At 64.3% G+C, this 43,090-nt stretch carries 37 protein-coding genes; 14 read left to right on the top strand and 23 right to left on the bottom strand.

The window, feature by feature from the left end:
* Positions 1-53 precede the first annotated feature (53 nt).
* From G3N93_RS05560 to G3N93_RS05550, 3 genes are all read right to left on the bottom strand, one after another.
* Positions 54-533 (bottom strand): RES family NAD+ phosphorylase, encoded by a 480-nt coding sequence (locus G3N93_RS05560; protein WP_174943403.1) that lies wholly within the window; start codon positions 531-533, stop codon positions 54-56.
* Positions 530-985, bottom strand: coding sequence for an antitoxin Xre/MbcA/ParS toxin-binding domain-containing protein (locus G3N93_RS05555; RefSeq protein ID WP_041492387.1), 456 nt, complete (start codon positions 983-985; stop codon positions 530-532). Before G3N93_RS05555 ends, G3N93_RS05560 begins: the two co-directional genes overlap by 4 nt.
* A gap of 409 nt (positions 986-1,394) precedes the next feature.
* A complete protein-coding gene (locus G3N93_RS05550; protein ID WP_206132463.1) occupies positions 1,395-2,303 on the bottom strand; it encodes an alpha/beta fold hydrolase in 909 nt (302 codons plus the stop codon).
* Between the two features lie 87 nt (positions 2,304-2,390).
* Between G3N93_RS05550 and G3N93_RS05545 the strand changes: the two genes are divergently transcribed.
* Entirely contained in the window at positions 2,391-2,777 is a 387-nt protein-coding gene (locus G3N93_RS05545) for a MerR family transcriptional regulator (protein ID WP_206132462.1), read from the top strand.
* A gap of 193 nt (positions 2,778-2,970) precedes the next feature.
* On the opposite strand, the gene G3N93_RS05540 is transcribed toward G3N93_RS05545, so the two are convergent.
* Positions 2,971-3,612: an HD domain-containing protein gene (locus tag G3N93_RS05540; protein ID WP_206132461.1), complete on the bottom strand. Its 642-nt coding sequence runs from the start codon at positions 3,610-3,612 to the stop codon at positions 2,971-2,973.
* A 216-nt stretch (positions 3,613-3,828) separates the two neighbouring features.
* Between G3N93_RS05540 and G3N93_RS05535 the strand changes: the two genes are divergently transcribed.
* The 3 genes from G3N93_RS05535 (at position 3,829) to G3N93_RS05525 (ending at position 6,484) form a co-directional block, all read left to right on the top strand.
* On the top strand, positions 3,829-4,794 hold the full coding sequence (locus G3N93_RS05535) for a GlxA family transcriptional regulator (protein WP_206132460.1): 966 nt from the start codon (positions 3,829-3,831) through the stop codon (positions 4,792-4,794).
* 316 nt (positions 4,795-5,110) lie between these two features.
* On the top strand, positions 5,111-5,422 hold the full coding sequence (locus G3N93_RS05530; protein ID WP_222153302.1) for a DUF4148 domain-containing protein: 312 nt from the start codon (positions 5,111-5,113) through the stop codon (positions 5,420-5,422).
* A gap of 348 nt (positions 5,423-5,770) precedes the next feature.
* Positions 5,771-6,484: a dienelactone hydrolase family protein gene (locus tag G3N93_RS05525; protein ID WP_011349304.1), complete on the top strand. Its 714-nt coding sequence runs from the start codon at positions 5,771-5,773 to the stop codon at positions 6,482-6,484.
* A gap of 140 nt (positions 6,485-6,624) precedes the next feature.
* On the opposite strand, the gene G3N93_RS05520 is transcribed toward G3N93_RS05525, so the two are convergent.
* The 4 genes from G3N93_RS05520 to G3N93_RS05505 form a co-directional block, all read right to left on the bottom strand.
* Positions 6,625-8,157 (bottom strand): efflux transporter outer membrane subunit, encoded by a 1,533-nt coding sequence (locus G3N93_RS05520; protein WP_206132459.1) that lies wholly within the window; start codon positions 8,155-8,157, stop codon positions 6,625-6,627.
* Between the two features lie 2 nt (positions 8,158-8,159).
* Positions 8,160-11,351 (bottom strand): efflux RND transporter permease subunit, encoded by a 3,192-nt coding sequence (locus G3N93_RS05515; RefSeq protein WP_174943386.1) that lies wholly within the window; start codon positions 11,349-11,351, stop codon positions 8,160-8,162.
* Between the two features lie 15 nt (positions 11,352-11,366).
* On the bottom strand, positions 11,367-12,623 hold the full coding sequence (locus G3N93_RS05510) for an efflux RND transporter periplasmic adaptor subunit (protein WP_206132458.1): 1,257 nt from the start codon (positions 12,621-12,623) through the stop codon (positions 11,367-11,369).
* Positions 12,624-12,856: 233 nt separating this feature from the next.
* Complete coding sequence (locus G3N93_RS05505; protein WP_206132457.1) at positions 12,857-13,741, bottom strand: LysR family transcriptional regulator; 885 nt, start codon at positions 13,739-13,741, stop codon at positions 12,857-12,859.
* A gap of 594 nt (positions 13,742-14,335) precedes the next feature.
* On the opposite strand from G3N93_RS05505, the gene G3N93_RS05500 reads away from it, so the two are divergent.
* Positions 14,336-15,316 carry an AraC family transcriptional regulator gene (locus tag G3N93_RS05500; protein WP_206132456.1) on the top strand — a complete coding sequence of 327 codons (981 nt, stop codon included), beginning with the start codon at positions 14,336-14,338 and terminating at the stop codon, positions 15,314-15,316.
* Between the two features lie 9 nt (positions 15,317-15,325).
* Here the strand turns inward: G3N93_RS05500 and G3N93_RS05495 are convergent, their stop codons facing one another.
* Positions 15,326-16,273 carry a LysR family transcriptional regulator gene (locus tag G3N93_RS05495; protein WP_174944273.1) on the bottom strand — a complete coding sequence of 316 codons (948 nt, stop codon included), beginning with the start codon at positions 16,271-16,273 and terminating at the stop codon, positions 15,326-15,328.
* 158 nt (positions 16,274-16,431) lie between these two features.
* On the opposite strand from G3N93_RS05495, the gene G3N93_RS05490 reads away from it, so the two are divergent.
* The 3 genes from G3N93_RS05490 to G3N93_RS05480 all read left to right on the top strand — a co-directional run bounded on the left by G3N93_RS05490 (position 16,432) and on the right by G3N93_RS05480 (position 20,416).
* Positions 16,432-17,763 (top strand): MFS transporter, encoded by a 1,332-nt coding sequence (locus tag G3N93_RS05490; protein ID WP_374196415.1) that lies wholly within the window; start codon positions 16,432-16,434, stop codon positions 17,761-17,763.
* 149 nt (positions 17,764-17,912) lie between these two features.
* Positions 17,913-18,968, top strand: a complete 1,056-nt coding sequence (locus G3N93_RS05485; protein WP_206132455.1) for a porin — start codon at positions 17,913-17,915, stop codon at positions 18,966-18,968.
* Between the two features lie 29 nt (positions 18,969-18,997).
* Complete coding sequence (locus tag G3N93_RS05480; RefSeq protein WP_206132454.1) at positions 18,998-20,416, top strand: M20 family metallopeptidase; 1,419 nt, start codon at positions 18,998-19,000, stop codon at positions 20,414-20,416.
* A 12-nt stretch (positions 20,417-20,428) separates the two neighbouring features.
* Here G3N93_RS05480 and G3N93_RS05475 read toward each other — a convergent pair whose 3' ends face one another.
* From G3N93_RS05475 to G3N93_RS05465, 3 genes are all read right to left on the bottom strand, one after another.
* The gene (locus G3N93_RS05475; RefSeq protein ID WP_174987978.1) at positions 20,429-21,400 is read right to left on the bottom strand and encodes an aliphatic sulfonate ABC transporter substrate-binding protein; all 972 of its coding nucleotides are present in this window, start codon (positions 21,398-21,400) and stop codon (positions 20,429-20,431) included.
* A gap of 266 nt (positions 21,401-21,666) precedes the next feature.
* On the bottom strand, positions 21,667-22,608 hold the full coding sequence (locus G3N93_RS05470; RefSeq protein ID WP_174943362.1) for a LysR family transcriptional regulator: 942 nt from the start codon (positions 22,606-22,608) through the stop codon (positions 21,667-21,669).
* Between the two features lie 299 nt (positions 22,609-22,907).
* Positions 22,908-24,197: an adenylosuccinate synthase gene (locus G3N93_RS05465; RefSeq protein WP_367648320.1), complete on the bottom strand. Its 1,290-nt coding sequence runs from the start codon at positions 24,195-24,197 to the stop codon at positions 22,908-22,910.
* Between the two features lie 148 nt (positions 24,198-24,345).
* Here G3N93_RS05465 and gcvA point away from each other — a divergent pair, with 148 nt between their 5' ends.
* The gene (gcvA, locus tag G3N93_RS05460; protein ID WP_174944286.1) at positions 24,346-25,251 is read left to right on the top strand and encodes a transcriptional regulator GcvA; all 906 of its coding nucleotides are present in this window, start codon (positions 24,346-24,348) and stop codon (positions 25,249-25,251) included.
* A 178-nt stretch (positions 25,252-25,429) separates the two neighbouring features.
* Here gcvA and G3N93_RS05455 read toward each other — a convergent pair whose 3' ends face one another.
* Positions 25,430-25,738, bottom strand: coding sequence for a hypothetical protein (locus tag G3N93_RS05455; protein ID WP_011349219.1), 309 nt, complete (start codon positions 25,736-25,738; stop codon positions 25,430-25,432).
* A gap of 2,602 nt (positions 25,739-28,340) precedes the next feature.
* Between G3N93_RS05455 and G3N93_RS05450 the strand changes: the two genes are divergently transcribed.
* Positions 28,341-29,657 carry a replication initiation protein gene (locus G3N93_RS05450; protein WP_039369202.1) on the top strand — a complete coding sequence of 439 codons (1,317 nt, stop codon included), beginning with the start codon at positions 28,341-28,343 and terminating at the stop codon, positions 29,655-29,657.
* A gap of 98 nt (positions 29,658-29,755) precedes the next feature.
* Here the strand turns inward: G3N93_RS05450 and G3N93_RS05445 are convergent, their stop codons facing one another.
* From G3N93_RS05445 to G3N93_RS05430, 4 genes are all read right to left on the bottom strand, one after another.
* Positions 29,756-30,787: a ParB/RepB/Spo0J family partition protein gene (locus tag G3N93_RS05445; protein ID WP_206132453.1), complete on the bottom strand. Its 1,032-nt coding sequence runs from the start codon at positions 30,785-30,787 to the stop codon at positions 29,756-29,758.
* A complete protein-coding gene (locus G3N93_RS05440) occupies positions 30,780-31,475 on the bottom strand; it encodes a ParA family protein (RefSeq protein WP_011350423.1) in 696 nt (231 codons plus the stop codon). The genes G3N93_RS05445 and G3N93_RS05440 overlap by 8 nt, the downstream gene beginning before the upstream one ends.
* Before the next feature lie 1,820 nt (positions 31,476-33,295).
* Positions 33,296-34,312 (bottom strand): AraC family transcriptional regulator, encoded by a 1,017-nt coding sequence (locus tag G3N93_RS05435; RefSeq protein ID WP_206132452.1) that lies wholly within the window; start codon positions 34,310-34,312, stop codon positions 33,296-33,298.
* 124 nt (positions 34,313-34,436) lie between these two features.
* Positions 34,437-35,561 carry an MBL fold metallo-hydrolase gene (locus G3N93_RS05430; RefSeq protein WP_206132451.1) on the bottom strand — a complete coding sequence of 375 codons (1,125 nt, stop codon included), beginning with the start codon at positions 35,559-35,561 and terminating at the stop codon, positions 34,437-34,439.
* A gap of 83 nt (positions 35,562-35,644) precedes the next feature.
* Between G3N93_RS05430 and G3N93_RS05425 the strand changes: the two genes are divergently transcribed.
* The gene (locus G3N93_RS05425) at positions 35,645-36,298 is read left to right on the top strand and encodes a TetR/AcrR family transcriptional regulator (protein WP_174943348.1); all 654 of its coding nucleotides are present in this window, start codon (positions 35,645-35,647) and stop codon (positions 36,296-36,298) included.
* A gap of 194 nt (positions 36,299-36,492) precedes the next feature.
* Complete coding sequence (locus G3N93_RS05420) at positions 36,493-36,984, top strand: flavodoxin family protein (protein ID WP_174987963.1); 492 nt, start codon at positions 36,493-36,495, stop codon at positions 36,982-36,984.
* A gap of 113 nt (positions 36,985-37,097) precedes the next feature.
* Here G3N93_RS05420 and G3N93_RS05415 read toward each other — a convergent pair whose 3' ends face one another.
* Both G3N93_RS05415 and G3N93_RS05410 read right to left on the bottom strand, forming a co-directional pair.
* On the bottom strand, positions 37,098-37,682 hold the full coding sequence (locus G3N93_RS05415) for a DUF2889 domain-containing protein (protein WP_206132450.1): 585 nt from the start codon (positions 37,680-37,682) through the stop codon (positions 37,098-37,100).
* Between the two features lie 177 nt (positions 37,683-37,859).
* On the bottom strand, positions 37,860-38,135 hold the full coding sequence (locus tag G3N93_RS05410) for a hypothetical protein (protein ID WP_206132449.1): 276 nt from the start codon (positions 38,133-38,135) through the stop codon (positions 37,860-37,862).
* Between the two features lie 276 nt (positions 38,136-38,411).
* Here G3N93_RS05410 and G3N93_RS05405 point away from each other — a divergent pair, with 276 nt between their 5' ends.
* Together G3N93_RS05405 and G3N93_RS05400 are read left to right on the top strand one after the other, a co-directional pair.
* Entirely contained in the window at positions 38,412-39,074 is a 663-nt protein-coding gene (locus G3N93_RS05405; RefSeq protein WP_174943337.1) for a ProQ/FinO family protein, read from the top strand.
* 500 nt (positions 39,075-39,574) lie between these two features.
* Positions 39,575-40,636 (top strand): DMT family transporter, encoded by a 1,062-nt coding sequence (locus G3N93_RS05400; protein WP_174943334.1) that lies wholly within the window; start codon positions 39,575-39,577, stop codon positions 40,634-40,636.
* 120 nt (positions 40,637-40,756) lie between these two features.
* Here G3N93_RS05400 and G3N93_RS05395 read toward each other — a convergent pair whose 3' ends face one another.
* The 4 genes from G3N93_RS05395 to G3N93_RS05380 all read right to left on the bottom strand — a co-directional run.
* Positions 40,757-41,122 carry a bleomycin resistance protein gene (locus G3N93_RS05395; protein WP_206124421.1) on the bottom strand — a complete coding sequence of 122 codons (366 nt, stop codon included), beginning with the start codon at positions 41,120-41,122 and terminating at the stop codon, positions 40,757-40,759.
* A gap of 69 nt (positions 41,123-41,191) precedes the next feature.
* A complete protein-coding gene (locus G3N93_RS05390; RefSeq protein ID WP_206132448.1) occupies positions 41,192-41,782 on the bottom strand; it encodes a nitrogen fixation protein NifQ in 591 nt (196 codons plus the stop codon).
* An 84-nt stretch (positions 41,783-41,866) separates the two neighbouring features.
* Positions 41,867-42,292: a molybdopterin-binding protein gene (locus G3N93_RS05385; protein ID WP_174943326.1), complete on the bottom strand. Its 426-nt coding sequence runs from the start codon at positions 42,290-42,292 to the stop codon at positions 41,867-41,869.
* A 189-nt stretch (positions 42,293-42,481) separates the two neighbouring features.
* The coding region (locus tag G3N93_RS05380; protein ID WP_206132447.1) for a TolC family protein at positions 42,482-43,090 on the bottom strand (609 nt) is incomplete at its 5' end.

The following is a 43,090-nucleotide window of genomic DNA, read 5'->3' as shown; positions in this document are numbered from 1 at the left end:
CACACGAGCGCTGATCCCGCCTGCGCCCGGCGCGGGCCGCAGGTCGTGGCGCCCTATTCGCCCGGCTTCGACTGGATCAGCCGCAGAATGCGGGTGTCGTACGGCGATTGCATGACTTCCGCGATACGGGCTTCGGAAGCGGCCGGATGCAGTGGATTCAGCAGGAAGTTGTGCGCGTGCGGCACGACGACGCTCGGCACGCGCAGCAGCGCGCTCGGCTGCGTGTGCAGCCACTCGGTGCCGGCGCTGCGGGTCCAGTCGACGTCGGTTCGCCAGTCTTCCGGCGCGTCGCCCTCCGCGATTTCGGCGATATCGACCGAATCGGCCACCTCGATGCGAAGCAACTGGTATCCGCTCGGCAATTGCGCGACCGTGGCGATTTCGAAATGAACGAGCGTTTCGAGCAGCGCGAGGGCCGGATGCTCGGCGAGATACACGACGGGCTGCCCGGCAAAATGCCAGCGCCCGCCGGCGCGCAACCCGCCGACGCCTTTCAGGTCGGCGAAATTGCTGATCCGCCACAGCGTCGTCAAGCGAAGTACCCCTCGTCGATCTGCGTGAGGACTTCCTCGACGAGCCGCGCGCCATGCTCGGTGCTCGCCATGTCGAGCGACGTGCGGCCGCCGAAGCGCTGGAGCCCGTTGCGCAGCCACGCCATCGCCTTGTCCTGGTCGCCGAACGTGGCCGTCGCCTGCGCGACGATGCGCGCGAGACGGATCGCTTTGTCGGACTCCTCCTGCGACAGGCGTTCGTGCGCCTGGCGACGGTGACTCAGCGTGCGACGCGGAATGATGAAGGCCAGCTCGTCCGATTTCAGCCCGCGCTCGGACAGACGGTCGATCACCGAGACGTCGACGCGTGCGCTCGCCAGCTCGGCAAGATCGGCCCCCGATCGGACGCGGATCGCCAGCAGCTGCTCGAGAATCGTGAATTCGGCCTGACGCGGATGCGCGACGCCCGAAGGATGGAAAGCAATGGTGCTCATGACCTCTCCCGGCAATTTGCCCAATCATTATAGGCGTTTTGCCGGAAACATGCGGAAACGGGTTGGAAGGTGCCGGCGGCGCCCGGCGGGCTTTCGTGAACGCGGCGGCGGGCGGTCGTCGCCGGTCTGAAAGCAGGTGAGTACGGCCGCGAATCGAAGATTCGCCTCGGCGGAAGGTTGTATTTATTCAGTATATAAAGTCCATGCAAGCATCACATGGTTGTCACGTAACAACTTTTTTATCGATTAGCGTTCCGACGATAAGGTGGGCCTGAACAGTCTCCGTAGCCACACGCAGATTCGCGAGATGGCGAAATCGCTCGATCGAGGCTGACAGAACCGGGAAAGAAGTCCTCATCCGCGGTTCGTCCGACTTCGTTTCCCCCTTCCCCGCTGATGAACGACGGCTTCAGCGCCCGGACACCGACCTGACGAACGCCGCCAGGTCGTGGTTGAACCGGTCGGGCTCCTCGATAAACGGCGCGTGGCCCGAATCGGCATAAACCTTGGTGGTGATCCGTGAATTCAGCGTGATCGCACGTGCAAGCGTCTTGCGCGTATCGACCAGTGCGTCGTGACCGCCGTAGATAAAAAGCAGCGGTACGCGCGCTGTGCCGAGCCCCTCGGCAGCGGAAACCGTCATCGTCGGGATTGCCCGCTGCATATCCCACGATGCCATCGCGGCATTGGCAAGAAGCCGGCTGAAGGTCTCGGCACCCGGTCGATGGTTGAAGCACAATTCCAGGAATCTGCGCTCGCCGTCCAAATGCGTTTTCAGATCCGGCGAATTCATATCGCGATAAACCTCGGGATGATCGACGATTTGACCCGGTGCGAGTTCGACCACACCATCGACAAAGACGGCACCCGCGACGTCGCGGTCCCCGTAGGCTGCGAGGTAGTTGGATATCACCACGCCACCCAGCGACCAACCGACCACCACGGGTTTGCGCGCATGCGCGCCCTTGACGACGGCATCAAGGTCATCGGCCCAACGACGTCCATCGTGATACGGCGCAGCTCCGGACGGCTTGTCCGAGAGCCCATGGCCGCGCAGATCATAGGTAATGATGCGGTAGTGGCGCAATTCGGCGCTCTGCACTTGCGCGTCCCAGTCCAAACGGCTGCCGAGCAGACCGTGAATCAGGATCACCGGGCGGCCATCGGGGTTGCCGTCTTCCTGAACCGCAAGTCTTACGCCGTCTTTCGACGTAACCATGTAGCTTTTGGGCGCAGCTACGGCACTTGGCACCGACGCAATCAGTATTGCCGCCGTTACCACTGCGTTCAACAAATCGATCAGCGATCGGATCCGCATGAAAAAGTCCTCGGAAGTGAGCAGTTCTCCGAGTCTCAACCCTTACACTGATGTGAGAGTCAAGCGGCATGTGCCAGGCTGACTTTCATGGGCACGATACTTATGCAGAAATGGCTGACGATCGGGGCGCTCTCGCAACATACCGGCGCAAGCGTGCGGTCGATCCGGCACTACGACGAACATGGCTTGCTCGCGTCGGTACGTGCAAGTAACGGCTACCGCATGTTTCCCGACAAGGCAGTCACACAGGTCAGGCAGATTCAGCGCATGATTGCGACCGGTTTCACCATCGACGACATTCGCGGCTTCCCCGACTGCATGCTTCTGATCGAAGGCGCGCGCTCGTGCGATCAGGTCACCGAGGTCCAGCAGCAACGCCTCGCAGCCATCGAGCGTCAGTTGGCGGATCTCGAGCGACGTCGCGCCCGGCTTATCCAGACCTTGTCGGAAGGCAGGATTCCGCCAGTCGACTGATGCCGGCCGATGCCCGGACAGGCGAACCGCCCCGCAACAGGAGCGATGCTGAATGGACACGCTCGCCGCAGGCGCGAGCCGGTTCTCGAGCGTCCTGCCTTCACAACATGATCGGACTCCTGATCAATATCGCAACCCCGGCTCTTGTTCCCCCCTACTCAGTGCCGGGGATCGTGTGCGATAACGAAGCCGATCAGCCGGCCCACGCAGACGACCGGATCACGCTGCAGAAATTGCCCGCGTGAAAATGCGGATCCTTGTCTACGAGCACGTCGGCCTTCACGTTGCCGAACGTCGTGTCGGGCTTGTGCTTGATTCCGTCGTAGAACGCCTGAATGATGTCTTCCTTGAAGCGCGGCGTACGCGGATGCGCACGAACGACGGCCTCGCGCTCGACATCGCTGTATTCCGGATACGTCAGGCCCAGCACGTCCATCTCGACGCCGGCGGTAACGAGCGCGATCACCGGATGCATGTGCTGCGGGATACCCGGCGTGGTATGCAGTGCGATCGAGGTCCACACGACGTCGATATCCTGCTGCGAGATGCCCTTGCCCTTCAGGAAATCGCGGGCGGCGTTGGCGCCGTCCACCTCGAAACGCTCGCACGCGCTGCTGTGTTTGTGCGTGAGCCCCATGTCGTGGAACATGCAGCCGCAGTAGAGCAGTTCGGGATCGTATTTCAGCCCGCGCCGCTGGCCCGCGAGCGCCGCAAAATAGAACACCCGGCTGGAATGATGGAACAGCAACGGAGACGCGGTATCGCGAACGAGCTCGGTGATCTCGCGCGTCAGTTGGCTATCGGGAATGGTGATGCCTGCAACGTTCTCAGTCATGATCGACCTCCATTGAAAACACCCTCAATTCTCCGGAGCTCGATAGCTGGCTTCAATAGACGTGTTACGTCAAATCCTGCCATTTTGCGCGACGGACGGACACGGTGCGCGTGCGGCAGAACAAACGCCGGAAGCACGTTCCGCCGCCCGCCCCATGCACCGCCTCTGCGCCTCTATACTGCTACCCGTCACGTTCGACACGCCACGCAATCGATCATGCCGAAGGTCGTAGGAATTTTCGCCGTTCCAGGCGTTCAACTGCTCGATGTGTCCGCACCGCTCGACGTCTTCGCGCAAGCGAACGCCGAATGCGGGAAGCCGTTTTATACGTTGCGGATCATTGCAAGCGAGTCCGGTCCGATCCGCAGTTCGTCCGGTGCGCAGTTGCTGCCCGACTGGATCGCTCCCGACATTCCTGAGCGCATCGACACGCTGCTGGTCGCCGGCGCGCCGAGCGCCGGCCGGATCGCACTGCGCACCGACGTCCTCGCATGGCTGCGAGCGGCAGCCGTGCAGAGCAAGCGCTACGGCTCGATCTGCACCGGCGCGTTCATCCTCGCGGCCACCGGCCTGCTGAAAGGGCGTCACCTGACCACGCACTGGGCTGCCGCCGACGCGCTTGCAGACGCCTATCCGTCGCTCGCCGTCGACGCGGACGCGCTGTACGTGCGCGACGGCAAGCTGCGCACCGGCGCCGGCGTCACGGCCGGGCTCGATCTCGCGCTCGCGCTGGTCGAGGAAGATCTCGGCCGCGAGATCGCGCGACGCGTCGCCGCGCAACTCGTCATGTTCTTCAAGCGCCCGGGTGGGCAACTCCAGTTCAGCCGCAAGGGCGAGGCGCGCCCCGCCGGGCGTTCGGTACTGCAGGAGGTTCAGCGCTGGATCGCGGCAAATCCGGAACTCGAGCATTCGGTGGCGGAAATGGCGAAGCATGCGGGCATGAGTCCGCGCCACTTCGCACGGCTGTTCCGTGCGGAAGTCGGCATGACGCCAGCCGCATGGGTCGAGGCGACCCGCATTTCGGCCGCCCGCCACTTGCTCGAGAACGGCCACGACACGCCGAAGCAGGTCGCCGCGAAATGCGGCTTCGCGAATGTCGATACGCTCAGGCGGTCATTCACCCGGCACGTCGGAATCACGCCTGCCGAATACCGGAAACGGCAGGCGATCCTCATCGAGTGACGCGGAAGTGCGCACGTACGGCACGAACGATATCGGCGACCCCGCTCAAATATTTCGGAATGCGACTTAATGGATCGTTGTGTGGGCCCGGCCGAGCGACGACATCGCCCCACGCGATGCGCCATCCGCAGTCCCGGCCAAGCGCCGGACAGCCCCGCAATCATCAGACGAAATACCCGCCTGTTCAGATCGTTTACCCAGTTGCAATAATTATTCGCTGGAACGCGTATTTCCGACCGGTAACGCGATCGTTACGATGCAATCAACCGCTGAACGCAACGAGCGAAGCGCGAAATCAATGAAACCGGAGGTCATCATGAAGTCGTTCATCTACGCAGTCGTCGCCGCAACCGCCCTGTCCGCCTCGTACGGCGCATTTGCACAATCGAACCCGTCGGGCCAGCTGACGCGTGCCCAGGTGCGCGCGGAACTCGTCCAGCTCGAACAGGCCGGCTACAAGCCCGAAGTCTCCGATCAGTATTACCCGCGCGCGCTGCAGACCGCCCAGGCCCGCGTGACGAACGCCGATGAAACCGGCTACGGCGCGCAAGCCTCCGCTGGCGTACGCGCCGGCCGCGCGATCGCAGTCAAGCAGGACGGCCGCGACTCCGTGTATTTCGGCCAGTAAGCCGGACACGCGCCCGCGTATTCCGATACGCGCGCAGCACACGAAACACCCCGCTCTGAACTGCACCCCAAAAGTTGGATTTTGATCCGACCTTTGGGGTGTTTGCTTTCCGGTCGTCCGCTCCCGGAACGGATTGCGCGCCCCCGATCGATGCGATCTTGCGGATCGCGTGCCGCGCGGCTCCGTTCACGACGGCGGCCGGTGTTTGCGCATAGAATGGCCGCGTGGTCGGTGCCGGCCGAAACGAACGCGAGCGGAACCACGACGCCCGGCTTGCCCGATCGTCGCCGTGCCCGCAGGCCAGCACCGATGCCGCACTCATCGCATTTTTCGAAAAGGAGCGGTTTCATGTCTCAAACATCCGGTTCCATGATCACGTTTCGACGCCCGGACGGCCAGGAACTGCAGGGCTATCTCGCCACGCCGGCAAAGACCGAAGGCGCGCCCGCGGTCGTTGTCATCCAGGAATGGTGGGGGCTGAACGACCAGATCCGCGGCGTCGCGGATCGCCTCGCGCGCTGCGGCTACTTCGCGCTCGTGCCCGACCTGTATCGCGGCAAATCGACGGTCGAGGAAGAGGAAGCGCACCACCTGATGACCGGGCTCGATTTCGGCGACGCGGCTTCGCAGGACATTCCGGGCGCCGTGACGCATCTGAAGACGCTTGCGTCGCGTGTCGCGGTGACCGGTTACTGCATGGGCGGCGCACTCACGCTGCTGTCGCTGCAGTTCGCCGATGCGGACGCAGGCGTTACGTGGTACGGCTTCCCGCCGCTCGACTACCTCGATCCGGCGAAGCTCAAGGTGCCGCTGATGGGCCACTGGGCCACGCAGGACGCGTTCTTCGCGATCGACCAGGTCGATGCGCTCGAAAAGAAGCTGACCGATGCGAAGGTCAATGTCGAATTCCATCGCTATCTCGCGCATCACGCGTTCGCGAACGAAACGGCCGTCGGCCCCGGCCGCATCGCCGGCACGCAGTTCGATCCGGTGTGGTCGCAAACGGCGTGGGATCGCACGCTGACGTTCTTCGGCCGCACGCTTTGGGAAAAGCAGGGGTAACGTAACGCCGCTTCCCATGTGAGCGGCTACGTCGGCTGCGTAAAAAGAAACGCCACGGATTTTCATCCGTGGCGTTTTCGTTTTCGCGTCGGGCAGCCTCCGCGAACAGGGGCATGGCTTGCCCCTGCCGTTGGTCTTGCTTACCCGTTCGTCGTCGCTACCGACGCGGGCGCCGGAGCGGCCGCCTTGTCGTAGTCGACCGGCGCATCCGGCGCGCGCGGCGTCTCGCCCGCGCGCTGGATCCACCCGCCGCCCAGTGCACGGTACAGGTCGACCAGGTTGGTCCAGCGTGCCAGACGTGCGCTGATCAGCGACTGCTGCGCGTTGTACAGGTCCGTCTGCGCGGTCAGCACCGACAGGTAGCTGTCGACGCCGTTCTTGTAACGCAGGTCCGACAGGTCGAAACGTCGCTGCTGCGCATGCTCGTTGCGCTCCAGCGCCGCGATCTGTTGGTCGTACGTACCGCGTGCGGCAAGACCATCCGACACTTCGCGGAACGCCGACTGGATCGCCTTCTCGTAGTGCGCGATCTCGATGCGCTTCTGCACGTGTGCAAGATCGAGATTCGCGATGTTCGCGCCGCCCTCGAAGATCGGCAGCGCGATGTTCGGCGCGAACGACCACGCCGCGGTGCCGGCCTTGAACAGGCCGCCGAGCGTCGGGCTTGCCGTGCCGAACGCGGCCGTCAGCGAGATCTTCGGGAAGAACGCCGCGCGCGCCGCGCCGATGTTCGCGTTCGCGGCCAGCAGCGACTGCTCGGCCTGCATCACGTCGGGACGACGCGTCAGCAGGTCGGACGGCAGGCCTGCCGGCACGTCCGTCAGCAGGTTCTGCGCGTCGAGCGGCATGCCCGCCGGCAGGTCGTCCGGCAGCGGCTCGCCGATCAGCAGCACCAGATAGTTCAGCGCCTGCGCACGGTCGCGCGCCTGCTGCTGCTGGCTCGCAAGCGCCGTCTCGACCACCGTCTGCGCCTGACGCAGGTCGAGCTCGGAGCCCGTGCCGTTGTCGAACTGCAGCTTCGTCAGGTTGTACGAGTCCTGCGCGGACTTCAGCGTGTCCTCCGTGACCTTCAGCAGGTCGTCGGTCGACAGCAGCGTCAGGTACTGGTCAGCCACCTGCGACACCAGCGAGATCTCCGACGCCTGCCGTGCATACGCGGTCGACAGGTACTGCGCGAGCGCCTGGTCCTTCAGGCTCTGCACGCGGCCGAACAGGTCGAGTTCCCACGACGCCGATACCCCGACGTTGTAGGTTGTCGAGATGTTGCGGCCCGTCCCCGACGTCAGCGCATTCGGCAATCGCTGACGGCTGCCGGTACCCATACCGTCGAGCGTCGGGAACAGGCCCGCGCGCGTGATCTGGTACTGCGCGCGCGCCGCCTCGATGTTCAGCACCGACACGCGCAGGTCGCGGTTGTTTTTCAGCGCGATCTCGATCAGCCGCTGCAGGCGCGGATCGACGAAGAACTCTCGCCAGCCGATCGCGGCGGCGGCCTGCCCATTCGCGCTGCGCGCACGCGCGGCGTCCGGCTGCGTCGCGTAGACGCCACCCGCCGGGTACGCCTGTGCGACGGGCGCATCGGGCCGCTTGTAATGCGGCGCCATCGTGCAGCCCGCAGCGAACAACGCGGCAGCCAGGGCGGCCGCGGTTGCAGTCAAAGCGTGTTTTTGCATCGTTACTGCCCCTTCGAATCGTGTGCGTCGTCGTGACCGCGCTGCAGGTCACCCTGCACGAGACGCCATGCGTCGTCGACGTTTTCCGTCTCGCCGCTGAAGATCGCGCGAACCCGCACGAAGAACATCGGGATCATGAAAATCGCGAGGAACGTCGCCGTGATCATCCCGCCGATCACACCCGTGCCGATTGCATGCTGGCTCGCCGAACCCGCGCCGTTGCTGATCGCAAGCGGCAGCACGCCGAGCATGAATGCGAGCGACGTCATCAGGATCGGACGCAGCCGCAGACGCGCCGCCTCGATCGCCGCGCGCACCGGCCCCATGTTCTCTTTCGTCTGCAGTTCGCGAGCGAACTCGACGATCAGGATCGCGTTCTTCGCGGACAGGCCCACGGTGGTCAGCAGGCCGACCTGGAAGAACACGTCGTTCTCGAGCCCACGCAGCATCGTCGCGAGCAGCGCGCCGACCACACCGAGCGGCACCACCATGATCACCGAGAACGGAATCGACCAGCTTTCATACAGTGCCGCGAGACACAGGAACACGACGAGGATCGAGATCGCGTACAGGATCGGCGCCTGCGAGCCGGACTGGATTTCCTGGAACGACAGGCCCGTCCACGAGTAGCCGATACCTTCCGGCAGCTTGCTCGCGAGCGCTTCCATTGCAGCCATCGCCTGGCCGGTCGACTTGCCCTCCGCGGCCTGCCCCTGGATCTCGATCGACGACACGCCGTTGTAGCGCTCGAGCTTCGGCGAACCGTAGCTCCAGTGGCCGGTCGAGAACGCACTGAACGGCACCATGCCGCCCGCGCTGTTGCGCACGTACCAGATGTTCATGTCTTCCGGCGTCATGCGGAACGGCGCGTCCGACTGCACGTACACCTTCTTGATCCGGCCATCCATATCCAGGAAGTTGTTCACGTACTGCGACGCCCACGCGATCGAGAACGTCTGGTCGATCGCAGCAGCCGTCACGCCGAGCGCGTTCGCCTTCTCGCGATCGATGTCGACCTTGTACTGCGGCGTATCGTTCAGGCCGTTCGGGCGCACGAGTGCCAGCGCGGGATCCTTCGCGGCCATCCCGAGCAACTGCCCGCGCGCGGCCATCAGCGCTTCGTGGCCGAGACCGGCGTTGTCCGTCAGCTCGAAGTCGAAGCCGGCAGCCGTCCCGAGTTCGGGAATCGACGGCGGGTTGAACGGGATCACCATCGCGTCCTTGTACTGCGAGTAGTGCGCGAAGGTCCGACCGATCAGCGCCTGCACCTTCTGGTCCGAACGCTGGCGATGCTCGTACGGTTTCAGCTTCACGAACACGAGACCGGCGTTCTGGCCGCGGCCCGCAAAGCTGAAGCCGTTGACCGTGAACACCGAGTCGACCACGTCCTTCTCGGTGGTGGTCAGGTACGTGTTGATGTTGTCGAGCGTCTTGCCGGTCGTTTCCTGCGTGGAGCCGGACGGCGTCTGCACGATCATGAACATGTAGCCCTGGTCTTCATCCGGCAGGAACGACTTCGGCAGGCGCACGAACATCACGCCGACCGCGATGAACACGGCCAGGTAGATCACGAGCCAGCGTCCCGAGCGACGGATCACGTGATTCACGCCACCCGTATAGCGATCGCGGCTGCGGTCGAAAGTCCGGTTGAACCAGCCGAAGAAGCCCTTCTTCTCCTCGTGATGCCCTTGCGGGATCGGCTTGAGGATCGTCGCGCACAGTGCCGGCGTCAAAATCAACGCGACGAGCACCGACAGCACCATCGCCGACACGATCGTCAGCGAGAACTGACGATAGATCGCGCCGACCGAGCCACCCGAGAACGCCACCGGCACGAACACCGCCGACAGCACGAGCGCCACGCCGACGAGTGCGCCGGTGATCTGGCCCATCGCCTTGCGGGTCGCCTCCTTCGGTGACAGGCCCTCCTCCGCCATCACACGCTCGACGTTTTCCACGACCACGATCGCATCGTCGACCAGCAGGCCGATGGCAAGCACGAGGCCGAACATCGACAGCGTGTTGATCGAGAAGCCGGCGAGGCCCATGATCGCGAACGTACCGAGCAGCACGACCGGCACCGCGATCGTCGGGATGATCGTTGCCCGCAGGTTCTGCAGGAACAGGTACATCACGAGGAACACGAGCACGATCCCTTCGAGCAGCGTCTTGACCACTTCCTCGATCGACAGGCGCACGAACGGCGTCGTGTCGTACGGATAGTGGACGACGAGACCGTGCGGGAAATACTTCGACAGTTCGTCGATCTTCGCCCGCAACGCGGTCGCGGTCGCCAGCGCGTTCGCGCCGGTTGCGAGCTGGATGCCGAGGCCGGCCGTCGGCTGCCCCATGTACTTCGTGTCGAACGTGTAGTTCTCGGAGCCGAGCGCCGCGCGGCCGACGTCCTTCAGGCGAACCTGCGAACCGTCCTGGTTGACCTTCAGCAGGATGTTGCCGAACTGCTCGGGCGTGCGCAGCAGCGTCGATTCGGTGATCGTCGCCTGCAGCATCGTGCCCGGCTTCGCCGGCGTGCCGCCGATCTGGCCGCCCGCGATCTGCACGTTCTGCTGCGTGATCGCGGCCGACACGTCGGTCGGCGTGAGGCTGTAGTTGGTCAGCTTGACCGGGTCGAGCCAGATGCGCATCGAAAACTGCGAACCGAGCAGCAGCGTCTGGCCGACGCCGTTCACGCGGCTGAGCGGATCGAGCACGTGCGACGCCACATAGTTCGTCAGGTCCTCCTTCGACATGCTGCCGTCCTCGGAGTTGAATGCGAACCACATCAGCCAGTTGCTGCTCGACTTCGTGACCTGCATGCCGAGCTGCTGCACGACCTGCGGCAGGTTCGGCGTCGCAAGCGACAGCTTGTTCTGCACCTGCACCTGAGCGACGTCCGGATTCGTGCCCGGCGAGAAGGTCAGCGTGATCGTGGCGTTACCCGAGTCATCGCTGGTCGACGACATGTACAGGAAGTTGTCGAGACCGCTCATCTGCTGCTCGATCACCTGCGTCACCGTGTCTTCCACCGTCTTCGCGGAAGCGCCCGGATAGTTCGCCTGGATCTGGATCGTCGGCGGTGCGATCGTCGGATACTGCGCGATCGGCATCTTGAAGATCGATGCGACGCCGGCCAGCATCAGCACGATCGCGATCACCCACGCAAAGATCGGGCGATCGATAAAGAACTTGGCCATGAAACGGACTCCTCGTTATTGCGCGGCCGACGCGGCGGTCGAACGCGCGACAGCATTGGCGGCGTTGCTCGCCGGCGCGACGCCGGACGCATTCGCGGCGCTTGCCGGTGTGCCGGACGCAGCGTCCGGCGCCGGTGCGAGCTGCGCGGCGACCGTTTCCACGGTCGCGCCCGGACGCACCTTGTCGACGCCCTGCACGATCACGTGATCGCCCGCTTCCAGACCGCCTTCGACGATCCAGTCCTGGCCGTACGTGCCGGCCGTCGTCAACGGACGTGTCTCGACCTTGTTGGCCGCATTCACGACCAGTGCGATCGCCTGGCCCTTCTGGTCATGCGTGACGCCGATCTGCGGCACCAGGAACGCGTTCTCGTTCACGCCCTCCTCGATCCGTGCACGCACGAACATGCCCGGCAGCAAAACGCGGCCCGGGTTCGGGAAGATCGCGCGAATCGTTACCGAGCCGGTGGTCTGGTCAACCGTCACGTCCGAGAACTGCAGCTTGCCCGGCTCCGAATAGGTCTTGCCGTCTTCCAGGATCAGCGACACCTTCGCCGCGCCCGGGCCGCTCGTTTTCAGCTTGCCGCTCTGCACGTCCTGGCGCAGCTTCAGCCCGTCGAGGCTCGACTGCGTAAGGTCCACGTACACCGGATCGAGCTGCTGCACCGTCGACATCAGCGTCGCCTGGCTCGCCTGCACATACGCGCCCGGCGTCACCTGCGAGATGCCGACGCGGCCCGAAACCGGCGAGACGACATCGGTATAGCCGAGGTTGATCTGCGCGGTGTCGACCGCCGCCTTGCCGGCCGCGACATCCGCCGCGGCCTGCCCTTGCGTGGCCACTGCGTTGTCGTAGTCCTGCTTGCTGACCGCGTTCGCGGCCACCAGCACCTTGTAACGTGCGACCAGCGCGTTCTGCGTGACGAGGTTCGCCTGTGCCCTTGCGAGCGTCGCCTTTGCGCTGTTCAGCGCGGCGACGTACGGCGCCGGGTCGATCTTGTAGAGGCGCTGACCGGCCTTGACGTCGGTGCCTTCGGTGAATTCGCGGCGCAGCACGATGCCATCGACCCGCGCACGCACCTGTGCGACGAGGAACGCGCTGGTGCGACCCGGCAGTTCCGTTACCGCCGGCACGGCCTGCGGCTGGACGGTGACGACGCCGACTTCCGGCGTTTGCGGCGGCGGTGCCGATTCTTTTTTTCCGCACGCGGCCAGGAAAACGGCAGCCGTTGCAGCAGTGATTAAGCGGTATGGAACCCGTTCGACGCGCATGGAGCGACCTCTCACAAATAGACGACCTTCAATGGGAATCACCAGATCTCCTCGTGACCTGCACGCGCGGCCGGAATGCTGTCGCTTCCTGTTTGCCGCGGCTGCGGTCGCGTATTTCGGGCGTGCGTTGCGCCCTGCGGAGCGTTCGTTCGTCGAACTGCTTCCGTGGAAAAAAAGAACCATGAGCCCGCGGCCCTGGCGGGCGGGCATCGTTGCGGCGACCAGCCGGGCCGCTAGCTCGCGGGCCGGAATGCGGCGCCGGCAAATTCGATGAATGCCCGTGCAGCGGCCGGCAGATGCGCGGTGCGCGCATGCGCGAGCTTCAACGTGACGGGCGCGAGCGGGCGAATCGGCGCAACGCGCACCAGCGTGCCGGCCACCAGATCGGCGTCGACGAGATACGCGGGCAGCACCGCAGCGCCCATGCCGGCCACGGCCAGCCGCCGCGCCATCTCGAGATGGCCGACGCCCGGACTGCCGCCGGGCGCCGTGTCGGGTCGAAACGCAGCCGCATCGTCATCGCCGGTCCCCGGCAGATCGAGCCGCACGGCCGTGATATCCGGCCAGTCGCCCGACGCAGCCGCGCCGCCATGCGCGTCGACATAAGACGGCGCCGCGACGCGCACGGATTCGTAGGCGGCCAGCGTGTGCAGCGCATGCGCACCCGTCACCGGCATGCCGTCGGTCAGGAACGCGACATCGATGTCTTCCGATGTCAGGTCGACATGGGCATCGGTCAGCGTCACGGTCGGCCGCACGTCCGGAAACCGGTTCACGAAGCGATCGAGCAATGCGCTCAACTGGCTGAGCCCGAACGCGACCGGCGCGGCAATGCGGAGTTCGCCTTCCGGCTTGCTGCCCATCGCAACGACACGACCATCGATCTCGTCGATCGCACCGAGAATCCGCTCGACGCGCGCGAGATACAGCTCACCGATTTCCGTCAGCGACTGGTGGCAGGTGCTGCGTTGCAGCAGGCGCGCGCCAAGGCGCGTCTCGAGCGCATCGACCAGCCGGCTCGCCATCGCCGTCGACACGCGCAGCCGCGTCGCCGCCCGGCGAAAGCCGCCTTCCCTTGCCACCGTCACGAATGCCCGAATCGATTGAAGTTGGTCCATTTGTCCGGAATCCCCTGCGCGGTCGACTGCCTTGACGCGCGCCCCGTCGCCGCATCGCGACCGGCATGTAGCAGCCCGGCCAATGCGGCGGCACCGACGCCGGCTACACCGGGTCGGTCGGCACGCTCGCGCCAGACGCGCGCCGGCATGCAACGGGCGCAAGCCGGCCTCGGCCGGCCCGATGCATGAACATTCGAATAGCAGTCCTGAGTCTTTTCCAGTGGTTCGCAGCGACAACGCCGGCGGCATTCGCCGGCCATGCGGCAGTCATGCCTGCATCGCCCGAGTGCACTGGATCACGTTTGTTTCAGCAGGTGCAATGGTATGAAAACCGCCGGAAATTGGCTTGCCCGATCCTGCGATTGTTTTGCCTTAATTTCCGAATTTGTGCGCTGCACACCGCGCAGCGACGCGCGATGCGGTCGCCGGCCATGCAGATCCGGATGATCGGGCTAATTTCCCACAGGTTTAGGCAATCGCGTGCACGCGACTCGCCGTACGATGTGACCGCCGTGCCGGCCCCCTGCCGGGACACCAACACGAAATCACCGCCGCGCACCTTGCACTGATCACTCCGCCATCCGCTCACGCACTATGGAAATCGACGCCCGAACGCCGCCGCTACAGCGCATCACGCCCGATCACGCCCCCCAGTCTCCTGCCCGGTCGCCCACGGCCCGGCTCGCTGCGCTGATCGCCGCCTACGCACCGCACGACGGCACGTTCGATCTCCCGGTACGTGGCATGCGCATCGCGCGCGCCTCCGCGTCTCCGCCGCACTGGAACCATGGCGTGCTCCACGCGTGCCTGAGCATCGTCGGGCAAGGCGCGAAATCGACACAGGTCGGCGACGACACCTACGTGATCGACGAATCGCGGATGCTGGTGGCGACTGCCGACCTGCCCGTCACCGGTCGCGTGATGCGCGCGAGCCCGACCGAGCCGTTCCTTTATGCGCAACTGGAACTCGACCCGGCCCGCATCGTGGCACTCACGCCGCGCGTATTTCCGCTCGGGCTGCCGAAGGCGGTCGACTGCGGCGCACTCGATACGCACGATGCACAGCCTGAAATCGTCGACGCCGTCGTGCGCCTGATGCAACTGATCGCGCAACCCGACGACATCGACCTGCTCGCGCCGCTGATCGTCGACGAAATCCTCATTCGGCTGCTGCGCGGCCCGTCGGGTGCGCGCGTCGCGCAGATCGGCCTGGCCGATTCGACGACGCAACGCATCTCGCGCGCCGTCGCCTGGATTCGCGACCATTACCTCGATCCGATGACGGTCGAATCGCTCGCGCGACAGGTGGACATGAGCCCGTCGACCTTCCATCACCACTTCCGTGCGGTCACGTCGATGAGCCCGTTGCAATGCCAGAAGGTGCTGCGGCTGCAGGAGGCGCGCCGCCTTATGTGCGTGTCGGCGATGGATGCGCGGCAGGCATGCCGCAGTGTCGGCTACGTGAGCGCGTCGCAGTTCAGCCGCGAATACGCGCGCCTGTTCGGCGATGCGCCGGGCCGCGATGTGCTGAAGCTGCGCGACGAAGCGGTACCGCTATCCCGCGTTGCGCCGTAAGCCGGCACCTCACGCGCGCGGCGCACGCGAGCGCGTCCCGCGCTTCGTCCCGCCGGCATGCGCACGCTCGGCCTGCACCGCTTCATCGATGCAGCGCACGAAGTACTCGGCCGACGCCGTGAGCACCGCACTGTCGCGGAACAGCAGATAGAGATTGCGCGCGGGCGGCTGCCCGACGAGATCGAGCGTCTTCAGCGTATCGGAGGCGTCCTCCCCACGCAGTGCGAGCTGCGTCCACGCCGTCACCACATCGCTGTTGACGGCCAGTGCGTAGAACAGCGTCTGCGACGCGCAGCGTGTCACGCGGCGCGGCACCGGCAGGCCGGCCTGCGCGAACAGCTCCGCAAGAAACGCGCGGAATTCGGTGGATGGCCCCGTATGCAGCCACTCCGCGTCCTGCAGGTCGGCCAGCGAGGTCGCGCCGGCGAGCTTGCCCTTGCGGCTCACCGCGAACCACATCGGAAACGAGTCGAGATGCTCGCAGCGCACGGACGTGAAGTCCTGCGCATCCGCGCCCGCACCCAGCGCAAAATCGAGTGCACCGTTCTTCAACTGCTCGACCAGCTGCGACGGGCTGCCCTCGACGAATTCGAGCTGGACGTCGGGCATCGCTCGGCGAAAGCGGTTGTACGCGGCCGGCAGCACCGTGATGCCCGCCAGCGGCGTCATCCCGATCGCGAGCCGGCCTTGCCGGTTCTCGCGCAACTGCGCCATTTCCTCCTCGGTGCGCGCAACCTCGTTGACGACCAGTTCGGCCCGCCGCAGCATCGCGCGCCCCGCATCGGTCAGCGTCACGCCCGACGAACTGCGTGCGACCAGCATCAGCCCGAGTTCGTCCTCGAGATCGCGCAGCGAGCGCGTGACGGCAGGTTGCGTGAGATGCAGGGTGCGCGCGGCTTCATGGATGCTGCCCGAGCGGGCAACGGCCACGAGCGCGCGGAGCTGGTGAAGTTTCATGCGACGAATGGACGAGGCAGACGAAAGGCATCAGGGGATAAACAAATGTTATCAGGATAAAAATTTGCGCGTATCGCGATGTTTTGCCGGGTCTTAACATGCGGCCAGCTCTCGCAGGATGCCTGACGATCCATGCGGCGCTCACGATACCGATACCCATGGAGACATCCCCGATGCAAGACGCCGCCACGCCGCTCGTCGACGCGCCGCCTGCCCCGCGCCGCCGCTCGGCGCAGACCCGGACGATCATCGCCACCTCGGCCGGCAACGCGCTCGAGATGTTCGACTTCACCGTGTTCAGCTACTTCGCCGCGCTGATCGGCAAGACGTTCTTTCCGGTCGATTCGGGCGCCGGACCGCTGCTGCTCGCGATGGCGACGTTCGGCGTCGGCTTCGTGATGCGTCCGCTCGGTGGCGTGCTGATCGGCAACTACGCCGATCGCGCAGGCCGGCGCGCGGCGCTGACGCTGACGATCCAGTTGATGATCGCGGGCACCGCATTGATCGCGCTGACGCCATCCTATGCGCGTATCGGCGTCGTGGCGCCGGTGCTGGTCGTGATCGGCCGGCTGCTGCAGGGCCTGTCGGCCGGCGGCGAAATCGGCGCATCGACCACCTTCCTGATGGAATCGGGCCCGCTGTCCGGCCGCGGCTTCATGGTGAGCTGGCAAATGATCAGCCAGGGCGTCGCGGCGCTGCTCGGCGCGCTCAGCGGTGCGCTGCTGTCGGCCGTACTGTCGGCGGACGCGCTCGAAAGCTGGGGCTGGCGCGTGCCGTTCCTGCTCGGCCTGCTGCTCGGCCCGGTCGGCTTCTACATCCGCCGGCATCTCGACGAAACGCATGTGCCGACGCACGACGCCGGCGGCAGCGCCGTGCGCGAGGTGTTCACGCACTACCTCGGCCGCGTCGTGCTCGGCACGCTGATGATCATCGGCGGCACGTCGACGCTCTACATCTTCGTGTTCTACATGCCCGCTTATGCAGTACGCACGCTTCACCTGCCGATGGCGACGTCGCTGCTCGCCGGCTGCGCGTCGGGGCTGGCGATGATCGTCGCCGCGCTCGTGTCGGGGCTGTGGATCATCGATCGCCTGCCGCGCCGCAAGCCGATGATCGCCGTCACGTGGCTGCTGTCGCTCGCGTGCGTGTATCCCGCCTTCCGGCTGCTGATCGCCGCGCCGTCGGTGGGGCTGATGGTCGCGATCGTCACCGTCGTGATGGCCTTCGCCACCGCAGGCAGTTCCGCGTTCCTGCTGCTGATCATGGAGGCGTTCCCGCCGCGCGTGCGCGCCACCGCGCTCGCGACGATCTACAGCTTCGGCGTGACGATCTTCGGCGGCTTCGCGCAGTTCAACGTCACGTGGCTGCTGCATCGCACCGGCGACCCGATGTCGCCCGCGTGGTACGTGCTCGCGTGCGGCGCCGTCAGCATGATCGCGCTGTGGCGCTTCCGCGAACGCCCGGCCGACTCGCATCACGACGGCCGCTGAACGGCACGCCGCTTCATTCACGGCGACGCCCGACACCGGCCACGCCACTCTCCGTCAGACAACAGAATCCGCGACGTCGACGCGTACGCGGGCGGGCCCTTGCACGCCTGCGATTCGCGCGCCGACGATCGCGACACCACGAGACAAACGTGCGCAATTCAACCCTGATGGCCGCGTGCTGCGCGGCAACCTGCATGTGGGCCGCGCCGGCCCGCGCCAACGTACAGATCTACGGCGCGCTCGACAGCTTCCTGCAATACGCGCGCATCGGCAGCCAGACGAGCGTCGGCCTGATGAGCGGCGGCGCCTCGACGTCGCGCTTCGGCTTCATCGGCAGCGAGGATCTCGGCGGCGGCCTGCGCGCGAGCTTCCGCCTCGAAAGCGGCTTCGACCTGATGTCCGGGCGCCCGCAAAGCGCGGCATCGTTCTACAACCGCGAAGCCAACGTCGCGATCGGCTCCGCGGACTGGGGGACGATCAAGCTCGGCAAGCAGTATCCGGCGATCGTGCCGGAAGCGGCCGATCCGTTCTATCTCGTCGGCCAGTTGTCGCCGTTCGCGAGCACCGCGTTGATCGGCAGTGATCTCGGGCGCGGTGCCGCGTCGCTGCCCGGGCGCATCGAGAACGCGATCAGCTACAAGACGCCGACCTACGGCGGGCTCGACGTCACCGTGCTCTACGCGTTCCGCAACGCGGCGGGCGCGAGCCCGATCGCCAGCAACGCGGGTGTCGTCGCCAATTTCGCGCGCGGCCCGGTGATGCTGAGCGGTGCGTACAACGCGATGTGGGCGGCGACGTCGTCGACGCCGGGCGGCGCCCCCGATGGCCCGCGCACCGATTCGGTGATGGCCAGCGCGTCATATGCGTTCGGCCCGACGCTCGCGTCGTTCGCGTACACGCTGATGCGCCCCACCGCGCCCGGCACGCTCGTCGCGCAGGTCTATTCGCTGGGTGCGATCTGGCAGCGCGGCCCACACGCGATCCGCGCCGACCTCGCGTATCGCACGATCGCCGGCCAGGCGAGCCATGCGCTCGGCGCGCTGCTCGGCTACGACTACCAGTTCTCGAAACTCACCGGTGTGTACGTACGCATCGGCGGCTTCAGCAACACCGGACAGTCGGCGCTGTCGTTCGGCTCCGCACCGATGTCCACCCCCGGCATGAGCAGCACCGTCTTCGCCCTTGGCCTCCGGCAGAAATTCTGACCGCGCCAGTCTCTTCACAGGAGCAATTCATGACTTCACTCGCCCTCGATTTCATCGACAGCCAGCGTGCGCCATTCACCGAGCTGTCCGACCGGATCTGGAACCTCGCCGAGTTGCGCTACGAGGAATTCGCGTCGACCGACCTGCACATCCGGATGCTGGAGGAAGCCGGCTTCCGCGTGACGCGCGGCGTGGCCGACATTCCGACCGCGTTCGTCGCCGAAGCCGGCGACGGCGGCCCCGTGATCGGCATCCTCGGCGAATACGATGCGTTGTCCGGGCTCAGCCAGGAAGCCGGCGCACTCACCTGCCAGCCGTCGGGCGAGATCTCGAACGGCAATGGCCACGGCTGCGGCCACCACTTGCTCGGCACCGCCGCACATCTCGCCGCGGCCGCGGTGAAGGCGCATCTCGAACGCACGGGCCAGCCCGGCACCGTGCGCTTCTACGGCTGTCCGGCCGAGGAAGGCGGTTCCGGCAAGACGTTCATGGCGCGCGCCGGCATGTTCGACGATCTCGACGCCGCGCTGTCGTGGCACCCGCATGTGTACACGGGCATCTTTCCGGCCGGTTCGCTCGCGAACATCCAGGCGTACTTCCGCTTCACGGGCAAGGCGTCGCACGCGGCCGCGTCGCCGCATCTCGGCCGCAGCGCACTGGATGCCGTCGAGCTGATGAACGTGGGCGTCAACTACCTGCGCGAACACATGCTGCCCGAAGCGCGCGTGCACTATGCGGTAACGAACACGGGCGGCCTGTCGCCGAACGTCGTGCAGGCCAATGCGGAAGTGCTGTATCTCGTGCGAGCGGCCCGTAACGACCAGGCGGCCGAGCTGTTCGAGCGCGTGAAGAATGTCGCGCGCGGCGCGGCGATGATGACCGATTGCCGGCTCGAGATCGTGTTCGACAAGGCCTGCTCGAACCTGCTGGAAAACGCGGTGCTGAACCAGGTCATGTACCGGCATCTGCAGTCGATCGGCACCGCCGGCTTCGACGCCGACGACGCAGTGCTCGCCGATGCGTACCAGCGCGAGACGCTCACTACGCAGGATATCGAAACGTCATCGCGGTCGCTGAACCAGGCGTGGCGCAATCCGAAAGCGTTGTTCGACGGGATCGATCCGTACGAGCCGGGCAAGGGCCGCCCGATCTGCGGCTCGACCGACGTCGGTGACGTGAGCTGGGTCACGCCGACCGCGCAATGCCATACGAGCTGCTACGCGTTCGGCACGCCGCCGCACTCGTGGCAGTGGGTTGCGCAAGGCAAGACGCCGCTCGCGCACAAGGGCATGCTGCTTGCAGCGAAGACGATGGCCGCGACCGCGATCGACCTGCTCGGCGCGCCGGACACGCTCGCGCAGGCGAAGGCTGAATTGCTCGAGCGGCGCGGCGGCCGGCCATACGTGTGCCCGATTCCGGACGATGTCGCACTGCCGTTCCGCCGTTGACCGGTCGCACCGTCAAGCGAGCGCGGGCGGTGCAGCCAGGCTGACGTCGACGCGCTTCGGCAGCACACCGGCCTGGTAGAACACGTCGGCGATGCGCTGCTGATACGCGAGCGTGTCGCGCGTGACGGGCTCGACGCCGAAGCGCGCGCGGCGAAACGCGAGCGCCACCGCCGGCTCCGGAATCCCCCACAGCTTCGAGAACTCGGCCGCGCCCTGCGCGCGGTTCCCGTCGAGCCATCGCTGGACCGCCGTCAATTCCGACACGGCCACGTCCAGCACGTCGGCATTGCGCTGCGCATAGGTGCGCGACGCAAAGTAGTAGCCGCGATTCTCGACGAGCCCGGTGCCGTCCGCGACGATGCGCGCGCCGAACGCCTGCTGGACGACCGCGAGAAACGGATCCCAGATGATCCACGCATCGACCGAACGATTCTCGAACGCGGCGCGCGCATCGGACGGCGACAGCCAGACCGGCGAGATGTCGGCATAGTTGAGCTTGGCGGCCTGCAGCAGCCGGACCAGCAGGAAGTGCGTGTTCGATCCCTTCACCAGCGCGATGCGCTTGCCACGCAGGTCTGCAAAGGTCTTGACCGGCGAATCCTTCGCGACCACCAACGCCTCGGCTGCTGGGCCGGCCGGCGTCTGCGCGTAATAGACGAGCGGCGCGCCGGCCGCAAGCGCGAAGATCGGCGGCGCCTCACCGACATCGCCGAAGTCGATCGATCCCGCGTTCAACGCCTCGAGCTGCGGCGGCCCCGATGGAAACTCGGTCCACGTGACGGTCACGCCGAGTGTCGCGAGCTTGCTCTGCAGCGTACCGCGTGCCTTCAACAGGCTGAGCGGCCCTTTCTGATAGCCGATGCGCAACGTACGTGCGCCGGCCGTGCTCGCCAGCGCGAAGCCCGGATGCGCGGCGGCGCCCGCCGCGATGGCCAGGCCGGCATGCAGGAGCCGGCGGCGGGTTGTGGAGTGTTGGTCTGCCATGTCGTATCGGGTTCGATGAAGAGGATGCAGCTTTGCGCACGCGTGCGATGAAGCCGGTCGAACCGATTCTAGGGGGTGGGCGCCACGCACCGAACCAACGATGTTCGATATCGAAAGCAAGCGCTTTCATAAGGGCACGCCGGTTATCCAGACGTCATTGCCCGGGGCGGACGTGAGGATGCAGTCGATATCCGCGTCAAATACAGGACTACAGATTATTTGCGCGACCGATGCGCACCATCGTACTCAACGCCGACGGTGCGACCTCAGGACTTGCAGGAAGCGTGCAGCGCAGCCTCGTCGGTGGCCAGCATTTCGGGCACGCATTCGCGGAGGAAATCGACGAACGTACGGATCTTCGCATCGAGATACTGGCGCGATGCGTACAGCGTGTAGACCGTCAGCTTCTGCAACCGGTAGTCGGGCAGCACGCGCACCAGCGCGCCGCTCGCCAGCGCGGGCAATGCCGACGACATCGGCAGCGAACCGATGCCGAGGCCCGCGCGCAGGGCGGCGCCGAGCGCGTCGGCGATGTTCACCTGGAAATCCGGCGACGGCAGGTCGAACGTCTCGGGGCCGTCCGGGCCGTCGAGATGCCAGCGGTCGCGCGGAAACACGGGCGTGACGATCTGCAGGCACGCATGGCCGTCGAGCTCGCGCACCGTGCGCGGCGTACCGCGCTCCTTCAGATACGCGGGCGACGCGCACAGCACGCTGTGCACCTCGCCGAGCCGCTGCGACACGAGCCCCGAATCGGGCAACTCCGTCGCGCTCAACTGCAGCGACACGTCGTAGCCTTCGTCGATGATGTCGGGCACGTGCTGCGACAGCGTCAGCTCGACCGCGACCGATGGATAGCGCTGCCGGTATCGCACGACCGCGGGCACCACGTAGGCCTGGCCGAAGCTCGTCGTCGCATGGACATGCAGCCGTCCGGACGGCTTTGCCTGTGCGTCGGCCGCCTCGGATTCCGCTTCTTCGATATAACCGAGGATGCGCTGGCAGCGGTCGAGATAGCGCTGCCCGGCGTCGGTCAGCGCGATGCGGCGCGTGCTGCGGTTGAGCAGGCGCGTGCGCAGATGCGTTTCGAGCTGCGCGACCGACCGCGATGCGTAGGCCGTCGTGATGTCCAGGCGCTGGGCCGCGCTCGTGAAGCTGCCCTCCTCCGCCACCCGGACGAAAATGCGCATCATCTGTAACGTGTCCATCGACCTGTCCCCGGGATTGAGATCACGTCGCGCCACCGCGCGGCCACGGTGCCGGCGGCACCGGCGCAGGCCGGTCTGGCGCGAATTGTGCGGAACAGTACAGCAGCGGTGCAGACGTGTCCAGTTCGCCGTAAGCGGCGTGATCCGGACGCCGAATCGTATCGCCGAGTCGCCGCACGCGCGACGTCCGGACCGAGCGGATACGCGACCGGTCGCGCCGGCACCCGAGCGGCATCGGATCGGCAAAAACTACCCGGCGACCACGGTGCCGCCCCTCAACTCACGGCATGGTTGACGCATTACGCCCCGGCGGCCGCATCGAACGGATTGCGCAACACGATCGTGTCGTCACGCTCCGCGCCGGTCGTGATCATCGAGACCGGTGCGCCCGCGACCGCTTCGACGCGCGCAATGAAATCCTGCGCGGCGCGCGGCAGGGCCGCACGTTCACGTACCCCCTTCACGGTGCCCTGCCAGCCGTCGAACCGCTCGTACACGGGCTTCGCGCGTGACTGCGCATCGAGGCTCGCCGGCAAGTGGTCGACCCGCACGCCATCGAGCTCGTAGCCGACGCACAGCTCGATCGACTCGAAACCGTCGAGCACGTCGAGCTTGGTGAGCGCCAGCGAATCGATGCCCGAGATCCTGACGGCCTGTCGCAACTGCGCGGCATCGAGCCATCCGCAGCGGCGCGGCCGGCCGGTATTCACGCCGAACTCCTGCCCGCGTGCGCGCAGCGTTTCGCCGGTCGCGTCGGACAGCTCGGTGAGGAACGGACCGCCGCCGACCCGCGTCGCATACGCCTTGGTGACGCCCAGTACGTGGCCGAGCTTCGACGCGCCAAGCCCGGTGCCGGCCGCCGCCGCCGACGCAACGGTGCCGGACGACGTCACGAACGGGTACGTGCCCCAGTCGATGTCCAGCATCACGGCTTGGGACCCTTCGAACAGGATGCGCTCGCCGCGGTCGGTCGCGTCGTTGAGATCGGCCCAGACGGGGCGTACGAACGGCAGGATCCGCGGCGCAAGGTCGACCAGCGTCGCCAGCATCGCGTCGCGGGAATACTCGTCGAGCCCCAGGCCGCGGAACCACGCGTTGTGATGGTCGACGAGCACATCCAGTTTGGCGGCGAGCCGGCCCGGTTCCGCGAGATCGCCGACGCGCAGACCGCGACGCCCGACCTTGTCCTCGTAGGCCGGCCCGATCCCGCGCAGCGTGGTGCCGATCGGCTCGCGGCGCAAGCGCTCCTGAGCCTGGTCGATCGCACGGTGGATCGGCAGCACCAGCGTCGCGTTCTCGGCGATCGACAGGTTGTCCGGCGTCACCGACAGCCCGAGCTCCGCCATCCGCCCGATTTCCGCGAGCAGCGCTTCCGGATCGAGCGCTACCCCGTTGCCGATCACGCCGCGCTTGCCGCGCACGACACCGCTCGGCAACAGCGCGAGCTTGTACGTCTTACCGCCGACGACCAGCGTATGACCGGCGTTGTGGCCGCCGTTGTAGCGTGCAACGAGATCGGCCTGTGCCGCCAGCCAGTCCACGACGCGCCCCTTACCTTCGTCGCCCCATTGGGCGCCCACGACCACCACGTTCGGCATGCTCCGCACTCCATGTGAGAAATTCAGACAGTCATTCGGCCGAGCCGGCCGTTTGTGTGCCATATTGGCGGAGCTTGAGCACCCGATCAAACGATTAAACCTGAACCATCGTGTGAGTAAATATCACACGAACGATACAATGGCCCGACGACTCCCTCCGCTGAATTCGCTGCGTGCGTTCGAAGCCGCCGCGCGCCTCGGCAGTTTCACGCTGGCCGCGGACGAACTATGCGTGACCCACGGCGCGATCAGCCGGCACGTGCAGCAGCTGGAGGCGTGGCTTGGGCGGCCGCTGTTCGAGCGCCATAACCGGCGGGTCGAGCTGACCGACTCGGGCCGCGCGTATCTCGCCGAGGTCGGCGCGTCGTTCGACCGGATCGCGCTCGCCACTGCGCAGCATTTCGGCCATGCGCAGCAGCGCGTGCTGCGCGTGAGCGCACCCGCAACGTTTTCGTTGCGCTGGCTGGTGCCGAAGCTGTCGTCGTTCCAGGTCGCCCATCCGGCCATCGAGGTGCGGCTGTCGACGTCGAACGAGCCGATCGACAAGCTGCGCGACAAGGTCGACCTGATCGTTCGCGGCGGCCCGCAGGCCATCGACGGTTATGTTGCCGAGGAATTCCTGTCCGAAGTCCGGCTGCCGGTGTGTGCACCGAAGCTGCTGGACGGGCGGCCGTTGCATACGCCCGCCGATCTCGCCGGCTTCACGCTGCTGCACGCGGCCACCTATCCCGGCATGTGGCCGGAATGGCTCGCGGCAGCCGGACAGCCGAATCTCGTGCCGCGTCACTCGCTCACGCTCGAGCATTTCTACCTGACGCTGCAAGGCGCGCTCGACGGGCTCGGCGTCGCGATGGGGCCGATCGCGCTCGTCGCAGACGACATCACCGAAGGTCGGCTCGTGCAGCCGTTCAGCGAACCGGCGTTGCCGCCGTGGCGCTACTTCACGTACGTGGCTTCGGCACGCGCGAACGACGAAGCGGTGCGAGCGTTCAAGGACTGGCTGAAGATGGCGGGAAATGCGGCGGCGCCGGGCGGGCGGAACTGACTGCGTCAGTGTGCGGGGGACACACGCCAAAACATACAGGAATGCGAATCAAATAGCGCAGGCGTATGGATTGCGCTTACGTTCGTCGATACCGGGAGTGTTGCTTTCGATGTGCGCCGTGGGACCACGGCGCACGCGGCAAGCCGCGGATCAACCGCGGCCTGCCGCCGGACGACGCTTACTGACCAGCGCCGGCAGCTTTCTTCTGCGCGTTCTGCAGGTTCTGCGGATAGTTCGGATCATTGGCCGCCGGCTTGTAACCGGCGTCTTCGAGTTTCTTCAGTTCGGCGGTGTTCTTCGCACGTGCAGCCTTGTGCTCTGCCTTGCGTTGAGCCCTGGCCGCCTTGCGTGCCTGGCTCTTTGCTGCCTTCGCGTCCTGTGCCGCGGGCGCGCTGGCGTCGGTCTGCGCAAACGCAGGAACTGCCGAGCCGAACAGGAACGCGGCTGCAGTAGCAGCCAGCGTGAGTTTTCTGATCTGGATTCGCATCGCTGAACTCTCTTTTCTGGTTTATCACGGATTGAAAGACCATCGAGATACCGCCCCTGCCCCGATCGGTTGTCATGCCGCGTTCGGGACCTGTGCATCATAACCGCGCCGCGAAAAATGTGGCGTCAACGTGCGAGCGGAATTGGGGATACACGTATGGGAGAAAACGTGGATGCCGCTCGACGGTCACAGGCAGGACGAACCGTGCAGCGCGTGTGGACGCGCGTGACGATCGCGCTGTGGTGGCGTAACGGGACGGTCGGTGTATCCGCGCTTTGGTGACGAGGATGGGACATGTACCCGCCGTGCAACCCACGACTGTTTCATAGGTGGAGTTACCGGCACGCTCACGCTTGATGTGACTGTTATCGGATCAATCACGATCACAGCATCAGCAGTCGAACTGTGTGTCGCGTTGCCAGTCGACGCGGTTCAAGCGACGGTTCCTCCCATAAACGACCACGATTCGGTTTTTCGGTGTGCAAGGTATGCGCGATTGCATCCCCGCAGCGCACGGCACTCGCTCCGGCAACCAATCGCGGCACTGTGATGCCGGACGTTACCCGAGCCGGTAATACACGTCGCCACGGGATCCGGTGGTCCTGTGGTCCCGTGGTCCGTACGACGAAAGGAGCGGACACGTTGCGTGCGGTGAAGACATCCGCGGGAATCCCTTCACGGCTACGCCGACGGTGCCGCACCGATGTCACCACGCTCGTCTGGCGATCGTGGCACGTAGGGTTGTGATGTCACGGCAGCGCTTGTGATCCGTCCGATTCTGCTCAGGAACACCTCGCCCCACGTGCGCGAATCACAGGTTTTTCATTCTGCGGTTTTGATCTTCCGGAATCCAGGCGGGTGTCGATCCCCACACAGCATGTCGATTCCTGTGACCGCGCCTGGCTGGTGAGCTTTTACGGGATTCCGAACTGTCGGAAGGTGAGAATGTTCGGGATCACCGCTCGAGTTCGGTTACGGTGAACTTCATGGCCGCCCGCATCTTCACGTTGGTTCACGACGTGCACTAGATCGACCCAGGGCCGGCGACGTGTGCGACAGCATGGACCCTCCCAGGTCATCTGCGGAAACCGTTCCCGGGCCTCTTCTGGTGACCTGTGGGCACAGCATTGAACTTCGGTTGGTGGCTCCAAAGGTAGAAAGTTGGAAGACGACAGAAGCCGCAAACCGGATGGCGTCGATTCGTCTGTACACAGCCCACGGGCTAAATTTGACGAGAGGCGGGGGCGGGCAATCGGAAAAACTTGTCGATGGACAAGTAAGCACGAGTGCAAAAAACCCTTCGCCTGCCATCCCGGATGATTTCAAACTGCTGTGAACGAAACCAAAGAGATTCGTGTTTCCGGATCGGTGGTTTGCTTTGCTGGTCGATAGCAAGCACCGGCGAGGTCTCGGAGCCGGTTTTTCGATCCCATAAATGGGAACCTGTGCCTTGAAACGGGACTTTCTTCCCGTTTTTCTCCCATAGGTTTCTACGTTTCGGTCGATGTGAGTGTGTACTCACCTCTTTTGGAAGCCTTGTCAGGCCTGGAGCCGTTGTAGAACGGGGCGCCAAGTCATTGTTTCCAGGCTTGAATCGCTGGTTTGAGATGCCTGCAACACCATAGACGGCTCCCATTGGTAGCGGTTTATGGGGTTCGTCTTTCTGTGGAAGCGCACGTGTGTTTACATCTTTTGTTAACAACGTTTACTTCTTTAACTACTTTTAGACGGCTCACAGCCTTATCTGACAAGGGTTTGATGGGTGTTCGGTACCCATTTATGGGAGCACAGGTGTAAGGGCTTGGGGGTTAAGGTCTGTGGATTTGGGATTTGGGGTACCGCGTTGTGGGGAATCGGGGTTGTGGATATGGGGCAAGCGTACCCGGTTATGGGAAATCGGCCTGGAAACGCGTTGGGTAGTCATCTATGGGAACGTTCGGAGGTAGCCTTTTATGGGGCGCTCTTTTGGATTCTTGAGAGCCGGGTCGCACAGTGATTTTTCTCTGGTAGCCGGTTATGGGGCGCCTCAAAGGTACCCGGTTATGGGCTGCATTTGAGGTGGCTAGGCACCATTTCTCCAGGATTCCCTGTGGCTGGTTCCCATAGACAGGATCGAGGGCACCGACAGGTAACCTCCTATGGGGAAAACAACAGGTTGCCGTTTATGGGGGCGATGTCGGCCTTCAGGGCTAAAATCCGCGGAGCCAACGTAGCCGAAGCCGGTCGAAAGGTAGCCTCCTGTGGGAATCGGTGAAGGTAGCAAGTTATGGGAAGAAAACCGGTCTGTGCTGCAGAGCACCACGAATTCACCTAACGATCTCGATTCTGCGCGTTTGCTTCCCATGGATGGTTACCTTGCCAAGGGCAATTCTCATGCCGGGTTTCCGTGTCCGGGTATGAAAGGTAGCGGCTTGTGGGAAGCATTTTTGTCGAAAGGTAGATGGATATGGGGTTCCGCACAGATCGTCTGATTGAAAATTTCCCTTTCGTATCTGGAACTTAGCCGCGATAGTGCAAGTAAAGCCGGAACAGGGGCGTTGCTCGTCGACGCGAAAAGGTATAAAGTCCGCTCTCAACAAGGTGACCTTATCCGGACATTACGATGCCGCGCAAGCCCGCAAGCAAAGGCTCAGACAAACAGGTTTCGCTGTTTCAGACACCCGAGCCTCCCGACTTGCTGCGCAAGGCGGTCCAGGCGATTCATATCGCGCCCAAGTCCGGAAAGATCGGTCTGCAGCAGCGCAAGATGTTCAGCTCGCTGATCAAGAACGCGCTTCGACAGGAGGCGTTCGAGCCAGGCCGGACGAGCTTCTCGATCTCGCTTGCGTCGCTTTCGCACGAGAGCGGGTTGAACAGCAACAACACGAAGTACGTAAAGGACACGGTCAACTCGCTGATCAGTACCGTCGTCAACTGGGACTACCTGGCCGCGGACCGGTCGACAGTCTGGAAAGCGTCGGGCCTGCTCGCCGGCGCGGAGCTCGAGCAATCGGTGCTGAAGTACAGCTTCTCCGACCAGATTCGCAGCGAGTTGCTCAACCCCGAGATCTACGCACTGATCGATATGCGGATCGCTCGCGAGTTCCGGCGATCGCACTCGCTCGCGTTGTGGGAAAACACGGTGCGCTACGAGGGGATCGGCATCACCGCGAAGATCCCGCTGCCGAAATTTCGTGACCTGATTCTCGGCCAGGACAAGGCGTCGCAGTCGTACAAGGAATACAAGCTGTTCAAGAGCAAGGTCCTGGTGCCGTGCATTCAGGAGGTGAACGAAGTTTCGGATCACACGCTCGAGTTGATCGAACACAAGTCCGGCCGGAGCGTGGAGGCCGTTCAGTTCAAGGTGACGCGCAAGCAGAGCACCGATACGGTGGAGGACGGCGACGTCAAGAACGAAGCGCTGGTCGAGGAGGTTGCCAAGTTCGGCATCCCGCGTTCGGAAGCGCGCCGGCTGATCACGCAATATGGCGTGCAGCGCATCAAGGCGGCGATTGCCTATACGCTCAATCGGACTACGAAGAAGAATGCGGCCCCGGTCGACAACGTGGCCGCGTATTTCCGCAAGGCGCTGACACACGGCTACACGCTGTCCGACGGGCAGGGAACGGAGGCGGCCGCCCCGGCGAAGGAATCCGCGCAGAGCAAGCAGGAACAGATTCGCGACAAATATCTGGCGGCAAAGGTCGAAGAAGCCGGCGCGTATTTCCGCGAACTGGAGATCGACGACCAGACCAAGCTGATCGAGCGTTACAACGAAACGGTGGCAGGCTCGAAGGACCTGACGCTGTCGCCGAAGAAGAAGGCGAGCAAGCTCGCGCAGACCAGCTTCTTCCGTTGGCTCGCGCTGGATACGTGGGGCGAACCGACCTCGGACGACTTGCTGGAATTCCTGCTGAAAAGCAGTCTCGCAGGCAACTGAACAAGGCCTCGCAGCCGGGTGTGCGTCGCGCGCCGGACATCGCTGTCCGGCTTCGCGGTGCATCGCGGATGCGAGGCCTTCTGCTTTTCGCGCGTTAGTTACTGTGGCGTGGCCGTTGCCAGTTCGGCAACGTACGCGTCGATGACGGTCTTGAGCTTGTCGGCGAGCGCCTCCTGGTGCGATGCGTCGACGCCCTTGAGCTGCAGATCCAGACGTCCGTCCGGATAGGTTTTCAACTGGCCGATCGCTCGCGATTCGAGCGCGAAGTCGTGGCGAACGCTGTAACGCGTACGTCCCGCTTTCTTGCTGCCGTCGCTTTGCGCACGCAGGAAATTCTCCAGATCACGAACCGATTTCTTCCGGTCGATCACGGCCGTCAACAGCCGGTCGGCCGTCGGCTCGCCCAGGCGTTCGAAGATCAGCTTCAGGAAGTACGCCGCCTGCAGGCCGACCACGTCGTTGGCGCTCGCCATCCGCTCCAGCAGTGTGTTCGGGAGTGCGTTGAGCGACAGCGTCTTGCTGATCGATGCCTTGTCCTTGCCGATCTTTTCCGCCAGCGTGTTCTGGTCGGAAAAAACCTTCTCGTCGAGGAGACGCTTCCACGCGACCGCATCGTCGAAGATCGTCTGGCGTTCGTGGTCGTGGTTCGCGCGATATGCGATCGTGTAGAGCTGTTCCGGCGTGTGATCCGTGCGGAACGTGGCGTTGATGGTTTCATCGCCGTTGATGCTCGTCGCGCGGAGCCGGCGTTGCCCGTCGATCACCACGAGCTTGCCGGGAAACTCCGGGAGCCGCGTAACCTTGATCGGCTCGATCTGCCCTTCCCGTTTCAGCGTCAGGGCGAGCTCGTGCAGGCTCGACTCCGAGTAAAACACGCGCGGGTTGAACGGGTTCGGAATGCAATCCTTGACCGATACCTTCTGAGGCGCGCCAAGATCCGGCGCCCCGGCGGGCGTGGCTTCGGCCGGGGCGCCGGCTGCTGCCGTTTCACCGACGACATTCGGTGCGGCCGCCGGTTCGGGCAGCCGCGTTTCGAGTGCCGCATTCTCCTGAGCGAGCCCGCGCAGCAGGCCGGCTGCGAGATGCAGGTTGCCGGTCGGCTTCTTGTCTTTCGATGTGTCCTTAGCCATGGGCGGCTCCGGTAGCGCGCGTCGACGCGATGTATTGGGCCATTTCCGTGACCAGCTTCTCGATTTCCGCACGGGCTTCTTTCAGGCCCTTCAGATATCGATTGTGGTGATGGATCGTGGTGCCGAGCGCAAACGTCTGACGGTAGACCTCGCGCTGCGCGATCTGGCTGTCGAGCAGATGCTCCCCTATTTCTTCAGCTCTTAGAATTTTTAAAATTTCTTCACGCATTTTAGTTTTTCCATTAACGCTATTCAGCATTAATGCGGAAGAAAGATTCGGGTTACGGACAGACCGCATCGACTCGATCATGCGGATCATCGCAACGGTGCTGTAGAGATCGGCTGGCGACGGCGACAGCGGCACGAGACAGAAGTCGGCGACCTCGAGTACGGAGGCAATGCGCGGGTCTTCGAGGTTGCCAGGACAGTCGACAACGATCACGTCGAAGTTCGCGTCCTGTTTTTTGATCTCGCCGCCGATGCCGCGACCGGCAGGGGCCAGAGAAAGAACCGTCATCGGCAGCGTGTTCTCGCCGCTGGTCACCCACCGGACGGACGTGCCTTGAGGGTCGGCATCGATCAGGGCGACCTTGTTGCCGCCGGCTTCGAATGCAGCGGCGATATTGACGGAGATGGTTGTCTTTCCAGTCCCACCTTTTTGATTGCTGACGGCGATCTTGAAAGCCATTAAATTCCTCCACGGAGTTTTACGTAATATATGCAGTTATTATCAAAATGTCCAGAAAAGCCTTCGGCACGATGTATGTCTTGGAGATCAATGTGGTTGTCACGTGACAAGTGGGCCGAATGGCCAACGAATCAGTCATGATTTGTGATCGAGTAAAAATAAAATTGACGATCACGATTGAAAAGTACGTACCAAGATGGAGTGGAAATTCGACGAATTTCAATGTCGATGGCAGCGTTAGCGAATGGAGACGGACTGCTTGATCTCGCAATGTTCCTGATGGAGCTCGTCACAGCCGGAGGTAGTTAATTCCACGTGTGTCGCCGGAAAGCCTGGTTGTCACGTGACAAGTGGCAGGGATTTGCTCCTCCTCAACGTAATCCGGAGCAAGGAGATCTCAGATTCGTTTGTGCTTCCGGTTATGGCGACATCATTTCGATGCTCGAAATCTGGTCTTGGATCGGCGCGACGACCTCTCGAGCAGTGAGTTGTCACGTGACAATCGAATCAGAGCGACAGGCAACGTCTGTTCGGAATCACCTCTCAGGAGGGGGTGTGATCCGACTCCATAGAATGTGAGTAAGTTGATCGAGAAGAGAAGATTCGTCACCGTTGGCTCGTCACGAAAAGTGATTCCCTGGGCGAATTGCCTGGGGAGTTGTCACGTGACAACTGGAGTGTTGTGTCGGGTCTTGCGTGTCGAAGTGGCGCGTTGCAGCGTATGGGGCGGGAGACATCTTTATCGAAGAGTCCGGATCATCAGTGGATCTGCAGATCCCGGGGGCCTCGTCGCTGACCATTCGCATTCACGTGCCGGTGGAAAGGTGCCGCTCGGCTTGCTGGATCGCGCCCACAACTGGACATCACAGATGCCTTTGATGTGGCCCTATTTATGTGGAGCGCTCGAATCAGCTTCATCGCATTCTTTGGTCGGCAGGGGAGGGTATGGGCTTTGTCACGCGCACCCTTGAGTTACGACCAGTACACCGTGAGCTTCCGCTCGACCACTAGGCATGCGAGGCTCCGATTTGCGACAAACTCCTCTGTTGAAGGCCACGTGGCAACTCAAACGGGCCGGATCGTGAAACATTTCCAAGAAATCCGGTGTTCGTGGAAATCCTTATCTGGCAATGGGTTGCGCTATATTCTTCATGTTGTTTCACGCAAAATCGACGAGATCACCCCTGTAAATAGGGGCGTATGATCATTTCACGTCTGGCACTCCGAAGGCCGGGCAAATATGCCTCGATTTGTGTGTATAGATACGTAATGTGTAGTATTTGAAACGTTTCGATAGGTATGGAGCCGTAGGTAAATCGAGATGAGCCGAATCAGATGCATCGCAGATACGCTGTCGAGCCACTTATCAGACGTGCCTGCGCCGATCTATCGGCCTGAGTTGTCACGTGACAACGCACAAGCTCGACGTACAAATCGTTGGATTGCACCGTGGCGCGAGACTCACCGCACTGCAGAGTTAGAAACCGAGCGTCTGGAAGACAGTAGGACGACCTGGTTGAGGAGGGAGCAAAGTCCTCATCAGTCATGAGAACGGTATGAGACGACTTGTCTCTGGCCGATGGATGCTCGTGAGTTCGGATACAGGTTCGACACCGCGAGGCACCCAGGCACTGCTCGATACTCAAATTGAAATTCGCAGACGGCTGCAGGGCAATCAATCAGAAGTGGGCAACAAGCGCGCATCCCGCTGCGCTCGTCTGGATCAACCGGATCGACCTTCCACGCGTGAAGGAGCGATCCAACCCTTCCGCGGATACCGCCCAATGCGGCATCCTGCTTCTCCGGTACCTTCCCAGGGCTCAATACGTCGCGGCGACAGACAGGACAACATCCGTTCCGCTCCGCAGGCTATCGATATCTCTCCGCGGAGAATTACCGAACAACCGGCTGTATTCGCGATTGAACTGAGTCGGGCTCGCATATCCGACCCTGAACGATGCCGACGCGGCGTCGAGCCGCTCGGACAGCATCAGTCGACGCGCTTCGTTGAGCCGTATCCATTTCTGGTACTGCAGCGGACTCATGCCGGTGAGCTGGCGGAAGTGGTGGTGGAAGGTCGAACTGCTCATTTGTACCTGCGCCGCCAGATCGTCGACCCGCAGCGACTCGTCGTAATGGGTCCGCAACCACTGGATCGCCCGCGACACGCGGTTGCCCTGACTGCCGGCAGACGCAATCTGACGCAGACGGGCGCCCTGGTCGCTCGTCAGCAGCCGGTAGTAGATTTCCCGCTCGACGTACGGTGCAAGAACTGCAATGGCGTTCGGGTCATCCAGCAACGCCAGCAGCCGGTTCACCGCGTCGTAGAGCGGTTCGTTCATATCGCCGACGACGAGGCCGCGGCCTGCGGGAGCTTCCTCGTGATCCGGTGCGACCTGCACCATCAGTTCGGCCATCACACGAAAATCAAGCTTGAGCCCGATGCCGAGAAACGGCCTTTCGCGGCTGGCCTCGATGACCTGCGTCGAACCGGGCAAGTCGAGCGACGTGATCAGAAAGCGGTTGGCGTCGCAGAGATACACATCGCCGCTCTGAATGAGCCGCTTCGTGCCCTGGACGACGAGACCGAAGCTCGGCTCGACCAGGCAGTCCATCGGCTGCGTTGTCGCCTCCCTTCGATGGAGGCTCAGGTTCGGAATGGCCGTGGCGAGGTGGTCTGTGCTTTCCGTCCATCTCGCGACGCGCTCTGCAAGCGTCCGCCGCAGGTCGTTCTCTCGGCTATCGCTGGTCGATCGGCGGGCTGCTGGGTTGAATGCGCCGAAGGTGGCGTCGTCGACCGGTTGGCCGGGTGCGTATCGGACGGGTGCCGGATGCATGACTTCTCTACTCAGGTAAGCGGGTCTACAGACAGCCCGTCGACGTGCGGGTACGCCGGCAACGCGCCTGCCGGAGTCGCGGCATTGCCGCGCTCCGGGGAAAAAAGTGCAACGACAGGTGGATCTACTTCGTCGCCTGCGACGCGCAAAGCGACCAGCGACGCGATTTCGTGGCAACGGACGTGACGCGTTCGTCGACCGTGCGCCACCACCGTTCGCCGCGATGCGGCTCTTCGAGTGCGAGCCGTTCGCCCATCCTGGGCGTCGACAGTTCGACGCCTCGCACGATCGCCAGCGCCGTGACGCGCTCGAATGGTTCCTGCCAGCGATGCATCGCGAGATCGAACGTGCCGTTGTGGATCGGCACCAGCCAGCGGCCGCGCAAATCGATGTGCGCCTGGACGGTTTCTTCCGGCTGCATGTGTACGTACGGCCATTGAGCGTCGTATGCGCCTGTTTCGATCAGCGTGACATCGAACGGCCCGAGTCGCTCGCCGATCGTCCGGAAACCATCGAAGTAGCCGGTGTCGCCGCTGAAGAACACGCGCAAGTCGTCGTCGACGATGACCCAGGATGCCCACAGCGTGCTGTTGCCGTCGAACAGGCTGCGCCCGGAAAAGTGCTGGGCAGGTGTTGCGGTCAGCGTCAGGCCGGCCACGTCGACGCTCTGCCACCAGTCGAGCTGACGGACTTTCTTCGCGTCGATGCCCCATTCGATCAGGCGGTCGCCGACACCCAGCGTGGTCACGAACACACCGGTGGTTGCCGCGAGTGCGAGCACCGTGTCGCGGTCGAGATGATCGTAGTGATCGTGCGACAGGATCACGCCGCGCAGCGGCGGAAGATCTTCAAGCGCGATCGGCGGCGCATGGAAACGCTTCGGGCCGACACGCCGAAACGGCGACGCGCGCTCGGCGAACACGGGATCGGTCAGCCAGAATTCACCGCGCAGCTTGAGCAGCAGCGTCGAATGGCCAAGCCGGTACAGACTGCGATCGGGGGCCGCGTCGAGTTCCGCGCGCGTCAGCGAATCGACGGGCAGTACACCCGCAGGCACGGTATGGCGCGGCTTGTTGAACAGCATGTTCCAGGCGATCCCGAGCGTCTTGCCGAACCCCTCGACCGGACGGGGCGCGACATTGCTGAAGCGCTCGCCATTGTGCTGCGGCGAGCCGCCAGACAGCGTGCGGCCGCGTCGGGCGGCCGCAAAACCCAGAATGCGATGAATCAAAACGAGAGGCGATGCCATGTCGGTTCGTCCGGAGGATAAAGTACACTAAACAGTGTAGTTTATTTCTGGGATAAGTAAACTACCCGGTGTAAAATTTCTGAATGGATACCAGTACTCCCCCTCAGCGCCTGACCGATCGAAAGCGCGCGGCCATCGTCGACGCGGCCATCGAGGAATTTCTCGCGTCGGGTTACGACGCGACCAGCATGGACCGCATCGCCGCGCGTGCGGACGTGTCGAAGCGCACGGTCTATAACCACTTCCCCGGCAAGGAAACGTTGTTCGCCGCGATCCTGCAAAAATTGTGGGATGCGACCCAGACCGGCAGTTCGCCAACCTATCGCGCCGATGTGCCGCTGCGCGAGCAATTGCTCGCGTTGCTGGATCGCAAAATGCGCCTGCTCAGCGACGAGGCATTTCTTTCGCTCGCACGCGTCGCGATCGGTGCGGCCATCCATTCGCCGGAACGTGCGCGCGACATGGTCGAGCGCCTCGGCGAGCGCGAGGAAGACATGACGGTCTGGGTGCGGACCGCGGCGGCGGCTGGACGCCTGTCCGTCACCGATCCGGTGTTTGCCGCGCATCAGTTGCACGGTGTCGTGAAGGCATTCGCGTTCTGGCCGCAGATCACGATGGGCCAGCCGCCGCTCGCCGAACCGGAGCAACAAAAAGTCGCGGAATCCGCTGCCGACATGTTTCTCGCGTACTACGCGCGACCGGAACACACCGACGCATCGCGCGCCGTCACGGACTGATCGTGCACCCGGTCGAACTTGCGCGAATCGAGCCTGGCGCAACGCGCATGATCGTTGCGCGCTTCGCAACGACGAGCCGGCAAACCGCCAGATCCGCAGAAGCGAACGCGGAACAGCCTCATTTGATCTCTGGCCATGCAGCGGAACTCGGCGATGCCGTCAGCGCACCTGAAACCGAACGTGAGTAACGACGAATGAAGACGCTGTTGATCGTCTATCACACGATGACCGGCGGCACGCAACAGATGGCCGAAGCGGCTGCCGGCGCTGCGCGCGAGCAAACCGGCGTCGACGTCAGGCTGCAGCGCGCGGATGCGACGAGCGCGGACGACGTGCTGGCCGCCGACGCCTACCTGTTCGCAACGCCGGAGAATCTCGCGGCAATGTCCGGGCTGATGAAGGATTTCTTCGACCGCTGCTACTACGCGGCGCTCGATCGCGTGAACGGCCGCCCGTATGCGGTGATGATCTGCGCGGGAAGCGACGGGCAGAACGCGTTGCGGCAGATCGACCGGATCGCGACCGGATGGCGGTTGAAGAACGTGGCACCGGGCCTGATCGTCTGTACGCACGCGCAGACACCGGAACGCATCCTCGCGGCGAAGACGATCGACGGCGACGATCTCGCGCGCTGCGCCGAACTGGGCGCCGGTCTTGCCGCTGGGCTTGCACTGGGCGTTTTCTGATCACCCTCGCTGTGCGACAGCGACGATCGGTCGGTGCACGTTTGAGTACATGACGCGTGCGTTTTCGAGCAGTCCCGATCCTGCGGGAACGGGGCTGGCCGAATGCCCGGCCCCTAGCTGCCCTTTGCCGTCGCCGAAGGCCGGTGATATTCGGGCCAAAGACGTTTCACGAGATCGCGCGATGCGCCATACGCATGGCAACTGTCGATCTTGAGCGGTTTTCCGTCGCTGTCGCGCGCCTCGAGCGATGACGTGCGCATGCCGACCATCGTCTGATAGGCCGTGGTGGCGATCGGGCCGAGCAATTCCTTCAGGTGCGTGCACGTATCGCAAGACGGCAGGCGTTTGCGAATCTCGCTGTTCCAGCCTGCGCCGATGCTCAGTCCGACGAGCGCCTGCAGCGAGTCGCCGCCGCCCGGGCACTGCGCATACGGATGCGACCGGAGGAACGTGGAGACGGCGCGGACGACCATGTCGGCGTCGAAGACCAGCGTCACGCCGAGGTCGTGGATCGGCGACAGCGCTGCGACCGTACGCGTGTCGCCCGGCGGCGTGAAATCGAAGGTTTTGCGGTCCGCGAGGCAGGCCGTTACTTCGAACTGGCCGTCGCTGCGCCGATAGCCGCGCATGTCGATCTGCCGATGGTGAATCTCCTCGCGTGTGATGCCGTCGTGCGCGATGTCGTGTGGGGGAACCATGTATCTGCTCCGTTTCGTACAACCGGTTCGTTCTTCTGGCAGGCAAGCGGGACGTCGACGGCTCGCCCGGGGGCGCGGCAAAACGGGGCGAGACAGGCTGCCGACGACATCGATTCGGCCATACTACGCACTTTCCGGCCACTTCGTGCGCCACGGGATCGATGCGGACGCAACGAGTCATGTGCGGGCACCGATGCTGTCGAATGGGCACGGCGCTTGCGCCGATCCATTGCCGCAATCGTTGATGCGCACGCAGACGAGGTCGTTGTCCGGAATGCGGAATCGCAGCCGGGGCCCGCGACGTACCGACGCGGCGGGATCGCGTTCGACGTCCCGAGGCGGAATACTCCGGGTCGGGCGTCGATTGGTGCCGCCGGGGCAATCGCAGCGCGCAAGATGGCCCCGATTTCCGCTGTCGAAGGTGAACGGCGTGACTTCCGGAAACGTATCCATATAATGCGCAACACGACCGCATGGACGCATTTCCGGTACCCCGATTCGGGCCAATGCAGACCAGTGAGTCAACCGGCCGCCGCGCGTACCGGTATACTTCCACTCCTGCCTTGTCCGGCATCGTGGCCGGGTGCCTGAAAACAGAGTGGCGTGTGCGATGCGGCCCCGTAGTGTTCCGCATCGGCGGCAGACGGGTCGCCCGCATGGCGGCGAAGTTTTTGCGCCGCGCGGCATGGCCGCACGAACCACACCTTATATTCCTGGTGGATTGAATTTATGGGTTTTGAACAACTTGCCGAATTGCGGGCGCAGCTCGCAGCGAAGGCCAAGCAGGAGCGCAACGCGAAGCGGCCGGCAGCGCCGGCGGACACCGGCGCGAAGCCGAAGTCCGGCGACCAGCCGAAGCGTGGCGCCAAGCCGGCTGCGGCCGGCGGCAAAGCACCGCATCGCGCTAAGCCTGCTTCGGCGAAGCCGTCGGCGCCGGTCGATCCGGTCATCGTTGCGATCGGCAAACTGCAGCGTAAGTTTCCGAATGCGTTCCCGAAGAATCCGGCCCCCAAAGTGCCGCTCAAGGTCGGTATCTGGGACGACCTCGCACGTGAAGCACAGGCCGTCGGGCTCAACGAAGCCGAACTGCGCGAAGCGATGTCGACGTGGTGCCGTGGCAACCGTTACTGGTCGTGCCTCGTCGAAGACGCGGTGCGGGTCGATCTGCAGGGCAACGAAGCAGGGCGCGTCACGCATGACGACGCCGCACGGGCGCGCCGGCTGAAGGCGCGCCGCCCCGGCAAGGGCGCGGCGCAAGCGGCCAAGGGCGCGCAGCAGCAGCCGAAGGCCGAGCAGCAGGCCGAGGCTGCCGCCGAGCCGCAACCGGCAAACGTGGAAGCGCAAGCCGACGCAGCGCCGCAGGTCGAGCAGCAAACGGCCGGAAACGAGTAATCGGCACCGCGCCGCTGCATACCGCACGGCGCGATCCGCATGCACATCGCCTGAGGTGCGTGACACGACAGACTGACCTGCCTCGACCGAGGCAGGTCAGGACTGCTCCCACCGGTGCCCGACGTGCCGGGTCCTTACCAATTCCACCTCGAACAGACTACGCGACCGGACGACAATAGTTTGCCGATCGGTGCTGCATGGTCATTGTTTCGACTGCGTCGCTTGCGCATGGACGATACGTCCGTCCGTAATGCGGCAACGCTTCATTCAATTAATTCGTTTTCCTAAGATAGAGGCATACCGGAACCCTCGACTGGCCCGTGGACGTTCGCGCCCGATCGTCGCGACATGATGACGCGCGATAATCTCGACGGGGTCGTCAGGTCGCGCACAAGCTGGCCGGTTGCGATGCAGCTTGCATTTCGAAAGGTCCGAAAGGCCCACTGCGACCCGACCCGTTGCCACGGCTGGCGCCTTTCAACGTCAATTCAAACCGGATCATGCACTCGAGACACTCCGCGATTCTCGTCGCGCTCACCGCTGCCGCGCTGTTCGGCGCCGCGACACCGCTCGCCAAGGCGCTGATCGGCGCGATGTCGCCGTTCATGGTCGCCGGCCTGTTCTATCTCGGCAGTGGCGTCGGGCTCGGTATCGGGATCCTGCTTCGCCGCCTGCACAACCGACATGCGCCGATCGCAGACGCCGCGCCGCTGCAGCGTGCAGAGCTGCCGTGGCTGGCCGGTGCGATTGCGGCGGGCGGGGTGGCCGGCCCGGCTTTGCTGATGCTCGGGTTGTCGAGCACGCCGGCAGCGACGAGCGCGTTGCTGCTCAATCTCGAGGGCGTGCTGACGGCCGTCATCGCGTGGGTCGTGTTTCGCGAGAACGTGGATTCGCAGGTGTTCCTCGGGATGGTCGCGATCGTCGCCGGCGGCACGCTGCTGTCGTGGACGCCGGGCCAGGCCGGCGTGCCGGTCGGCGCGTTGCTGATCGTCGGCGCATGCCTGTGCTGGGCGGTCGACAACAACCTGACCCGCAAGGTGGCCGCAAACGACGCGATGGTCATCGCGTGCGCGAAGGGGCTGATCGCCGGACCCGTGAACATCGGCATCGCGCTGGCGACCGGCGCAACGCTGCCGGCTGTCCCGGTCACGGCTGCCGCGATGCTGACGGGGCTCGGCGGCTACGGGATCAGCCTCGTGCTGTTCGTCGTCGCACTGCGTCATCTCGGCAGCGCGCGCACGGGGGCGTATTTCTCGATCGCGCCGCTGTTCGGCGTCGTGCTGTCGCTGCTGATCTGGCCCGCGCTGCCGCCCGCGACCTTCTGGATCGCTGCCGCACTGATGGCGCTCGGCATCTGGTTGCATGTTCGCGAACGGCATGAACACACGCACACACACGAGCAGCTCGAGCATACGCATCGGCATCGGCACGACGAACATCACCAGCATGCGCACGATTTTGCGTACGACGGCAACGAACCGCACTCGCATCCGCACGTGCATCTGCCGATCACGCACAGCCATGCGCATTTTCCGGACATTCATCACCGGCACCGGCATTGACCGCTTCATGCGCGGCGAACGACACGGATCACAAGGTGACCGTTTATGGGATATGCGCCGCATCGCGTGCGCACCTGTTCGCAACGCCGCCCGAGCGCGGCCGCAACAGCGGCGATGCGCCTAGTCTTCGGTCTGGATCAACCGGATCAGCGAGCCGTCAGGATCGATCAGTGCGCCGACGGTGCCGCCCCAGGCTTCGCGTGTCGGCCGGTGCGCGCGTGGCCAGCCGGTTGCCTGCTCCGGAATGCCGGCCGCGAGCACGTCGTCGAAGAACGTGCCGACGTCCGCGAGCCGGAAGCAGCAACTGAACCAGCTCGTCGCCGGATCGAGTTCGGGGTGCGGAAAAAATTCCAGCAACAGGTCGCCGCGCTTGAGGATCATCCAGCCGTCGTCGCGCCAGGTTTCAGCGAACCCCAGTTTTTCGTAGAAGCGGGACGTGACTTCGAAATCGCGTGACGGCAGGTTGGGGCTCGCAAGGTCGGTCAAGGCGTGTCTCCAGATGGCGATGCGACGAATCAAATGGGTCGCCCGGGCCGCGGTGGCGGGTATCGCGGGTTATCGCGCGTGCGGAAAGCAGAAGCCGAAATCCTCACAGCCCGGGCACCCGGGGGCCGGGCCCGGCGGCACATCGAGCGAGGCGGCCACTTCCTGTGCGAGGAATTTCTTCCAGCGCAGGTGAGCGACGTTGCGCGCGGCAAGCGCGGGGAAATAGCGATCGAGCATCGCGGATACCGCGTCGCGCCCGTCGAGCCCGAGATCGCGCCACAGATGATCGGGGCGCAGGCACGCATGCGCGATGATCGACGCGAGACAACCGGCGTCGTCGCGGTTGACGGCGGGATTCGCGTCGTCCATCAACCGCGCGTGCAGCGTCGCGATGAACGTCGCGTGGGTGGATGGCAGCAGTGCCATCGCGGCTGTCGGCATGAGCGCCGCGACATCGGCCGCAGGCAGGCGCGGAAACTGCCGCGTCAGCAGGCCGGCCAGCTGCGGATGAGACAGGCCGAGCAGCTTGAGTTCATTGCGGCGCGCGCGTGCCGCAACGAGTGCGCCGAACAGGCGTGCATCGGGCGTGTCGGCGCCGGCCGTTGCGGACAGCAACGACTGCAGTGCCCGTTGCCGAGCCTGATCGAACGCGGTTGTCATCGCGTGCATCCGACCGGCAGCCGCACGGCGCGATTCGCGTGAATGCGCCGTGCCAAACGGATCGCCATCGCGATCGTCACGCGTTCACTCGACGCCGACGATCACGCTCGATGCCTTGAAGATCGCGGACGCAGCCGTGCCGCTCGCAAGGCCGAGGCGATCGACGCTGTCATTGGTGACGATCGCGACGATCTCGGCGCCGCCCGCGGCCTTGATCACGACTTCCGAATTGACCGCGCCTTTCGTGACCGACGATACGGTGCCTGCGACGCAGTTGCGGGCCGATACCTTGCTGCTGTCGACGTCGACCATCACGATGACCGACGACGCCTTCACGAGTGCGAATGCCTTCGAGCCGGCGGCGAGGCCCAGCGAAGCCGCGCTGCCGTGGGTGATCACGGCGACGATGTCGAGGCCGTCCTGCGTGCGGAGCGTGATTTCGTCGTTGACGGCACCAGTCTTGACGGCGCTGACCTGGCCGGCGAAGTGGTTGCGGGCGCTGGTTCGCATGATGGATCTCCGAGTGGTTGCCGCCGAAGGTTCAGCGGCGAAAGATGAATGGAAATGCATCGGCCAGTTTACCGCCAACGTGGATGTTCGTCGTCCTTCGGATGCTATGGCGCGAATCAGGGAAACCCGCCACCACCGGGCGTTTCGCCAGGCATGCGTTATGTACTGAAGGTGATAACGCCCCCGTGATTACTCGCTTTTCGCGGGCGTCGCGGCAGCCCGCGTGGCGTCGGGACGGGCATCCGGTGCGGCGGCCGTACCCTCGGATTCCCACCCGCCGCCGAGCGCGAGGAATAGCCGCACCTGGTCGGTCGCGACCTGGCCTTCGGCTGCCGCCACCTGCGCCTGCACGCTAGTGAGCGTGCGCGTCGCATCGAGATCGGAGATGAACGACTCGCGGCCGGCCAGATAGAGGCGATGCGTTTCGTCGGCGGAATTGCGTGCCGATTCGTACGCGGTGCGCAGCGCTTCCGTGCGCTGCACGTCGGCTGCGTAGGTCGCGAGGCTCGACTGCGTTTCGCGCAGTGCGTTCAGCACGACGCCGTCGAAGTGCGCGAGTGCGCCACCCGTCGCGGCTTCGGCCTCGCGCACACGCGCACGCTGCCCGTTGACGGGGAACGACCAGCTGATTAGCGGGCCGAACGACCAGCGATTCGTCGTGGACGAGAACAGGTCGGCGGCGACACCGACCGAGCCGGCCGACGCACCGATGCTGATCGACGGGTACAGCGCGGCGGTCGCCACGCCGATCCGCGCGGTCGCGGCGGCGAGTTGCCGTTCGGCTGCGCGCACGTCGGG

The sequence above is a fragment of the Burkholderia sp. Se-20378 genome (assembly GCF_017104665.1).
In the GTDB taxonomy this organism is placed as follows: domain Bacteria; phylum Pseudomonadota; class Gammaproteobacteria; order Burkholderiales; family Burkholderiaceae; genus Burkholderia; species Burkholderia lata.
Note: the sequence above shows the minus strand (reverse complement) of the source record. Positions and strands in the feature narration are given on the sequence as shown.

Bases quoted from the DNA above. Each gene is read 5' to 3' on its own strand.
- G3N93_RS05555 (WP_041492387.1), bottom strand. From the start codon at position 985: ATGAGCACCATTGCTTTCCATCCTTCGGGCGTCGCGCATCCGCGTCAG.
- G3N93_RS05550 (WP_206132463.1), bottom strand. From the start codon at position 2,303: ATGCGGATCCGATCGCTGATCGATTTGTTGAACGCAGTGGTAACGGCG.
- G3N93_RS05545 (WP_206132462.1), top strand. From the start codon at position 2,391: ATGGGCACGATACTTATGCAGAAATGGCTGACGATCGGGGCGCTCTCG.
- G3N93_RS05540 (WP_206132461.1), bottom strand. From the start codon at position 3,612: ATGACTGAGAACGTTGCAGGCATCACCATTCCCGATAGCCAACTGACG.
- G3N93_RS05535 (WP_206132460.1), top strand. From the start codon at position 3,829: ATGCCGAAGGTCGTAGGAATTTTCGCCGTTCCAGGCGTTCAACTGCTC.
- G3N93_RS05530 (WP_222153302.1), top strand. From the start codon at position 5,111: ATGAAGTCGTTCATCTACGCAGTCGTCGCCGCAACCGCCCTGTCCGCC.
- G3N93_RS05525 (WP_011349304.1), top strand. From the start codon at position 5,771: ATGTCTCAAACATCCGGTTCCATGATCACGTTTCGACGCCCGGACGGC.
- G3N93_RS05520 (WP_206132459.1), bottom strand. From the start codon at position 8,157: ATGCAAAAACACGCTTTGACTGCAACCGCGGCCGCCCTGGCTGCCGCG.
- G3N93_RS05515 (WP_174943386.1), bottom strand. From the start codon at position 11,351: ATGGCCAAGTTCTTTATCGATCGCCCGATCTTTGCGTGGGTGATCGCG.
- G3N93_RS05510 (WP_206132458.1), bottom strand. From the start codon at position 12,623: ATGCGCGTCGAACGGGTTCCATACCGCTTAATCACTGCTGCAACGGCT.
- G3N93_RS05505 (WP_206132457.1), bottom strand. From the start codon at position 13,741: ATGGACCAACTTCAATCGATTCGGGCATTCGTGACGGTGGCAAGGGAA.
- G3N93_RS05500 (WP_206132456.1), top strand. From the start codon at position 14,336: ATGGAAATCGACGCCCGAACGCCGCCGCTACAGCGCATCACGCCCGAT.
- G3N93_RS05495 (WP_174944273.1), bottom strand. From the start codon at position 16,273: ATGAAACTTCACCAGCTCCGCGCGCTCGTGGCCGTTGCCCGCTCGGGC.
- G3N93_RS05490 (WP_374196415.1), top strand. From the start codon at position 16,432: ATGGAGACATCCCCGATGCAAGACGCCGCCACGCCGCTCGTCGACGCG.
- G3N93_RS05480 (WP_206132454.1), top strand. From the start codon at position 18,998: ATGACTTCACTCGCCCTCGATTTCATCGACAGCCAGCGTGCGCCATTC.
- G3N93_RS05475 (WP_174987978.1), bottom strand. From the start codon at position 21,400: ATGGCAGACCAACACTCCACAACCCGCCGCCGGCTCCTGCATGCCGGC.
- G3N93_RS05470 (WP_174943362.1), bottom strand. From the start codon at position 22,608: ATGGACACGTTACAGATGATGCGCATTTTCGTCCGGGTGGCGGAGGAG.
- gcvA (WP_174944286.1), top strand. From the start codon at position 24,346: ATGGCCCGACGACTCCCTCCGCTGAATTCGCTGCGTGCGTTCGAAGCC.
- G3N93_RS05455 (WP_011349219.1), bottom strand. From the start codon at position 25,738: ATGCGAATCCAGATCAGAAAACTCACGCTGGCTGCTACTGCAGCCGCG.
- G3N93_RS05450 (WP_039369202.1), top strand. From the start codon at position 28,341: ATGCCGCGCAAGCCCGCAAGCAAAGGCTCAGACAAACAGGTTTCGCTG.
- G3N93_RS05445 (WP_206132453.1), bottom strand. From the start codon at position 30,787: ATGGCTAAGGACACATCGAAAGACAAGAAGCCGACCGGCAACCTGCAT.
- G3N93_RS05440 (WP_011350423.1), bottom strand. From the start codon at position 31,475: ATGGCTTTCAAGATCGCCGTCAGCAATCAAAAAGGTGGGACTGGAAAG.
- G3N93_RS05435 (WP_206132452.1), bottom strand. From the start codon at position 34,312: ATGCATCCGGCACCCGTCCGATACGCACCCGGCCAACCGGTCGACGAC.
- G3N93_RS05430 (WP_206132451.1), bottom strand. From the start codon at position 35,561: ATGGCATCGCCTCTCGTTTTGATTCATCGCATTCTGGGTTTTGCGGCC.
- G3N93_RS05425 (WP_174943348.1), top strand. From the start codon at position 35,645: ATGGATACCAGTACTCCCCCTCAGCGCCTGACCGATCGAAAGCGCGCG.
- G3N93_RS05420 (WP_174987963.1), top strand. From the start codon at position 36,493: ATGAAGACGCTGTTGATCGTCTATCACACGATGACCGGCGGCACGCAA.
- G3N93_RS05415 (WP_206132450.1), bottom strand. From the start codon at position 37,682: ATGGTTCCCCCACACGACATCGCGCACGACGGCATCACACGCGAGGAG.
- G3N93_RS05410 (WP_206132449.1), bottom strand. From the start codon at position 38,135: ATGGATACGTTTCCGGAAGTCACGCCGTTCACCTTCGACAGCGGAAAT.
- G3N93_RS05405 (WP_174943337.1), top strand. From the start codon at position 38,412: ATGGGTTTTGAACAACTTGCCGAATTGCGGGCGCAGCTCGCAGCGAAG.
- G3N93_RS05400 (WP_174943334.1), top strand. From the start codon at position 39,575: ATGCACTCGAGACACTCCGCGATTCTCGTCGCGCTCACCGCTGCCGCG.
- G3N93_RS05390 (WP_206132448.1), bottom strand. From the start codon at position 41,782: ATGACAACCGCGTTCGATCAGGCTCGGCAACGGGCACTGCAGTCGTTG.
- G3N93_RS05385 (WP_174943326.1), bottom strand. From the start codon at position 42,292: ATGCGAACCAGCGCCCGCAACCACTTCGCCGGCCAGGTCAGCGCCGTC.